Genomic DNA, 57671 nt, shown 5'->3' on the forward strand with positions numbered 1-57671 from the left:
GACGATCATTAACGGAGCGTCGCGGAAGTAGCGTTCGACGTCGTACTCGGTGGAATAGCCGTAGCCGCCGTGGATTCGGATTGCATTCAGCGTTATCTCCATCGCCACTTCGGATGCGAACAGCTTGGCCATTCCGGCTTCCATGTCACAGCGCTCCCCGCTGTCGAATTTCTCCGCGGCATACCTTGTGAGCTGCCGCGCAGCCGTGAGTTTGGTAGCCATGTCGGCCAGATAGTTGCCGACCGACTGATGTTTCCAGATCGGCTGGCCGAAGCTCTCCCGCTGCCGGGCATAGCTGAGGGCGTCCTCCAGCGCGGCCGTCGCGACACCCAGCGCTCGTGCCGCGACCTGAATGCGTCCGGTCTCAAGGCCTTTCATCATCTGCCTAAAGCCGCAGCCGGCTACGCCGCCGAGGATCGCCGAGGTGGGAACCCGGCAGTCGTCGAAACGAAGTTCGCAAGATTCCACGCCCTTGTAGCCGAGCTTGGGCAGGTCTCGCGAGACCGTCAGCCCAGGGCCGTGCTCGACGAGGACCACGGACATGCCTTTGTGGCGGGGCGTGGCGTTTGGATCGGTCTTGCACAGCAGCGCGATCAGACCTGAACGGCGAGCGTTGCTGATCCAAGTCTTCGCGCCGTTGATGACGAGTTCCTTTCCGTCGGCACGTGCGACGGTGCTCATCGCTTGTAAGTCCGAGCCACCACCGGGCTCCGTCAGAGCCATCGTGGCCCGCAACTCGCCGGTGGCCATGGCAGGCAGGTACTTTCGCTTCTGCTCTTCAGTACCGAATAGCGACAGCAGCTTGGCCACCACGGTGTGGCCGCCCATCGCGCCGGCCAAACTCATCCAGCCGCGGGCCAACTCCTGGGTAACCCAGACATAACAGGGCATCGACACGGGACAACCGCCATATTGATCAGGTATCGCCAAGCCAAATATCCCGATGCGTTTCATCTGCTCGATCCAGGCTTCGGGATAGGCGTCGGCATGCTCGACCTCGCGCACCGTCGGCTTGACGTCGCGGTCGATGAATGCCCGGACCGTTTCGACTAGTAGGCTTTCTTCATCATTCAATCCGGTGTTCATCGCATTTCACTGAGAAGGTGGCGGGCTACGACCTCGCGCTGGACCTCGGTGGCCCCCTCGCCGAGTCGCTTGACACGCAAATCGCGGAACCAGCGTTCCAGTGGTAGCTCCTTCGACAGCCCCAGCGCACCGTGCATTTGTATGCAACGGTCCAGTACCCGATAGGCGATTTCGGTGCCATAGAGCTTGGCAATAGATGCGTCGACTCGGACATTGTGGCCGAGGTCGGCATTCCAGGCGGCCTGATATACGAGCAGTCGCGCGGCCCGCAGCTCCACTTCGCTCTCGACGAGCATCCATTGGATGCCCTGCTTGTCGGCGAGCTTGCCATCGAAAATATCTCGCTCCCTTGCCCATCGACAGGCGAGGTCCAAGGCCGCCTGCGCGATGCCGATGGGGCCCGCAGCATAGATGATGCGGCTGTGCACCAGAAAATCGCTGGCCAGTGCGAGGCCTTGACCCTCTCCGCCGATGAGCCGGTCCGCCGGAATCCGGACGTCGTCGAAGTGCAGTTCGTAGGGAGCAAATGACGCCATCACCTCGATACGGTTGAAAGTCAATCCTGGAGTGTCTTTTTCGACAATGAAGCACGAAATGCCGTCACGCCCCTCACCGGTGCGTGCGTACACCACACCCCAATCCGCCTCGGCAGCATGCGAAATCCACATCTTCGACCCGTTAAGGACATAAGCGTTGCCGTCGCGAACGGCTTTAAGTTTGATCGCCCGCGCCGGATCGGACCCTCCGGACGCCTCGGTGATCGCGGTGTAGGCCTTGGTCATCGTGCCGTCGATGATCGGCTTGGCGTAAGTGGCGAACTGCTCGGGGGAGGCCTTGAACATGACATTGGGCGGGTTTCCACCGAATGCGCCAAGCGCGGGAAAGAATGCGCCCATACGGCACTTTGCAGCCTCTTCTGCAACCACGACCTGACCGAGCACGCTCAACCCGGCGCCGCCGAAATCCTCCGGGGTTTGCAGGGCCCACAAACCCAGTTGGCGTGCCTTCGCCTGCAACTCGACGAGCTGGTCGCGCGGCAACCCGATGCTGTCATGCGGCAAGGTGTCCTCGATCGGGTGCACGTAGGCGGCCATGAATCGCCGCACCGTGTCGCGCAATAGAACCAGCTCTTCCGGCAGTTTCCACGCGCCGGTGCCGTCGACGCTCACGCCGATCGCGCGGCTGCCGCCCGCAGTTCACGCGCGTTCTGTAACTGCGGCTCGTGGTTGGCTTCGTACTGCTCGATCCATTCATCCGGCAGCTTGGCCCAGGCCTCACCGATCCGCAGCCGGTGGGCACTGCTGAACACTTCTGCGGCGATCACGTCCCCGACGAAGATGGTGTTCTCGTCGTTGTCCAGCGACCCGGTGATCCGGCACTCCACGTAACTGTGGGCGTCAAGCAGGATCGGGGCGCCGGTCACCCCCGGCTTGGTACGCAACTTCGAGATCTTGTCACCGTCGCGACCCGAGCTTCCGCCGAGGGTCATCAGAATCTCCAGCGACTTGTCGATCTCACCCTCGCCGGCAGAGAGCATGTGCATGGCGAAGGCACCGGAGTTGACCAGCATGTCGTGGGTCCGGTTGTACTTGGTCAGGCTTACGGTGGCACGCGGCAACTCCGGCACGATGCTCGCCGAACCGGCCGACAGGCAGATCAGGCCGTTTGCGAATCCGTCGTCGACGCTGGTAACCGCCACCGGATACGGCCGCAACCCGGCCAGCACAGCGTTAGCCGCCTGAGTATCGACGTCCATCGGGATCTCCTTTTTGCGGCACTCGGAAGCGATCCGTCGATGGTGAGTGTACATAGATGTCAGAAGCAAGTGAATAGAGCGTCGCAGTCGAGCGCCATTCAGGCAGAGTTATCTGTGTCGTCAGCATAATCGGCGTACGCTCATATCTGACGCAATTGTCAGAACACACGGCTAGCTGGATTAGCGGCGTTTGAACTCATCCGAGCGTGATCACCCCGTCTGCGGCGAGCGCGTGAATGGCGTCATCGCTGCAGCCCAGCTCTTGCAAGATCGCGTGACTGTGCGCGCCCAGGGCGGGGACGTTGCCAAGCACGGGCTCGATTCCGCCGAGCAACGTTGGCGGCAGCATCGCTCCGATGGTGCCGCCCGGTGTGAGGATCTGCCCCCAGCGGTCCCGTCCGAGCAGCACCGGATGCGACCAGAGGCTTTCGACACCGGTCAGGTGTCCGTATGCGATGCCCGCTGTCTCGAGGCGCCCGGCAAGTTCGTCGGCGGTCATCGTTGCGGTCGCGGCCTGGATCTCTTCCTCGACCAAGTCGCGATTCGCTACGCGGTCGGAGTTTGTCGCAAAGCGCGAATCCGTGAGTAGACCGGGCAGGCCAAGTACTTGCCCGCACAGCCGCTGCCATTCCCGCTCATTTTGAACAGCGAGTAATACTGTGCCCCCATCGCCGGTGGTGAAAGGGCCGTACGGCGCGATTGTCGCATGGCGGGCCCCGGTGCGCAGTGGCGGCGTGCCGCCGTAATGGGCGTAGTAGGCGGGCTGGCCCATCCATTCCGCGAGTGCTTCGAACAGTGAGACCGAGACTGGAGCGACGCGACCGGTGGTGGTACGCACGAGCAAGGCCATCAAAATGCCCGAGTAGGCGAACATGCCAGCGGCGATATCCGCGATCGAGATCCCGGTGCGGGCGACCTGGTCACCGTTTCCCGTCACCGACAAGAGGCCGGCCTCGGCCTGCACCAGCAGGTCGTAAGCCTTGCGGCCGCACCAAGGTCCGGTTGTTCCGTAGCCGGTGATGTCGCAGACGATCAGCCGCGGATAGCGGCGCGCGACCGTCGCGGCATCCAGGCCCATCCGCGCGGCGGCTCCCGGTCCCAGGTTTTGCACCAGCACATCTGCCGACGTGAGTAATCGGTGCAGGATCCGTTGGCCCTCCGTATGTTTCAAATCGAGCGTCAGTGATTCTTTACCGCGGTTCAGCCAGACGAAGTAACTGGACTCACCGTTTACGCTGCGGTCGTATCCGCGGGCGAAGTCACCCCCGTCGGGACGTTCCACCTTGATCACGCGGGCACCGAGATCGGCCAGCTGCCTTGTCGCATAGGGCGCGGCGACGGCCTGTTCCAGGCTGACGACGGTGAGACCGGACAGTGGAGCTTGGGCGGGGTTGGGTGTGCGCGTCAACGAAGCCCCTTTCCATGACGATATCGTCAGAAGACGGTAGTCGATTGGGTTGTTCGATTTGCGCGAAACCATCTGTCAGCAGGCAAAGCAATGATATACACATAGCGTCAGAATTGGATTAAATTGGTCCGGTGACCAAGGTGGCCGCGGTTGCGCTGGCCTGCGCGCGGACGCTCCGGTTCGAAAGTTCTCGAGCGGCGGCCGCCGACCCGGACCGAATCGTCGCCAGTGCTGAATCGATCGGAACTTTCCGACAGGACTCGAAGGAGTATCGATGGCCGATCGCAACGAAGTCGAGCAGGAATTTCGGCACTACTACATGACCGGACCGGTCATGGAGAACTGGGTCGGTTGGGCCAATCTCTTTACTGACGACGCTGAGTATTTCGACCACTATTACGGCACTTTCACTGGTCCTGAGGAGATAGCCCGCTACCTTGAAGGTACGATGGGGGCCTCTCCGATGGTGTACACCGTGTTGAAGTGGTACGTCATCGACGGCAACCGGGTAGTGTACGAGTGCCTCAACCGTGCCGACAATCCCGAACCGGCTGCACCCCCAATTGATTTCCCGTCGTTTCAGATCGTCGACTACGCCGGTGGTGGAAAGTGGAGCCGAGAGGAAGACATTTGGGTGATGGGGGAGATGAAGGCATTCGCGAAACGCTACCGCGCTGCCGAGCGCTTGTTTCCACAGACGCTAGAGGACAAGCTCAGCCGCAATGACTGGGGAAACTGGGTCGAATGGGCTCGGCCTCAACCAGGGCACCAGGCCCGACCGTCGTGGTATGCGAAAGCGGATTTCTCGCCGTTTCACGGCCTCGGGGACATCGATTTTGGTGTGCGTTCACACTGACGCCGCTCAGTGGGCATGGACGTTCGGGGAGCCAGCAGCCGGGCTGAAAAGTTGCGGCCGCCGCAAAGCTCGGCGCCAGTAACGGATCGAATTTGTGGTGGTTGCACGTTGCCAGCGACGTCTTGGCTGGATAGGAAAGCTCATCCCAGCGTGAAGGGGTCTCGGGTTGCCCCGGACAGCTCCACCCACACCGCCTTGGTCTCGGTGAAATCCTTGACAGCCTCGATGCCGTTCTCCCGGCCCATTCCACTGAAACCCATGCCACCGAACGGAACGTGCGGTGCCACAGCACGATAGGCGTTTATCCAGACGGTGCCGGCACGCAGTTTTGCGGCCACGCGATGAGCGCGGTGCACGTCTTTGGTCCACACCGAGCCGGCCAGCCCGAACTCGGTGGCGTTGGCTTTGGCGATGGCTTCGTCTTCATCGGCGAAAGTCATGACTGCCAGCACCGGGCCAAAGATCTCCTCGGTAACTGCGCGCATCGACGGGTTGACCCCGGTCAGGACGGTAGGCTTGACGAAGAATCCACCGAGCCTGTCTTCGGGTTCGCCGCCACACACAATGTTAGCTCCCTGCTCGCGGGCGGATGCGAAGTGCGACAACACTTTTTCGTACTGTAAAGCGTTTGAGACCGGACCCATCTCGGTCGTCGGATCCTTGGGATCGCCCAGCTTGATCGTGGTGGCGCGGGCAACGACCTTGTCCACCAGCGCCGTAGCGACCCTCTCATGCACCAGCAGACGCGAACCCGCCAAGCAAGTCTGTCCAGTGGCGGCGAACACCCCGGCGACCACACCGTTGGCGGCGGCGTCCAAGTCGGCGTCGTCGAAGACGACTTGTGCCGATTTGCCGCCGAGTTCGAGGGTGAGCCGGGTCATGTTCGCAATGGCGGCCTTGCCGACCTCGATGCCGGTGGCGGTCGACCCCGTGAACGCGATTTTGTCGACGCCCGGATGCGAGGCCAGCGCTGCCCCGGTTTCCGGGCCCCACCCGGTCACCACGTTGATCACGCCGGGCGGAAAGCCCGCTTCGGCGAACAGCTTCGCGAACGCCAGGGTCGAGGTGGGGGTGTGCTCGCTGGGCTTGACAACGAACGTGCAACCCGCGGCGAGGCCCGCTGCCACCTTCCACGTCAACAGCAGCAGCGGCGAATTCCACGGCGTGATCGCGCCCACCACACCGACCGGCTCGTGGCGGGTGTAGACGAAATAGTTCGGCTTGTCGGTCGGCACGACCGTGCCCTGCAGTTTGTCGGCCAGCCCGGCGTAATAGAAGTAGTAGTCCGGCAAAGAACGCATCTGGCCGACCATTTCACGCACCAGCTTCCCGCCGTCGCGAACCTCAAGTCCGGCTAGGTTCTCGGCCTCGCGCGAGAGAATCTCGCCAAGCCGCCACAGCAGCTTGCCGCGGGCGGTCGCGGTGAGTCGGCCCCATTGTCCGTCGAGGGCCTCCCGCGCTGCCGTCACCGCACGGTCGATGTCGGTCGCGTCGCCGTCGGGTACCCGGGCCCACGGTTTTCCGGTGTACGGGTCGATGCTGTCGTACGTGGCGCCGCGTGCCGCGCCTACCTGCTGGCCACCGACCAGCAACTGGAATTCGACTAGTTGCTCGGTTGCCGCTTCCCTCATCGCGTTTTCCTCATCGGGTTCGCGGTGGCCTTTTGTTGGCCCGCGAGTCGCTGCGCCCGTCGCCGGGGTTGCCAATGTGGGTGTAGGACAGGCCGTGCCGTGCCGCGATGCTCGGCGGCAGGTCGCGCGCTTCCCACATTGCGCGCACGGTTCCCTGGATGCCTTGGGGACGGCGAGCGGCGATCTCGGCAGCCAACTGGGCTGCACGCGAGCGTAGTTCGTTGTCCGGGACAATCTCGGTAACCAGGCCGATGCGCAGCGCAGTCTGAGCGGACATGCGTTCCTCGCTGCCCATCAAAGCCCATCGCATCACCTCTCCGTACGGCACTCCAAGGGCGAGCATGCCCATCGGCTCCAGCGCCGAGACGGCACCGGAGTTGACATGTGGGTCGAAGAACGTCGCGGACTCCGAGCAGATCGCGAAGTCGCATTCATTGACAAAATACATCGCTCCACCGGCCACCATGCCGTGTAGCGCGGCGATGACCGGCTTCCACACCCGGTGTGCCTTCGGCCCGAGCACGACACCGGGGTCTTCCTGGTTGAAGATCGGTTGGTCGGTCCACCAGGTGCCCTCGGACACGTCGAGGCCGGTGCAGAACGCGCGCTCACCGTTTCCGCGCAGCACAGCAACACGAATATCTTCGTCGTCGCGAACCCGCTGCCACGCCGCCGTAAGTTCACGACTCATCAACTCGTTGAAGCTGTTCAACCGGTCGGGCCGATTAAGCGTCACGGTCGCCACGTGATCGGAGAGCTCGAACTCGATGGTCTGCAGACCGGTCAGGTTGGTCATCTGGCCTCCTCGCTACGTCGGGATGTCACCGACATCCTCTCAACCGAGTTAGCCACCTGTATCACCTGGTTAACGATCTCACGTTTGAGTATCTTGCCCGCTGGGCCGAGGGGAAGTTCATCGCAGTATTCGAAGCGCCGGGGCTGTTTGTAACCGGCCAATTCGGCTCGACACAGCGACGACAATTCGGAAGTCAGCCGATCCCGATCGGTCACATGGCGTTTAGGCACGACCATGGCTACCGGGGTCTCGCCCCACTCGGGGTCGGGAACGCCGACCACGGCCACCATGTCGACCCCGTCATGGCGGCCGATGACTCGTTCGATTTCGGCGGGATAGACGTTGAAACCGCCCGAGATGATCATGTCGGTCTTACGGCCGGTGATGTGTAGGTAGTTCTCGTCGTCGAGGTAGCCGAGGTCGCCGGTGCGCAGCCCGTCCGGCCGGAACGTTTCGGCGGTCTGTTCGGGGCGGTTCCAGTAGCCGATCGCATTGGCGGGACTGACTATGACGATCTCGCCAACCTGGCCCGCCGGCAGGGTATTGCCCTCGGCGTCGACGATGCGGATCGCACACATCGGCGTCTCCTGGCCACACGACGTCGCGATCGAGGTTTTGCCGTTAACGATGTCACGGTGGTCCTGGGGGGTCAGGATGGTGGCCTGTCCGCCACACTCGGTGAGTCCGTAGCGTTGCTGCAGGTCGCAGCCGAGCAAGTCCATCGCCCGGCGCGCCAGACCCGGTGGCACTGGGGCAGAACCGTAGGAGATGCGGCGCAGGCTCGACATGTCGCGCCGCGGACCCTCTTCGAGGATAGCCAGCGTGCGCTGCAACATCGTGGGGATGAATGTGGTGAAAGTGATTCTGCTGTGCTCGATTTCGTCGATCACCGCCTGCGGATCGAACTTCTGGTGGATGACCATCGTTTGGCCGAGATACAGCCATGACACTGTGCGGACCATGCCGCCGGCTGTGAAAAATGGTGTGGTTGCCAACATCACGTCAGAGCGGTTGGCCTCGGTGACCAGGTTGGTGTCGGCCGCCTGGTACAGCAACCCGCGGTGCGTGTGCATTACCCCCTTGGGCCGCCCGGTAGTACCGCTGGTGTAGAGGATGACCGCGAGATCGTCAGGCGAGATGTCGAAGTGTCGCGGGGCAGGCCACGTGTGCGCCAGCGCCGTCTCGTAGTCGGTGACCAAGTCGGTGTCGCCGAGCGTCCGGCGTCCGTCGATGCCGAGCACTACGGCCATCTCGCAAAGCTCGCCGATGAACTTCTTCAACTGGTCGGAATGGACGATCGCCGCTCGAGCGCCGGAGTCGTCGCGGACATGGGCGACCTCGTCGACTGCTAGGCGGACGTTGACCGGAACCGCGATGAGTCCCGCCTTTGCCAGGCCGAACGAGATCTCTGGCCACTCAATGCAATTGCGGGCGATAACCAGCACCCGGTCCCCCGGCATTAATCCGCGGCCGGTCAAGAAGTTCGCCAATCGCCGAGCGCGATCATCGACTTGCGACCAGGTGTGCACCCGGTCGCCCTCGACGAGCGCGCGTTTGTGCGGATAGCGGCGGGCGTTGTTGGTGGCGATGTCTCCGACGAGCATGGTCAGATCAGAAATGCGAGAGTGTCGATGGGTCCACTTGCGTCGATGAGGTGCACGATTTTGCGGATCAGCTTCAGCCCGTTCTCTGATCGCCGGACGGTGTGAACGACACGACCGGCCCAATATCGTTGCCGTACACGGTATTCGAAGAGGGCAAAGTTGGATTCGACGGTCACGGTGTTCTCGCTCTGTTCCACGACCTCGCTGTTGGAGAGCACCCGGCGCATCACTGACGGTGGGTTCTGGGAATGCCGGTTGCCGGTGTTTAGTTGCGCCACGCGGCTTTTGATGCGCCTTCCGTTGTCGTTGATGTAGGCCAGGGTGGTACGTGGGTCGTCGTTGGGGTGCATCGGCACCCGGTACTCGACTGTGTCGTCGTCGGCCCACAGCGACTCCCACTCCGAGTACCGACCCTCGTCGGCCAGCCGCGCCTCCAGATACAAAAACGACAGGACCTCGGGATCCGGCAGCGGCCGCATGACCGGGCTTTCGGGTTGGGTGTCAACAGTCATCGGTCACACCTTTCCGCCGACGACCGCTGCCCATTGGGCATAGAAACCGCGTTGCGGCGTTTCGGCGCTCTTGTCTGAGTTGACGATCCCGGTCTCGTCCTCGATGTCGGTGTCCATGCCGCGCGAGAGCACCAGCCACTCCGGTAGTTCGGCGGCCAGCCCGGCTTGGTTGCGCATGCCGATCTCGCCGTCGTCGGCGATGAGAAACCCCGCAGGCCCCATCGCGCCTTCGGAACGCCGCAGCGTGCGCTCGTTGAGCTTGTCCTGCCCGGGCATCAGCACCGCGGTGGTATAAGCGATGGTGCGGTTCACTGCCTGCGGCTCGACGAACATCACGTTCATCTCTGCCAGGAACAGATTGGGCCAGATCAGCGTGTGCGGTGGGCCGACAACCAGCGCATCGTGTGCCTGCGAGGGACCGTAGGTGCGCTCCAGCGCCTCAACGTATTCGGCCAGCTTCTCGCGCGGAATCCGCCCGTACCAAACGAATTCCTCGTTGAGCTTGCGGTATTCGTTGCTGTAGTCGATCTCGGAATGCCCGTTGCCCATGTCGCGGACTACCACGTCGACCTTGCTCGGCACATGCGATACCTTCGCCGGCCGGATCGCATCGTAGACCGACGCGTGGGTGAATAGCGCGTGATAGCCGTCTACGTTGTTCTCTACCACCATCTTCCAGTTGGCGTGGTGGAGGTGCTTCATCCAGTTTCCCCGCAGGTCGATCGAGTGGGTGGGGGACAGGTTCAGCAGACGGTCGATGGCAGTCGTTGCCCTACCAAGATGTTCAGAAAGTGAAATGTTCCCTGGTGCAAGGGATGCGAAAATAAAGCCGCCGTAGCTGTCGACACGCGGAGCCTGGACCAACCCTAGCTCGGAGCGCATCTGCTGGAATGTGCCACCATAGGCTTCACGCATCGGAACACCCTGCAGTACACCAGTATTGCTGAACGTCCAGCCATGATACGGGCAGCGGAACGAGTTGGCAGTGCCCTTCTCCGCGTTGCACAGCTTGTTCGCGCGATGTGTGCAGCGGTTAAGCAGCACGCGTACGACGCCGTCCTTGCCGCGGACCACCACGACGGGGTCACGGCCAATCATGCGGGTCAGATAGTCGCCGGGCTCGCTGATCTCGCTCTCGTGGGCCACATAGACCCAGCCTGTCTTGAAGATAGTGTCCATCTCGCGAGCAAAAATCTCCGGCGAGGTGTACACCGATCCGTGCACACGATCGGTCTGCACCACCGTGGTGACGTCGAAATCGTCGACCGCGGCGGCAGTGTCCAAAGTCGTCACGCGTGGTCCTCCCAAGTGTCGATGGCGGGAATCACGACACCGCCGAGATGGCGGTAGCCGACGCGCACCGCAGCGCCGATGGGCGGCGCACTGTCGCAGGGCGCGGTGGTGGTCATCACGATGCGATGTCCGCTGGCGAGCTCGACGTCGACGATCGGATAGGGGTGCTCGGCGCGAACGAGGCCTGGTTCCCGGCGGTGCATGAGGGTCGATGAATGCACGACCCCGACCGGTTCCACCGGTGCCCAGCACCGCTGTTGGCAGCCGCAGCGGTCACAGACCTGCTGCTCAAGCTCGAGCGGTAGGTCACATCCGAGGCAGCGCGGCAGCCTGAGTTCACGACGCGCCGCGGCCTCATACAGCGGGCGGATCAGCTCGTCGTCGGCATCGGGGGCTAGTGCCGCCTGGAGCAGCCAGTCCATTGTCGCGTTCGCCATCGTGGTCACTAGGGCATCATCCTTTCTGCGAGTGCCCGATGGGCGTTCGTAGGAGGGACTCGGCGGGGGCCGAGGTGACGGCCAGGTGTGGTCGCTCGTAGAGGGCCTGCATGACACCGCCGCCCTCGGTCCTCCCGGGGTCGCAGACCAGCTTCAGGAAGACGCGCCGCAGAGCGCCAGTTAGCGACCGTCCGGCCGTCGATCCCCTCGCCGGGTCGTCGCTGCCAACCCGAGGAGCCCTGGTGTCGGATCAGATCCCTGAAACCATCTATGTAGGTTTGGACCGGGCCGCCGCCATCCACGCGGTGTGCGTGGTGTCTGCGGTTGGTAAAGTACTGGCGCAGTTCACTATTGAACACAGCGCCCACGGCATTGCATCGCTGATCAGTCGGCTCGCCAAGTACGGCGATCCCGCCGATAATCATGTCGGGATCGAACGCCCGAACGGCCGCTTGGTCGACCTGCTGCTCGACGCCGGCCATCCAGTAATCCCAGTGTCGCCCAACGCGATCAAGACCTGGCGGGAAGGCGAGGTTGTTTCGGGTGCCAAGTCCGACGCCGGTGATGCACTCGTGATCGCCGAGTACCTGCGACTGCGCCACCACCGACTCCACCCGGTCACGCCCCACTCGGCCCAGACCAAAGCGCTGCGCACCGTGGTCCGTACCCGCGACGACATCGTCGAGATGCGGGTAGCTGCCACCAACCAACTCAGCTCCTTGCTCGAGGCCCACTGGCCCAGAGCAACGAAAATCTTCGCCGATGTGGAATCGCCTATCAGTCTGACGTTCTTGCGCCGGTACCCGACCGCAGCCGCGGCCGCTCACCTCGGTGAAAGACGCTTGGCCGCATTCTTGACCAAGCACGGCTACTCCGGTCGCCGCCCCGCCACCGAGCTTGTTACCCGGCTGCGCCGTGCCCCTGCTGGCGCCACTGACCCGACACTGACCGCAGCCATCCACGATGCTGTGCTCGCCCTGGTCACCGTGCTCGACGCGCTCAACACAGCCACCAAACAACTCGACCGGTCCGTCGCCCACCTCGAGGAGCACCCGGACGCCGAGGTCTTCACGTCGCTGCCAAGGTCGGGTCAGATCAACGCCGCCCAGGTACTCGCCGAGTGGGGCGACTCTCGGGCAGCCTACGACTCGCCCGACGCGGTCGCCGCCCTGGCCGGCGTCACCCCGGTCACCAAAGAGTCCGGAAAACAACACGCCGTGCACTTCCGCTGGGCGTGCAACCAACGCTTCCGCAGAGCCACCACCACATTCGCTGACAACAGTCGACATTTCAGCCCCTGGGCCGCACACATCTACAACCAAGCCCGCGCCCGCGGCCACGACCATCCCCATGCCGTCCGCATCCTCGCCCGCGCCTGGATCCGCGTGATCTACCGCTGCTGGCACAACCACCAGCCCTATGACCCCAACCTCCACGGCGGAACCCAAAGACTGACCAACGCAGCCTGAGCTTGACTCAGGAAGTGTCATGCCGCCCGCTCCAAGACCAGCGCCGCATGGTGGTCCATTCGTCCCCCGATGCCGCCCACCAGCGCGATGGCCGCGCCAGGCACCTGGCGGGCGCCGCCTGCACCGCGCAGCTGGATGACGGCCTCGGCCAGCGGCGTCATGCCCTGTAGGTAGTACCCCGAAAGCTGGCCCCCGCCGGTGTTAGTGGGCAGCAGTCCATCGGGGCCGATCTGGCCGTCGCGGACGAACGCGCCGGCGGGCGCATCGCCGGTAAGCCGGTATTCGTCGAGCAGAATCAGCGTCACGATGGAGAACGGGTCGTAGAGCTCGGCGACGTCGAGGTCGGTGCGCGCAAGGCCGGCTTGCGCGAGTGCGTCGTCGACAGCGCGGACTCCGCCGCCGAACCACGACTCGGCCCCTGACCGTCGGCGCCTCACCGGGTGGTGGCGGCCGCTGCCGCGGATCCGCACCCGCATGGTGCCGATCGACCGCCGGCCACTCATAACCACCGCGACGGCACCGTTGACCGGGCGCGCGCAGTCCACACGCCGCAGCGGATCGGCGACCATAGGGCTTGCGGCGTAACCGTCGGCGTCGAGGGGTTCGCGGATGACGGCGTCTGGATTGCCCATCGCCCAGGCCCGCGCTTGGGTGGCCACCGCGCACAGGTCGTCGGTGCTGGACCCGGTGACGTGCAACCAGCGCTGCGCCAGCAGCGCGTAGGTGGGTACCGAGCCGAGCAGACCACAAGCGCGTTCCAGCCCACGTACTCCGGTGTTGCCGCCGCTGTGTGCGTATGTCGAGCCCGAGCCCTTGCCCGACACCAGCGGGGCATCGGCGAACACGCACACCGCGGTCGACGCCTCGCCGGCGGTAATTGCGTGCACTGCACGCTGGATCATCGCAATCGCAGTGGCGCCTTTGATCTCCACGTGCTCAAGCAGCCGCAGGTCGGCGAAGCCGCCGTGGGCCGCGAAACCGACGCCGAGCCGGTCCGGGCGCACCCCTTGGGATGATCCGACCAGCAACCCGTCGACGTCGCCCGGGCCGATGCCGGCGTCGGCTAGTGCTGCGGCGGTGGCCTGGCAAGCCAGTTGGACCGGAGTCGCGCCCGCCTGCAGCGACATCGCTGTCATCCCAAAGCCGACGAGCTCGGCAGTGGCAGTCACCGGCTCAGCCCGCCGCGTTCGCGATCCCCTCTGTAGTTGCCCACGCGCAACCAGTCTTCGCGGTCTTCGTAGGTCGCCAAGGTAAAGCTGGCCAATTCCAGCGGGCACAAGAAGATGTGCGCGCCACTTTCCAGATCTTCGACGAGCAGCCGCGGGCCGTTGCCGTTGAGGTCCAGTGACAGCCGGACGGCGGCGAACTCGTTGACCAAGTCCGCCAGCACGCGCCGCCCCGGGACCGCGGTGTTCACGAAAACATTATTACCGCATGCTACTGTCAGAATCAATTGAATAGACAGAAGTGCCTAGCCGAAAACATCAGCTCTCTAGATCCGCTATTGCGTTGTCTACGTGCGAACATGCACACTAATCGAACACGCCGAAGGACGTCGATGACCCCAAACTGTAGTTGACACTGATGTCAGAAGTAGCGGAAGAGAGACGAGATGGAGCAACGGTCAGCGCCACCGGCGTCAGTGGGTGGCGCGCTGGTCGACACAGAGAACTACCGGAGCATATGGATGCTTCTCAAGGAGGTGGCGTTCACCCAGGGGTTCATCGATATCGAGGTCAACGGCGCGCTGGTGCGGACCCGCTATGCCGAGGCCGGTTTGCCCGATAAGCCGCACGCGGTGTTGCTGCACGGTACGGGCGGACACTGGGAGACGTTCGCGCCGAATCTGGCCGCGCTGTCTGAGCACTTCCACTGTGTGGCGATCGACATGGTGGGCAACGGGTTTTCAGGCAAGCCCGACTACGACTACGAGATCGCCGTCTACCGCGAGCACGTGCTGAAGGTGATGGACCACTTCGGCATGGCCAACGCTCACTTCGTGGGGATGTCGCTGGGCGCCTGGGTTTCCGCGGCAATTGCAGTGTCGCATCCCGACCGGGTGAACAAGATGATCCTGATGTCACCCGCGGGCAAGGAGGCGGCCGCAGCGAACATGGCGCGGATTCGCGCTGAACGCACCAAGGCCGTTAACGAGCCCACTTGGGAGTCGCTGTACACAGTCTTCGAGCACCTGATCGCCGACGAAGCCAACCGGCTGCCCGACCTTATCGGGCTGCGTCGGGCGATATATCAGCGCGCCGACACTCGTGCGACCATCGAGCACCTGTTGATCTTGCAGGACGCCACCGCACGCGAACGCAACCTGATTCCGGAGGAGAAGTGGAGGTCGATCACGGCGCCGGTGATGGTCGTGGCCTCGGGCCGCGACCTCGGCGTCTACCAGGACACCGCGACCGCGATCGCCGAGTTGATCCCCAGCGCCGAGATCTTCGACATGCCCGACGTACGCCATTGGCCGCATTTCGAGAATCCCGAATCGTTCAATCCGGCCGCAGTCGCCTTCCTCACCAAGTGACACTGTGCCAATGAAACGGCCAGGTCCCGATGAGATCGCCGAGATCGCTCGGCGGCTTTACGCCGCCGAGCAGAAGCGTGAACCGATCCGGCAGTTGTCGCTTGAGTATCCCGACATGACCATTGAGGACGCGTACGCCGTGCAGCGGGCGCTGGTCGACCTGAAGGTCTCCGACGGCCGCGCGGTCAAGGGTCGCAAAATTGGCCTTACCTCGAAGGTGATGCAGCGCGCGGCATCGATCGATGAACCGGACTATGGCGCGCTGTTCGACGACATGTTCATCGACAACGGCGGCCGAGTGGCACCGGGCCACTTCATCCGGCCGCGGATTGAAGTCGAATTGGCGTTTGTGCTCGGGGATACGCTGCGGGGACCGGGGGTGACGTTATTCGATGTGCTGCGGGCCACCGAGTTCGTTACCCCAGCGCTGGAGATCCTCGATGCGCGGGTGCAGATGTCGGACCCTGACACCGGTCACCTACGCACGATCGTCGACACGATCGCCGACAACGCTGCCGACGCGGGTCTGGTGCTGGGTGGGCGGGTGTTCCGGCCGCTCGACGTCGACTTGCGGTGGGTGGCAGCTCTGCTGTTGCGCAACGGCACGGTTGAGGAGTCTGGGGTGGCGGCGGCGGTGCTTAACCATCCAGGCAACGGCGTAGCCTGGCTTGCCAATCGCGTAGCGCCGTATGGGGTTTCGCTTCAGCGTGGCGAGGTGATCCTGTCCGGGTCGTTCACTAAGCCGGTGTTCGCGGAGCCTGGAGACACGTTCGTCGCCGATTATGGCGCACTCGGGACGGTGTCGGTGGTGTTTGACCGCGAGGAGACGGTTCGGTGAGCAATCGCTGGGTCGAACACATCAGCTCCGGTACACCACGATTCGGCATGTGGATCGCGTCTGGCAGCGGGTACGTCACCGAGATTTGCGCCGGGTCGGGCATCGACTGGGTGCTGCTGGACCAGGAGCATGCGCCCAACGACCTGCGCACCACGCTCGAGCAGCTGCAGGTGCTCGCCGGCTACCCCGATGCCGATGTAGTGGTGCGCCCGCCCGCTGCGGACCCGGTGTTGATCAAGCAGCTACTCGACATCGGCGCGACCAATCTCCTGGTGCCGATGATCGGCAGCCCGGCGCAGGCAGCCGACGCAGTTGCCGCGACCCGGTATCCGCCAGCAGGCACTCGCGGCGTTGGCAGCGCGCTGGCGCGAGCGTCGCGGTGGAACCGCATTTCTGACTATGTTGTCACTGCAAACGATAGAGTCTCACTGACCGTACAGGTGGAATCGGCAGAGGGGCTCCATTGCGTCGGCGACATCGCTGACATCGACGGGGTCGACGCGGTGTTCATCGGTCCGGCCGACCTCGCGGCCTCGATGGGCAAACTCGGCCAACCTGAACACCCTGAGGTCGTTAGCGCAATCGAAAAGGCTTTAGCGACGGTGGTCGAACGCAGGAAGGCAGCCGGGGTGAATGCATTCACCGAATCAATCGCGCGCCGCTATCTGGCTGCGGGTGCGACATTCATTCTGGTCGGTGCAGACGTCGCGCTGCTGGCCCGCGGTACCGAGCAGCTGGTGGCCAGGTACCGGAAGCCCTCGATCTGAGCTTTATTTCTGACTGTAGTGTCACCTATACTCCGCGAGTATGGACCTGGATTTCACGGTTGATCAGCTGGAATTCCGCGACCAGGTCCGCACCTGGCTTGACGAGAACAAGCCGGTCGAACCGCGACCGCGCGACCACGCTGGCATCCGCGAGTACGACCTGGCCTGGCAGCGCACCCAATGGGAAGGCGGCTGGGCCGGCATCACGTGGCCCACCGAGTACGGCGGCAAGGGGCTGACCTTGCTGCAGCAGTTGATCTGGTACGAGGAATATGCCGCCAGGGGCTTCCCGGGGATCGACGCTTGCTTCGTCGGGTTATCCCACGCAGGGCCAACACTAATCACCAGGGGTAGCGAAAAGCAGAAGTCGTTTCATCTACCGAAAATCCTGCGCGGAGAAGTGGTGTGGTGCCAAGGCTTCTCCGAACCCGACGCCGGGTCCGATCTCGCTGCACTGCGCACCAAGGCCGTCATTGACGGCGACGAACTCGTCGTCAACGGCCAGAAGGTGTGGACCAGCTTCGCCACCGTCGCTGACTACCAGGAGCTTTTGGTGCGTACCGATAACACCCAAGGCAAGCACCGCGGCATCACCTGGGTGATCTGCGACATGTCCAGCCCGGGTATCGATGTGCGTCCGATTGAGACGATCGAGGGCGGTGCCGAATTCTGTGAGGTGTTTTACGACAATGTGCGGATCCCGCTGTCCAACGTCGTCGGCGAGGTGGACAACGGGTGGTCGGTTGCGATGGCCACGCTGTCGTTCGAACGGGGAACAGCTTTTACCGCAAACCAGGTGCGACTGGCAAAGACCGTCGAGGATCTGATCGATTATGCCCGCGACCATGTCGGACCTGATGGGCGTCGGCCCGCCATCGCCGACGACGAGATCGCCCGGCGGCTGGCGCAGGCACGGGCCTCGGTGGCTTCGCTGCGTGCGCTGACCTACTCCAACATCTGCCTGGCAATGCAATCCGAGACACCCGGCCCCAAAGGTTCGATGGTCAAGCTGCTCTATGCCGATTTGACCAAGGAAATCGCGAAACTCGCGCTCGACATCCTCGGACCGGGTGCTCTACGGGCCTCGTCGCGGTGGGACGACGACGGCTGGGTGGGCTACTACTACTGGTCGTTTTCGCAGTCGATCGGCGGCGGGACATCGGAGATCCAGCGCAACATCCTCGGCGAACGCGTCCTCGGACTGCCGCGGTAGACAGGCGAACGACAATGAATCTTTTGCCCAGCGCTGAACAACTCGAAATCGTTTCGGCTACAGCGCAATTCCTTGAGCAGCGAATGCCTGTCCAACACATCCGAGCCGACCGCCACGCGAAATCAGTGGTGCGTGCCGACGTGTGGCGCGACGGCGCCCAGATGGGCCTGCTGACCCTGGGACTGCCAGAGGATCTCGGCGGCTTAGGTCGAGCGTTCGACGACGAGGTGCTGCTGCACATCGAGCTCGGCAAGCATCTCGCTCCCGGACCCTTCCTGGCCGGGACATTGGCTGCGCGGCTGGCCGCAGTGTGTGGCGACGCCGAGCGTGCCGACGAGATCGGTTCGGGGCGCGCACTAGTCGCGCTCGCGGTAATGCGGGGGCCCGGTGAGCCGCATCGGGTCAAAGGCACGTTCGACCTGTTTGACGCGGTAGGCGCACGCTACGCCTTGCTGGTGGCACGCAGCGGTGCCGCGCTGGTCGACATCGCAGCATTCGGCGAACCAATCGTCGTCGAGCCGGCCGACCCCGCCACACGGATGGCCTCGGCGGCCGTCCAGTCCGCCACGCCGCTGCATTGGCTGCCCGCAGACACCGACTGGATCTGGGGGCGTGCGATGGTGCTCTCGGCTGCCTACCTGACCGGGCTGGCCGCCGCCGCTGCCCAGGCAGCGACGGAGCACGCCAAGATCCGGGTCCAGTTCGGCAAACCGATCGGGGTGAATCAGGCGATCAAGCACCGCTGCGTGGACATGGCAGTCGCCGCCGAGGCCGCCCAAGCACAAAGCTTCTTCGCCGCCATCGCCTTGGACAGCGGACGAGCTGATGCGCTGCTGCAGGTGCTGTCTGCTGTCATCGTGGCCGGCAAGGCGGCTGTGGATAACGCTGCCGCAGGTATCCAGGTGTTCGGCGGAATCGGTTACACGTTTGAGAACGATATGCATTTGTACCTGAAGCGCGCACACGTACTTCGCCATTTGTTCGTTGAGCCAGCTGAGGCGCTGGCCCAGCTGCTCGCCCAGGAGCGCGCACAGTGAGTGGCGCCGTCGCGATCGCCGGGGTGGCGCTCTCCGATGTGGGGAGGGTCGACGATAAGAGCCCCTACGAGCTGATCGCACAGGCAAGCCGACGAGCGCTGGCCGACGCGGGCCTGTCGCCGGCCGACGTGGACGGGCTTGCCTCGACCGGGCAGGGGGCGCTGCCCCCGGTAGACGTGGGCGAATACCTCGGGCTTCGGCCGCGGTGGGTTGACTCCACCGCCGTCGGGGGCGCGGCTTGGGAAGCGATGGCCTCCCACGCAGCCGACGCGATCACCGCCGGACACGCTGACGTGGTGCTGTTGGCCTACGGTTCGACGGCGCGCGCAGATCTGCGAAAGGGCTTGCGCGGAGCAAGCATCAACTGGGGTGCTCGCGGACCGCTGCAGTGGGAAGCGCCGTACGGGCACACCTTGATTGCGAAGTACGCGATGGCCGCACGCCGCCACATGTTCCAGTATGGCACCACCATCGAGCAGCTGGCCGAGGTGGCGGTGTCTGCCCGGTTCAACGCCACGGACAATCCCGAGGCCTACTACCGTGACCCGATCACCGTCGACGACGTGATGTCCGGCCCGATGGTCGCAGACCCGTTCACCAAGCTGCACTGCTGTATCCGCAGCGATGGCGGCGCCGCGGTCGTCATGGTGAACGGCGAACGGGCCAAAGATCTGCGCTCTCAACCTGTGTGGGTACTTGGCGCCGCCGAAACCACCTCGCACATGCTGACCTCGCAGTGGGATGACATGACGATCGGACCTGCGGCGGTGAGCGGATCGTTGGCGTTCGCGCGCGCCGGCGTGCGTCCCGGCGACGTCGACGTGGCCGAACTTTACGACGCATTCACCTACATGCTGCTGTGCACCATCGAGGATCTTGGCTTTTGCCCGAAGGGTGAGGGTGGCGGGTTCGTCGAGGCGGGATCGCTGCGCCTTGGCGGTGCGCTGCCCACCAACACCGACGGGGGCGGCCTGTCAGCGTGTCATCCGGGTCAGCGCGGGCTATTCCTCCTTGTGGAGGCGGTTCGCCAGCTGCGCGGTGAATGCGGGCCCCGGCAGGTGCCGGACGCGAAGATCGCCTGTGTCAGCGCCACCGGTGGCTGGTTTTGCTCAAGCGGCACGATGATTCTCGGTGCCGAGGAGCCGTAGTGCCGCGACCGCCGCTTGACGCAACCTGCGGTGACACCCGGGCATTGCTCGAGGCCGCCGCCGTCGTTCACGGTGACCGGGAAGCCTATGTGGAGCCCGGCGGTCGCATCACCTTCGCCGATTGGGTCGGCCGGGCCCGTGCAGTCGCACTCCAGTTCGCCGCCGCGGGGGTCGGTAAGGGTGACGTGGTCGCGCTGTGGTTGCCGTCGGGCATCGACTACGCAACGTGTTACGCGGCCGCGGCGATGATCGGCGCCATCACCACTGGTTTGAATCCCCGGTTGGGCCCACGCGAGGTCGAGGCGGTTATGTGTCAAGCGGGTCCAGCGTTGATCGTAGCGGACCATCGATTGGACCCCATTGGCACCTGTGGCCGGCCGGTGCTGTCTCGCGACAGCTTAGCCCAACACTGCGAACGCAGCGATTCGCTGCCCGCGGTGGCGCTGTACCCCGCCGACCCGGTGACTGTCATCTTCACCAGCGGAACCACGGGTGCCCCCAAGGGGGCGGTGTTCGACGCCGCAAATTTGGCGGCTGGCGCAGAATCGGCGGGTGTGATGAGCGCCCCGTACGACCGGCGGCTGACGTCGACGCCGTTTGCTCACGCTGGCTATATGTTCAAGTTGTGGGACCAGCTCGTGTGGGGTACCACCCTGGTAGTCCCGCCGGTTCCATGGTCGGCACCGGCCATGTTCTCGATCCTGCGCGACGAGCACATCACCGTCGCAGGCGCGGTGCCGACCCAGTGGGCCAAGCTGCTGGAGATCCCAGGCGTCTGCGCGGATGTACTGCCGCACTTAAGAATCGGAGTTGCGGCCACCGCCCCTGCGCCGCCCGATCTGCTGCGCACTGTGGCGGACCGGTTGGGAGTGGCGCTTGTCGTGCGTTACGCGATGACGGAATGTCCGACTATCTGCGGCACCGAGCCTGATGATCCGCCCGATATCCAGTTCCACACCGTTGGCCGCCCGGCGCCGGGAATGACAGTCCGGGTCGCTGATGACGGTGTCATCGAGGTGAGCGGGCCGTGCGTGATGCGCGGCTACTGGCGCAATCCTGAACTAACCGCATCGGTGCTTCGGGAAGGTTGGTTGAGGACCGGCGACGTGGGAGTTATCCGAGACGACGGCAATCTGTCAATCACCGGCCGCAGCGGTGACATGTACATCCGCGGCGGTTACAACATCCATCCGGTAGAGGTGGAAAAGGTGCTCGTGCAGCATCCGGGCGTGAAGACGGTGGCGGTTATCGGACGGCCAGCACCGGTGATCGGTGAGATCGGTGTGGCCTTCGTGGTGCCGGCGGGCGATCCACCGTCCTTGGAGGAACTGCGTGCGCACGTGAAAAAGCAACTGGCTGACTACAAAGCGCCGGACGAGCTCGTAGTCCTCGATGAACTCCCGTTAACGCCGATGCTGAAGGTGGATAGGGCCGCTTTGCGGCGTCGGCTTCCCAGCAAGTGACAGCGCGTGAGGGTCTTGACCCGCGCGCACCCGTCGGAGATGGGTAGGCCCGGCAGCCGAACGGTCAGATCACCCCTGGCTGGCTGTTGCGGTGATGATGCGGGCCGCAGCAGGCACGCTGGGGACTACAGCTGTCGCAGGTAGTGCTCGACCAAACCGACCGCGCGCTGCGGGTAGCTTTTGGCGGTCGCGGTCTCGAGCCCGCCCCGCGCGAGCAGCACAGCGAGCCGGTTGGTGATCAGCGACAGCACAAACGCAGCCAGCAGCTGGTAGTAGACGTTGTCGCCGCCAAGCGCGCCGCCGAAATCCCGGTACCGGCGCTCGAACTCTGCGTCATCGGGAACACCGGGCGGCCGGGTGAGACCGAGCGACTCACAGAGAAAACGTTCAAACATAACCCACCAGCCCAGATCGATGTCGGGCGGCCCGGTGGTTGCCGTCTCCCAGTCGAACAATGCGAGCACCGAAAGGTCATCTGCGAAGCACATGTTTCCGACACGTGCGTCTCCCCAGACGATGGTCTCCGTCTCGTCGTCCGGGGCGGAGTCGAGAATGACCGCCAGCGCTCGTCTCAACATATCGGCGCCGACACGCAGATCGTCGTGGCACCACTCGTACCAGCTGACCAAGTTGTGCAGGTACCGCTGCAGCGCTGTGGCATCCGTACCGGGCCCTGCCCGCAGGAACTGCAGGTCTTCGGGGTCGTCGATCTGGTGGATGTCGACCAGCGCGCGAAGCGCGTTGTCGCAGAGCAGTTCTCGCTGACTAGCGGACAGCTCGGCGGTCCAACCACGTTTATGCCAGCTGGGAACGTCTGACGGTACTCGTCCATTCACGCGCCTCATCACATAGCAGGGGGCTCCGAACACCGTCTGGTCGTATTCCACGCCGACGATGTGCGGCACCGGAATTCCGTGTCGGCCCAATCGCCGCATTACCTCGGCCTGTCGTGGTGCGTTGGGTGTGGTGAACAACTGGTGATCATTGGCCTGGATCCGTATGACCAGATTGTCGCTGTGCCGCCGTCCCGCCGAATCGGCCCAGGAGGCGGTGAAAAAGAGCGTCTTTCCTGAGTACCCGGAGTCCGGGGCGGTGAACTCGGAGATATCGAACGACGCCACACCGCCCGGGGCGATCCGCGGCGGGAGCCACCAGCGCAGTGCTTCCCGGATGCGCGCGTCAACAATGTCGCAATGCGCCACGTATGCCATGAGACACCTGCCGAAAACTGAACACTACTGTCAGAATACCTGCATGACAGATTGCTTGACTGACCGGATACCCCTTGGTGTCTACGCGCTGCCGGGACGCATCAGCGATCCGAGGCTGGCGATAGGCCAGGCGCAAGCGGCCCAACGACTGGGTATGTCGACGTTGTGGCTCAGCGAACGGTGGGGAACCAAAGACTTCGGGGTGCTTGCCGGTGCGATCAGTCAGGTGACGCCAACGATCCAGATCGCTTCGGGTATAACGCATTTCCAGTCTAGGCATCCGGCTCTGCTCGCCTCCCTGGCTATGACTGCTCAGGCGCTTTCGGGCGGTCGCATGATCATTGGAGTCGGTCGATCGGTCGACGCCATGTGGGCCGCGGTGGGCTTGCCGCCAGCGACCAATGCGTCGATCGTCGACTATGCCGACATCTTTCGGCGCCTATGTCGGGGCGAGAGGGTGCGTTACGACGGTCCGGCTGGCAGGTATCCGGGTTTGCGGCTCAACGACGTTCCCGACCAGCCGGTGCCGCCATTGGTCTGGGCGGCGATCGGCCCGAAGAGCCTGGCGTTGGCTGGCAGCCACTTCGACGGTGTGCTGTTGCACCCCTTTCTCACCCCAGACGCGGTAGGCCGCTCGGTGGCGCTGGTTCGAGCCGCTGAACGCGCAGCCGGCCGTCGGGCGGGTAGTGTCCGCGTCTACGCCACCGTGGTGGTCGCCTGCGGACTGCCTCCCGAGAAGGAAGTCGCGGTGGTGGGAGCGCGAGCGGTGACCTACTACCAGGTGCCCGGGTTTGGAGAGCAATTGGCCGCAGTCAACGGATGGGACCGAGAACAATTGGCGCGGCTGCGATCTCACCCCCGCTTGGCGGGCTTGCAGGGCGCGGCAGATTCCGTGCTTACCCTGGAAGAACTCATAGACGTCGCGTCGGTGTTGCCGGCCGAATGGACCGCTAGCGCCGCCGCGATTGGCTCGGCATCGGCGTGCGTCGAAGTTCTCGAGCGTTATCGTGACGCTGGCGCCGATGAGCTGGTGTTACACGGCAGCACTCCCGACCAGCTCGAACCATTGTTCCGTGCGCCTGGGTGCCCTCGTTAGATTGACTGGTTATCGGTGCCGGGCCAGTTGAGCGCGATAGTGTTCCACATCGCATTTTCGGTTGAGCCCAGACGCATCACATGCGTTGAGGGCACCGGTAAAACAAACGGATCAGGTCCGCGCTAGCGGCGTCCAGCGGAGTCCACCGTCCTGCTGCTATTTGGCGTCGGTAACCGCGATCCGCATAGTTCGAAACACCGACCGAGCGGACCTGGCCCGCAGATGCCCGAGAAACGGCCTAACGCCCACGGTCATCGATTAACATCGGCCGTCTCGCCATGGGAGAGCCGACGGTAGTCGTTCATCATCAGGGAGGGGGTCTCCGGTTTTCACCGCGATGTGTTTGACCAACAGCCACCGTCCATTCTCTCGGCGAAGGTGATCGTGATAACGCCCCACAAACGACATCTCGGCCCGGCCGTCCTCTGGTATCAATGCCACGATCGCGTCGCTCCAGGCCCGAGCCTCCTTTCCATGCATCTCGATTACCGGCGCAAAGAGAATGTGCTCCGGCCTCCGCGAAATTCGCGACGCCGGTCGCCGCGGCAACCGGCGCAAAGTCGTCTCGTGGCGAAGCTGCGTTCAGCCACCCAATCGCAGGCCCGGGTTGCGGGTGCCGAACAGATCGGTACCCATAATGACGCCAAGTTTTCCTGCCTCCCAGCGCTTTCCGCCGTTCGACACGCTGGAAACCGGATGCCAACCCTTGAGTAGCTGGAGGTCCTCGCCGACTGCGCGGATGACTTGCCCGCTGATATGACCGGCCTCGGGGCTGGCCAGCCAGGCCACCACTGGCGAACTCAATGCTGGATCCTTGGGGTCGAACTCGTCGTCGCTGAGTTCGTCGGGTTCGATCGGTGCCGCTGCCCCGGGCATCGACGCCGACATGCGGGTACGGCCGCCAGGGCTGATCACGTTCGCGGTCGCGCCGATAGACGCCAGTTCCAGGCTCAGCGTCTGCGTCATACCGACGATCGCCGCTTTGGCTGCACTGTAATTCGTCTGCCCGAAATTTCCATGCAATCCAGCACCGGATGTGGTGTTGATGATTCGCCCATACACCTTGCCGCCGTTGGCTTTCGCCTCAGACCGCCACTTGCGTGCGACCGCGCGGCTGGTCAGCCAAGTTGCTCGGACATGCACCCGCATTACAAGGTCGAAATCGTCGGCCGTCATATTCCATATCGCCTTGTCGCGGACGATGCCAGCGTTGTTGACGACAATGTCCAGGCGACCCAGCTGTGAATAGGCGCGCTCGACCATCAGCTCGACCTGTCCTTCATCGCCGACATCGCTGAAGTCGGAAATGGCATTGCCAGCGCGACTTTCGATGATCTGTACGACCTCATCGGCGACCTTTCCGCTGCCTTCGCCGGAAAGTGAAGTGCCGAGGTCATTGACGATCACGACGGCACCGTGTCTTGCCAGCTCGAGCGCGTGCCCGCGGCCGATGCCGTGCCCGGCACCGGTGACCAGGGCGACCTTGCCGTCGAGCAGTCCTGTCATGGCCTCTCCTCGGTCGGGGTGAACACGGTCAGATATGGCGAGTCAGGGTCGTCGTCGACCGGCCTAAAACGAGCTGTTACCGTCATCCCGATCCGGAGTTGGTCGGGCGACGCACCCTCGATCATCGTCATTAGCTTGGGGCCTTCGGCCAGTTCGACGATGGCGGCTACATATGGCAACCGGTCGCGAAATGGTGGCAGGTCGTTGACATAGACCGTCGAGTACGTGTAAAGGGTGCCGTGGCCGCTGGCCCGGACCGGGTGGATGTTATCGCTCCAGCAGTATGGGCAGAACGGCCGCGGGTAATGGTGCACCTTGGCGCACGACCCGCACTTGGCGATTACCAGCCGACCCTCTCGTGCCGCGTCCCAGTAGGGTGTGCTCGCCGCATCGATGATCGGGATGTCTGCTCGCCCCACTGTCTTCACCACCCAGTGAACTCGGTCGGCCGCTTCTCGGTGAACGCCTGGACACCTTCTTTCGAGTCGTGCGAATACGACTGGATCTCCTGAGCCATCGCCTCGGCGACGAACGCAGCGGCCCGGTCGGTGTCGGGAGAGTCATTGAGCAGGCGCTTGGTGAGTGCGATCGCGCTGGTGGGCGCCACAGCTAGCCGGGCCGCGAAATCCGCCACCACGTCATCGAGTTCGTCGGCCGACACCACACGGTTGACCAGGCCCAGCGTTAGCGCCTCGGCAGCAGCGAGCTTTTCACCCAAAAATGCCATTTCCTTGGCCTTCTGCATACCGATCCGCCTCGGCAACAGATAACAGCCACCCCCGTCTACCACCAGCCCGCGCTTTACGAAAGACTCAGCGAAGTAGGCGTTTTCGGTGGCGATGACGAGATCGGAGGCATAGGCGAGGTGAGCGCCCACACCGGTCGCGGCACCTTGCACTGCGGTGATCACTGGCTTGTTGCAGTCGAGGACGGCGGCCACAAGTTTCTGGGCGCCGTTCATGATGCGCCGCATCGGATCCAGCACCTTCTTCTCCGCAGTGGCGCGGCGCTCGGCAAGTGAGGCCACGTCGGCACCGGCGCAGAAGTGTTTACCATTGGCCCGCAGCACCACTACGCGCACCTCGGCCTCGCTGTCGGCGATGCCCATCAGCGCAATGACCGCGTCACGGTCAACCGGTCGCAGCGCGTTGGCGGCTTCGGGCCGGTTCAGCGTGATGGTCATAACGCTGCTGCCGATCTCGGATAACACGCTCGCCTCGTGCATCATGGTGTATACGCGGCCCGCAGATGTTTGATGCCGTTCACGAAGTTCGAGCGCAACATCACCGGTTCTCCGACCGAGGTGATGTCTGGATAGCGGTCGTAGAGCATCTTAAACGCGACGTTGAGTTCGAGTCTGGCCAGGTGAGCGCCGAGACAGAAATGCGGACCCGGTCCGCCGAAAGCAACGTGGTTGTTGGGTGAGCGGGCAATGTCGAACACCTCGGGATCGCGGAACACTGCCGGGTCCCGATTGGCCGCCGGATACCACATGACGACCTTGTCGCCCTTCTGGAAGGTGTGGCTACCCGACGCCAGCGCTACTCCGTCGGTGGTCACCGTGCGGCGCATGTGAATTACCGGACTGGCGTATCGCAGGATCTCTTCGATCGCGCTCGGTGCGAGGTTGTCGTAGTCGGCGAGCAGTCGATCACGCTGCTCGGGGTGGCGGCTGAGAAGGTGCAGGCCATGTGTCAGCGCGTTGCGCGTCGTCTCGTTGCCGGCGCCGAGCAGCAGGATGAAGAACTTCGCCAATTCCTGTGGGGTCAGGTTCTCCTCATCGGATGTGACCAGCTTGCTGATCACATCACCGGTCGGATTGGCGATCCGGTCCTCGGCGATGTCCCTAAGGAGCCTGATCAGGCCCTCGCTGTGCTCGGTCACCGCGGCCTCGATACCGGCGACACTCTGATCCGGCACGTACTCCGGATCAGAGGCGCCGAGAACGACATCGCTGACCCGCAGGATGAACTGTTCGTGCTCGCGCGGGACCCCGAGCATGCTGTCGATGATCCGCAGGGGCAACAAGGTCGCGAATGCGCTGACGAAATCGCACTCGCCCGATGGCGGCATCTCATCAAGGATCTCGGCGGTGGTCTGCTCGACCAGGCCGCGTAACTCCGAGAGCATGCGAGGAGTAAAGCCGCGCGACACGATCTTGCGGAGTCGCATGTGCTCTGGGTCGTCCATGTCGATGATCGAGCCGCGGTATTCCCGCATCTGTTTGGTCTGGTCGAAGATCTGGGTGCCAGCGGCGGAACTGAACTCGCTGGGCCGGCGACTGATGTCGAGGATGTCGGCGTGGTTTCCCACCGCCCAGAATCCGCGCGCCGGCGACAAGTCAAAGCGGTTGGTGCGGACGAAAATGGGCCGGCCCTTTTCCCGGAGCCGTGCGTAGAGCGCGGGGCGCTCGTCCGGTCGGTCCTGCCACCATTGCAAGTCGATGAGCGAGCGGAACTCCAGTTCGCCGGTTTCAGTAACAGGCACGATCCGATTCTGGCATTAGTGTCACTCAATGGCAACATTAGCCTTGGGATCGAATCCGCTGGCAGTCTAGGTAATGGTATATGTGTGCCTCTCGCAGAGATGCTGGGTGGGTTAACCTTCTGACAATTATGTTCATATAAGGAAGGCGCTACCCTGATGGACCTGAATCTGCAGGACAAAACGTTCGTCGTGATCGGCGGCACCGCTGGCATTGGCTTGGCGGCCGCAAAGTGCTTGCGGCCGACGGCGCAGCGGTCGCGGTAGTCGGCCGGGACGAGGCGAAGGCCAAAAAAGCGGCAGCCACCCTGTCGGAGGTGGGTGCCCCCGCAGCGCATGGGCTGACATACGACGTGAGCAGGCCCGGTGCCGCGGCCGAGGCGGTCGGCGATGCAGTCGAGAAGTTGGGTCGAAGCCTGCACGGTATTGCTGTCACGATGGGCACAGCCGGAATGATGCCCATCGACGCCGACGATGCCGCATGGGATGAGGCCTTCCACGATGTGTTGCTTGCGACCACTCGCAGCGTCCAGGCCGCGTTACCGCACCTGGCCAGGACCAAAGGCGCGGTCGTGACGACTGCGGCCTATTCGGCGCGCGCTCCGCACGAACCGCGGTTGCCCTACGCCAGCCTCAAGGCCGCCGTCGCTACGTTCACCCGCGGTATCGCCCGTACACACGGCCATGATGGGATCCGGGCCAACTGTGTTGCACCAGGGGCGGTGGAAACCGAAGCCCTGCACATGATCCGGGGATACATCGCGGAGAGTAAGGGCTACCCGTACCACGAGGCACTGGAGCGTGCGCTCGTCGACGATTTCGGCTTCGACGCGGCCCTGGGTCGCCCTGGGCAGCCCGATGAGATCGGGTCTTTGATCGCATTCTTGCTGTCCGACCGATGCGGATTCCTCACCGGGCAGACAATTTTCGCCGACGGTGGAGCGCCATAGCAGCCCGGACAGCGAGCTATTGGGCCCCCGGATAGACAAGTACGCCGCGGATGTTAGTCCCGGCGCGCATGTCGGCATAGCCGTCGTTGACCTTTTCCAACGGATAGGTTCTGGTGACCATCGACTCCAGGTCCACTTGGCCAGCGCTGTACAACTCGAGGATTTTCGGGATGTCGGCACGCGGATTGCCTGAGCCGTAAAGCGTTCCGACGATTTGCTTCTCGCTCAGGGTGAGATCCATCAAATTGGCTCGGATATCCCGCTCCAGCATTGGATGGATGTTGGTGATCACCAGCCGTCCGCGTTTGGCGGTCATCGCCAATGCTTGTGCGACCAACTGGCCGTCGCCAACCCCCATGGCGCAAATGAATTTGTCGGCCCCGCGATTCCAAGTCGCCTCGGCGACAACATCTTTGGCTTCGATCCAGTCGGCGGCGGTATGTGTGGCGCCCATCTTGCGCGCCTCGTCGCGCTTGTGTTCCGACGGGTCGATGACGGTGATCGTGCGGGCACCGGCCAGTCGGGCGCCCTGCACTGCGGCCGCGCCGATGCCACCGACGCCTGCGACGACAACGGTGTCGCCGGGGCGCACCGCGGCCGCGTACACCGCGGAGCCCCAGCCGGTGACAAATCCGCAGCCCAAAAGGCACGCCAGATCCAACCGGTAGTGCTTCGCGATCATCACACAGCTCGCCTCGTGCACGACGGTGTGATACGCGAAGGATCCGATGCCGCACGCCAGCGCCAGGTCTATACCTTTGACGTGGTGGCGGGCGGTCTCGTCGTAGATCTGCATGCCCGAGTAGATCTTGGCTCCGAGGTCGCACAAGCTCTGGTGGCCCGTCGAGCACGACGGGCATCGGCCACACGATGGCATGAAACTGAACACCACGTGGTCGCCGGGCTGCAGCCACGACACATGCTCGCCGACGGCCCTCACGACGCCAGCACCCTCGTGGCCGCCAATGCAGGGCAGCCGGAACGGCATGTCGCCGGTGACGATGTGCTCGTCGGAATGACACATCCCCGAGGCGTGCAACTCGACGAGCACTTCCGGCGGTTTCGGCGGATCGAGGTCGATGGTCTCGATCGACCAGGTGGTGTTTCGCTCCCATAGCACCGCGGCCTGCGTCTGCATCGAGCTCCTTCCTTACTTGATGATCGCCTGATACTCGACAAAGCCGGTGATGCCTTCTGGGCCGCCCTCACGGCCGATTCCCGACTGCTTGAAGCCGCCGAAGGGGCTGCCGAAGTCCAGCACCGCCGTCGAATTGACCGCCACAGATCCGACACGCAGTTGCGATGCCACAGCCGTCGCACGCTCGGTGTCGGCTGACCACACGGCGCCGACTAGGCCATATCGTGAGTCGTTGGCGATGCTCACCGCAGCCGCATCCCCGGCCGCATCGTCGTATTCGATCACCACCGCCACGGGGCCAAATACCTCCTCGCGGGCGATCTCCATATCGTTGGAAGCGGCGACCACTGCGGGAGTGAGGAACCACCCGGGACCGGCCGGGCGGTCACCACCGATCAGCACCGTCGCGCCCTGGCGCCGGGCCCGCTCCAGGAAACCCTCCACCTTCTCGCGGGCGGCCTTGTTGATCAGCGGCCCGATGTCGGTGGACCGATCCGCCGGATCGCCGACCGTCAGCTTCGCCACCGCACTCGTCAATGCCGTGACGAAATCGTCATAACGGCTGCGGGGCAACAAGATCCGAGTCAGCGCAGCGCAGAGTTGGCCGTTGTTGCCCATCGCGCCGCCAACCAGTCCGGTCACCGTGGATTCCAGCGGGGCGTCCGGGAGCACGATGGCCGCCGACTTGCCGCCCAGTTCGGTGCTGCAGCGGCGAATTTGCGCGCCGCACGCGGCCGCGACCTGTGCACCGACGGTGGTGGAACCGGTGAAGGTGATCTTGTCGATACCGGGATGCGACGCCAGGTACTGACCGGTGGCCGCTCCGCCGTTGGCAACGTTGACGACGCCGGGTGGCAGGCCGGCCTCCTCGATCGCTTCGGTGAGCACCCCGATGCTTAGCGGCGCGTCCGGCGAGGGTTTTAGCACGACGGTGCAACCGGCGGCTAGCGCCGGCCCCAGCTTCAGGGCGGCGATGAACAGCGGCGTGTTCCAGGGGATGATCGCTCCCACCACCCCGAGCGGCACCTGGCGGACATCGACGGTGCCGCCGGTCATTGACGGCCGAGTCGATTCGAAGGGGTAATCGGGTGTGATTCTGGCATATGCCCGCAGCACTCCCACGGCAGTCAGCACTTGGCCGAATGTGCTCCAGGAGCGTGGCGAGCCGATCTCAGAAGTCGTCAGGTCGGCCAGCGTGCTCTTACGGGCGGTAAGTGCATCGGCCACTCGCGTCAGCGCAGCAGCCCGGTCCGTCGGGGAGGCTTCGCACCATGGCGGCGACTTCAGCGCCCCCACGGCCGCCGTCACAGCGGCGTCGACCTCGGCCGCTCCCGCGACACCCACCGTGCCAAGCTGTTCACCCGACGTGGGTGACCTGACTGCGACCTGCCCCTCGCCGCCCGTGACCCACCTACCCCCAGCGTAGGCAGCCGGCAACATGATCATAGACGTTGATTCTGGCAGTGATGTCATTTTCGTACAAGGCGTTTTACAACTAAAAAACCGATGTCTGCTACCACTGACACTACCTTTCTGACAGTATTGGCCACCATGAGCCAAGCACCGGAACGCAGTGCCGAGCCCTCCACTGGCCAGGTGTGGGAAGTCATCATCGAGCGGGGAAAGATCGCCGAGTTCGCGGCGGCCACCGAGTCGGGCAATGCCGCTTATCGTGGGCCCGATGCGATCATTCCGCCGACGTTTTTGACCACGGCAGCCCGCTGGGCACCACCGGGTGCGCGGGTCAGCGTCGGCTTCGACCGAAAGCGTTTGTTGCATGGCGAACAGGAGTACACCTTCTACGGCCCGTTACCGAAGGCCGGCGACGTGCTGACCGCCCGCGAGCGGATCATCGACCGGTTCTCCAAACCGGGTAAGCGCAGCGGAACCATGCAGTTCGCCACCGTGGTGACCGAGTACCGCAACCCCGACGGCATGCTGGTGGCCGAGGCGAAAGGCACCTTCATCGAAACGGCACCACGATGACCACGGGTCTGCAGGTAGGCACCGTAGCGGCCCCGCGGAGCTTCGGTCCGATGACCCGGCAGATGTTCGTGCGGTATGCCGGTGCCTCGGGGGATCTCAACCCGATGCACTACGACGACGATCTAGCCCGATCCGTCGGCTATCCCTCGGCTTTCGCTCAAGGCATGTTGATTGCCGGACTACTGGCCACCTTCGCCACCGACTGGCTGGGCGCCGATGCGATCCGACGATTCGGTGTCCGCTTCCGTGAGCAGGTCTGGCCCGGCGACGTGGTCACCTGCTCAGGTCACGTTGTCGCGGTGACCGGCGAGGACGACGGCAACCGGGTGACGGTGGAGTTGAGCGCCCGTCGGCAAACCGGCGGGGTCGCGATCACCGGGACCGCGGAGTTCCTGATACCACGAAACGCTTCGTCGGGTGGCGCGCTTGCGGCGGATCGACCATAGGCTGGACTGACCATGTCCGAAGCATCGATCGTCCGCCGTACCAGCTACGGTCCCTCTAGCCCTGCGGTCGGGGTGCGGGGTGCCACCACGCGTACCCGGATCACCGAGGTATCACTGGACCTCTTCGGCCGCCTGGGATTCTTCGACACCTCGGTCGATGCCATCGCCAAGGCCGCTGGGGTCTCCAGGGCCACGCTTTACCAGTACTTTCAGGGCAAAGACGAGATTTTTCTGGAGCTGCTCAACGAGTGCGGCAGCGCGTTGTTCCGGGTCGCGCGGCGCATAGGCCCGCTTGGGCCCGACGACGTGGGATTCGACAACCTGAACTGGTGGCTGGGCGAGTGGAGCTGGGTCTTCGACAAGTACTCGACCATGTTCATCCAGTGGACTGCGGTCGCCTCATCAGATACCCAGGTACGCCCGCAGATCACCCGATTCGTCCGCAGCTATAACCACCGCATTGCCGAGCGGCTCGCCGCATCCGGTGTGTGCGGCATCGATCCCGAGGTCGCGGCGATGACGATGACAGCCCTGGTGCACCGGTTGAATCTGTTCGTCCACACTGGGCGCGCATACGGCCGCAGTCTTCAGGCAGTCGTTGACACGCTCTCGGTGTTCCTCCAACTCATGTTGTTTCCGGGCACCCCCCCGGCGGTCTTCAGCAGTCTGCACCTTCACGCCAGTACCGACCCGGCGGCAGACCTGGCCGCCATCGAGGTGCCACCCGAGCCTGGTATAGATGGCCTTTCGATCAGCGATCGCACCGCAACCTTGAGCAAGCGCGCTGTGAACACCGTCAATGCGCTGGCCGCCGCCGGTGCCGAACAGTTCCGCGCACGCGGTTATCGCAGCACCAGTGTGGACGACATCGTCGAGGCGGCCAACGTCGCCCGCGGCACCTTCTACAAGTACTTCAGCGACAAGCAAGATCTGCTGACGGCAGTTGCGGCGGAAATCTATTCTCCGGCAAAGACCTTCGCTGAACGGATTGCCCACGCCGACCCAATCGACGACGAATCGACTCTGCGGCGATGGCTGGCCACCTATGTCGATTTCTACGATCGGTATTCGGGCTGTATCGACGCGTGGGCAGAGGGCACCACGGACCAACCGACGGTGATTGCCATCGGAGAAAACGGGCAGGTGCTGATGGATCTAGGGGTGGCCAGGATGCTGACAAGGCGCCCGGGGACCTTCGCATTCGACCCGATCATCTCGGCGCTCATCGTGCGGGCGCTGGTGACCCGCGTCCCGCAAGCGGCAGCCGATCTGCCTGACCCAATCAGCCGCGGTGCGGTCGTCGAGCTGCTGTTGACCTGCATCAGGCGCGGATTTTTTGGTCTAGCAGGTTGATTGAGCCGAGTGTTGACGCCGAGATCGCGACCCCCATCCCGGTGATCCATTCCGCCACGGGCTCGTACACGAGCGGAGTGAGCGGCTTTCCGCCGCCGGCAGCGCCCGCCGCAACCCAGGTGCGAATCTCGTTGGCACCGGAACCGGCTCGCGCCTGAGCCGAGTCCACCAGACCGATCAGCGCATCGACGTCCCACCTCGACATCGCCTGCAGGACTTCGCCATCCCACTCGGGCCGGATCTTGGTGCGAGCGTCAGCCATCCCCTGGGCGATGAGCCGCGCGCGTTCTTCGTCACTGAGATTGTAGGTGTCGACTTCGAGGCTCGGCGGTGAATGCGAGAGCCCACCGGTACCGATCAGCAGAACCCGGTGGTCCACGTCGTCGAGAAAACGCCCGACCGCCGTGCCGAACTCCACGACCCGTCGGCCGTTGGGTAGGGGAGCCGTGGCGCAGTTCACCGGGACCGGAATCACCGGCTTGGCGTCCAGTCTTCCCAGAAGATCCCGAATCGGTTGGGCGAACGCATGGTCCAGTCCTACGTCGCGGCAGACCGCGATGTCGAAACCTTCCCCCAACAAGTGATCGGCCAGGTGTTGCGCGAACGCCGACGGTACGGTGAGCTGCCCGGCGGGATGGGGACCCTCGGCGATGATCGATGCTGAAAACGTCACGGCGAAGGCCGGGACGACATGCCGGAATGCGCGGCGATGGTCTCCGCCGAACAAGACAACCAGCTCGGGATCAAAACGTTCGACCTCTTTGGCCGCTGCGGCCAGGGCTGCGCGAAACTTTCGCCCGAACCGCTGCTCGACGTCACGTTCCTTGCCGGGGCTATGGCTTGCGCACACGACCAGTCGACGCGACGACACCGCGGGCATCCCCTCCATTTCCCCAAGTGACACCAATGTTAGATGAGCGTTTTCGGTAGGGCACCTGCGCTAACCGCACCGCTGTCACCTCCAGGCAACTGGCAGTGGACGGTGCCGCCGCGCCGCACGCTGTCGGATCTGCCCGCATCGCTGCGAGCAGTGGAATCGTGACCGCACAGCAGTGTCATGCGGGCCCGAACACTTATGAAAACAGGCATACAGTTGTATGTATGTGGTCCATGCGCCAAACTTAGCAGTGAACAGGGTCACTAAGCCAACGGAGGACCCATGACCGCCGAGGCCATTCCTAAGATCCACACCGACGACTTACCGATGCCGGAAGCTCGTGATGAGGCCTGGCTGATAGTGGGAAGGAGCCCGATTGTTGAGCTGGAGGATGGCTACGCGGTAACCACACGTGACCTCGTCGAGACCGTGCTCAAGGATCCCGCGACCTTCTCCTCCAAGAAGGCGTTTGACGTGCTGGCGAGTCCGGTGCCGCTGGTGCCGATCGCATTCGACCCGCCGCAGCAGACCCGCTACCGTCAAATACTGCAGCCGTTTTTCAGTCCCCGGGCAATTAAGCCGCTTGAACCCGAACTAAGAAGACAAATCATTAAAATTATCGAACCGATTACTGCGCGCGGCAGGTGCGAATTCATCGCGGAGGTCGCCGGTGTGTTCCCGATCCAGGTGTTTCTCACCCTTTTCGGGCTCCCACTCGATATGCGGGACCAATTCATCGAGTGGAAGAATGCGGTGCTCAGCCTCGCCTCCGCCTCAGGGTCGGTGACAACTGACGAGGAGGCCGCAAGCAAAGGCCTGCAGAAGGCCGCCGAGTTGTTTATGTACTTGTCTGAATTGATTCAAACTCGCCGCGGGCAGCAGGGCGACGATGTGCTCACCCGCGTCCTGAACCTGCAGCCACCTCATGCACTGACCGACGAGGAAGCCATCGGGCTGTGCTTCCTTTTTGTACTCGCCGGCCTAGACACCGTTATGGACGCGCTCGGGTTCGGTATGCAACGACTGGCCGAGAATCCTGGCAAGCGACAGGAAATCATCGACGATCCAACTTTGATCCCCGCCGCCACCGAGGAGTTGCTGCGTCTGGACCCGCCCGCGCCTTTCGTACCCCGCGTCACTACCAAGGAGACCACAATCGGCGACTTGACATGTTCGGCTGGCACCAGGGTCACCAACTATCTTGCCGTCGCTAATCGAGACGAGTCGGAGTTCCCCAACCCGTATGCCATCGATTTTCACCGCGCCGACAACCGACACATCAGCTTCGGTATGGGTGCGCATCGCTGCCTCGGCTCCCATTTGGCGCGACTTGAGATGAACATCGTGTACGAGGAGTGGCATAAACAAATCCCGCACTACCACATCACTCCGGGAACTACGCCTCGGGTACATTGGCCGCGTGGGACCGTGGGTCTAGAGTCCTTACACCTCACACTGGAAGGGCCAGTCGCGCAATGAAAGTAGCGGTTGATGCCAATATTTGCGCCGGCCATGGCCTGTGCTATATGTACGCGCCAAAGGTATTCACCGACGACGATCACGGATATGGCCAAGTAATTGGCGACGGCACAGTCGCACCCGAAGAAGCCGAATCTGCGCGCACAGCAGTGGCGAATTGTCCGGAGCGGGCAATTTCACTGCGCGAGTGAGCCTGGAAGACTTGCGCAAACCGGACTCGACGCGCTGTTGCGGATTGTCCGTCGCGCACCACGGTGCTCGCCGAGGCCGGGCCTGGTCAGTCTGGCGGCGACCGACGGCACCCACCGGTCAAGCCACGGCTGCGGCTGGCTCGCGGTCCATGGTCAAGGTGAAAGGGCTCTATACGGAAGGACGAAGCCGTTGACCACAGTCGGATTTCTTGGCGCAGGGCAGCTCGGAGAACCGATGGTGCGGCGCTTGCTCCGCGCAGGGCACGCCGTGTTGGTATTCGCCCGTCGCGACGACGTCTGCTCGCGGCTTAAGGACGAGGGCGCGATGCTTGCCGAATCGGTGCCAGACCTTGCAACCCGCAGCGATATCCTTATTGCCTGTTTGTTCTCCGATGCGCAGCTTCGTGAAACCGGCTTGGGGCCTGACGGTTTCATCGCACATTTAAGGCACGATGCGGTTTTTGTCTCGCATACCACCGGAACCGTCGCCACTTTGCAGGAGTTGTCGACCAGCTCTTCGGTGCCGCCTGCGATTATCGATGCACCGGTGAGCGGCACCGTCGACGACATCGCCGAGGGCAAACTGACCGTGCTGGCAGGCGGCGATGCAGACGCGGTGGAGCGGGTAAGGCCGATCCTCGCGGCCTACGCCAACCCGATCATCGCCACTGGTGCAATGGGCACCGCGCTGGACATCAAACTCGTTAACAACATGCTTTTCGCCGCGAACGCACAATTAGTGGCCGCCGCCGTGGCCACAGGTCAGGAACTTAAGGTCGCGCCGGATGCCTTGCTGCAGGCCCTGTCGGTGTGCAGTGGCTGGAGTAACGCCGCGGCATACGCACAGCGCATTGGGATGGAAGCGTTTGGTGCCAGGGCGGCTCCCTTCCTACGCAAGGACGTCGCCGCTGCGGTCGCCTCTGCCGAGCAGGTCGGCGCCGATCTGGGGTTTCTCCGACTAGTCGTCGAGAGTGGACCGCTGCCCCTAACCACTGAGAACTGAAGCGGTGATGGGCGACCCCTTTTCCAGCATGACTGTGGGCGACATCGTAGCCGACAATGCCAACCGGTTTCCCGATGTGGCCGCCTACCGGCAGGGCGAGCAGATGCTTACCCACCGAGACCTGCGCGAACGTGCCTTGCGCATGGTGTCGGCGATGATGGCGACCGGGGTACGACCCCAGGATCGCGTTGCGATCCTGGCGCGCAACAGTATCGAGTTCGGTGAAGTGCTTGCTGCGACACAGCTCAGTGGAGTTATCCTGGCGGCCATCAATTTTCGACTCTCGCCATCAGAGGTGTTGGATGCTTTCCGTAGGGTAACCCCGTCAATCGTGTTCTGCGATGCGGAATTCGCGCCACTGATAGGCGACCTTGCTCCGCAAGTGCCAGGGCTAAAGCAGCTGGTATCCCTCGGCGACGCGGGTCAGCCTGGGATGCCATGCTTGGAAGAGTTTGTTGCCGAGGGGGTTCCGGGCGAACCGCCACTAGTTGCGCGCCCGGAAGACATCGCATGCCTGTTGTTCACCAGCGGCACAACCGGAGCGTCCAAATGCTGCATCATCGGTCAGCGAGAGCTGCGAGAAGTGGCGCTGACGATGAACACCGAACTGCGGTCAGGCAGCGACGACCGCGCCTTGATCAACATGCCGATGTTTCACATCGGCGCGATCGCGATTATCGGCGGCGTGCATGCGCGGGGAGGCACGGTAGTGCTGCAGAAGCAATTCGAGCCCGCCGAGACGGTCCGGCTGGCCGCTGCAGAACGGGTAACGGTCCTGCACCTGGCGCCGGTGATGTTGAAGGCGCTGCTAGACGAAATCGATGAGGATCACCGGCTTAACAGCGTGCACACCGTCGTCTATGCGGCCGCACCGATGTCGATGATCATTCTGCGCCAGGCGCTTTCCAAACTGCCCGGAGCCGGCTTCTTGAATCTGTACGGGCAAACCGAAGCAATCGTTTCTGGTCTGCCGCGCGAACTTCACCGGGTCGACCGACCCGACGCGGCCGACCAACTGCGGTCGGTCGGTTTCCCCTTCCCGGGAGTTGCGGTCAGGATCGTCGACGACGATGGTCACGACATGCCGGCGGGTGAGGCCGGCGAAATCGTCGTTCGATCAAATTCGCTGTTCCGCGGCTACTGGGACGACCATGCCGCGACCTTGGCGACGCTGCGCAACGGGTGGTGCCACACCGGCGACATCGGCCGCCTTGACGACCGCGGTCTGCTGTATCTGGTCGACCGGAAAAAGGACGTGATCATCACCGGCGGCGAGAACGTCTATTCGCCCGAGGTCGAAGATGTCGTCAGCGGCGTTCCCGGCGTCTTAGCCTGCGCGGTAGTGGGGGCACCCGACGAACGGTGGGGTGAAGCCGTCTGCGCGGTTGTAGTGCCGCGCCCCGACCAAACGCCCACACTGGCCGCGGTCCAAGAATATGGCCGTGAAAAACTTGCGGGTTACAAGGTGCCGCGACGACTGGTGATCGTCGATGAGCTGCCGATGCTAGCCAGCGGCAAGGTGGACAAGAAGCGGCTGCGTGCCGACATTGCGAAAGGCGCCGATTAGGCCGGTTGGCCGTATATTGCCACCACGACGCTGCAATCCAGGCTGGTCTCCGACTACACGCCGATGGCGGTGTTGGCGCAGTCCTGCATGAGCGCGCGGGAGGGTGAGGTCATACCAGCATTGGGTTGAGTAGCTCGATACCGCCGATGGCCAGGGCGGGGTTGATCGCGACCGTCTCGCCTACCTTGCCCTCTGAATCCGGCCGCGTTCGCGCGGTTCTGGGGCGTCGACCCATCCGAACCGACGTCGCCGTTGATGTCGTGGTCGTTGAGGACGTCGAGGGTGTGCCGACGGGCCGCGTCTACAAACCGGCCATCGAGTCGGGGTTCCGTGGTGCCGCCGTTCTGGCGTTGTGCCGGTGACTGTCAGCCCGGGTCACGACTGCCGCGACGCGGGTTCGGCACTCGCGTACAGGCGCGCCAAGGGCGACCGTGCCTCGTCGCTGACATCAGGGCGGGCTTCAGCCCTCCAATGACTATCAGACGCCTTACCTCATCACCCAGGCCGCTGACGAATTGTGTCCAGCCCTGATCTGGCATCTCAGTAACTCGGCGGCACGTTACGCACCACCGGCACGCTGAGATTCTTCGCCATTTCCCGTCGGCCGGGCGGGCGCTGCCATAAGGAGAGTGACGAAACCGGTGCTGAGGGTCAGGTGCCTACATCGGGCGGTATCGCGTGGCCGAAGGCGAGATTAGAGGGCGGCGGTCGAGGCGCCTTACGTAAAAAGTGAGCGCGAAGCGGTAGCTGGTGCCTCAGTCATGGTGACGGCGTGGAGGCTTGCACTACTTCGCCTTGGCCAATCGGTTGATTGAAGGTTGTAATGCTTGCAGGTACCATGTGGCGGGCGGCGGCAAGGGCCTCGGTATCGGCCTTGGCTAGGTCGAGCAGCTGCATCTGGATGGTGTTGATCTGCCGGGTCCGATTGGCCGGGTTGATGCCCTGGATTCGGGCGGCCGCGTCTCTGTTGCGCATCAATGACGTTCGCTACCTGCACGCGCTGACAAGGGGTGGCCGGGTGTCGTAGACGCGCTTGCGGGACCGTCGGCGGCGGTGGTGTAGCTGACGGGCTTCTTCGTCGAGGTGAAGAGTTCAGCCGCAACGACACCAGCCGCCACAGCGGATCGAGCAACTCCAGCTGGGCCGGGGTGTCATAGGGCCAGTAGAACGCATGCTTACGCACTACGTGGTTGTTCTTGGACTCCACATGCGCCTGGTCGGTCTTCTGGAAGGGGCCGCGAGCGGGTCCGTTCGATGTCGCGGGCCTGCAACCAGGCGGCGACCTCGTGGGCCAAGCCCAGTGACGTGGTGTAAGAGTTCGTTCGATCGCGTGACCCTTCGGGTGGCAGTCTAGGCGGTCAGGGCTGGGGTGGTGTTGGTTTGCTGTCCGGCGGGCTCGTCGGTGCTGGTCAGTGCTGTGCGGGCGCGGGTGAGCACGTCAAGGCCCAGGTAGCGTCGTCCTTCGATCCATTCGTCGTGTTGTTCGGCCAGCACGGCACCGACGAGGCGGATGATCGAGGCCCGGTCGGGGAAGATGCCCACGACGTCGGTCCTGCGCCTGATTTCTTTGTTGAGCCGTTCCTGGGGATTGTTGCTCCAGATTTGGCGCCAGATCTGTTTGGGAAAAGCGGTGAACGCCAACAGATCCGGGCGGGCTGCGTCGAGGTGTTCGGCCACTTTGGGGAGCTTGTCCGACAATGCGTCGAGGACTCGATCGTATTGGGCAACAACCGATTCGGCGTCGGGCTGGTCGAAGATGCAGTGCAGCAGAGTGCGCACCCACGGCCAGGAGGACTTCGGGGTGGCCGCCATCAGGTTGTTCGCGTAATGGGTGCGGCAGCGCTGCCAGGCCGCTCCGGGCAAGGTGGCCCCGATCGCGGCGACCAGGCCGGGGTGGGCGTCGCTGGTGACCAGCGCCACCCCGGACAGGCCGCGGGCGACCAGGTCGCGGAAGAACGCCAGCCAGCCTGCCCCGTCCTCGGCGGAGCTGACCTGCACACCCAGGATCTCGCGGTAGCCCTCGGCGTTGACGCCGGTGGCAATCAGGGTGTGCACGCCCACGACGCGGCCCGCCTCGCGGACTTTGAGCACCAGGGCATCAGCGGCGACGAACGTGTACGGGCCGGCGTCAAGCGGGCGGGTGCGAAACGCCTCAACCTGCTCATCGAGTTCTTTGGCCATGATCGACACCTGCGACTTGGAAAGCCTCGTCACACCCAGTGTTTCAACGAGGCGTTCCATCCGCCGGGTGGACACTCCCAGCAGATAGCAGGTGGCCACCACGCTGGTCAGGGCACGCTCGGCGCGTTTGCGTCGCTCCAATAGCCAGTCCGGGAAATAGCTGCCCTGACGCAGCTTGGGAATGGCCACATCGATGGTGCCGGCGCGGGTGTCGAAATCACGATGCCGGTAGCCGTTGCGGCTGTTGGACCGCTCATCGCTGCGCTGGCGGTAGCCGCCCCGCAGATGGCGTCGGCTTCCGCGCCCATCAAGGCGTGGATGAACACCGACAGCAGCCCTCGCAGCAAGTCCGGGCTGGCCTCGGCGAGTTGGTCGGCCAACAGCTGCTCGGCGTCGATAAGGTGTGGTGAGGTCATCGCGTTGCTCTCCTTCGGTTGACTTTGCTGATCGTTCGAAGGATCACGCGATGACCGCCCTCTACCGCGCTACGACACGCCCACCGGCCCTACCGGCTCATACACCACGCCCCTGGACGCAACTACCTCGTGGTTGATGAACTGCGCCCCCGCAGTCTGCATCGAAGATCACCATGGCGAACGGGAAACGCTGCTGTAATCGTCGCTGAAGCCTCGCGGCCGCAGCGTGCGCCCGTCGGGCCTGCTCGCCCGGGTCGGGCCGCTTCGGGCCGGTCAGCATCCGCCGAGCCGTCGTCAACCGGTGCACGCCTGCGCGCCGGACGATGTCGCTCATGCGGCTACGTATCGGTCCCTTGTCGCGTAGCAGGCATCGGCCGCGGCCAGCAGCGTTTACCGGACTCCTCTTCCTCCTTCATCCGCGGTAAGGCGACGCGCCACGCAGACACGCGGATGTTCCCCGGGCCGAGCAGTCACGACATCAGCGTAAGCAATCCCGACGCTGTCGGCTCGGAACCCTGTTGCGGTCGCACGACCAACTCGACGGGTGTCCGGTGGCAACGCTAGGCCAAGGGAGGCGGTTCTGTTGGTTTGTTGGCCGACCGCACAAAGTGAACATTGAGGCACCGGGCCTACCTATATAACCTAGTTCACTACGAGTGCTGACCTACACCGACTGGACGAAGAAGCTGATGAAGTCCACCACCGAGGTACCAGGCGCCGCGCCGCTTGTGGACGGGTTGCTGTTTCCGGAAGCGCCGCGTTGGAGAGCCGGACAGCTCTGGTTTTCCGACATGATCGCCAAGCGCGTGTGCACCGCAGACTTGAGTGGAACCGTTGCGACGGTTGCCCAACTCGACGAAATGCCCGGTGGCATTGGTTTTTTGCCGGATGGCACACCGTTGGTGGTAGCTATGACCACGGCGCGCCTGTTGACCATAGGGGATGGTTGTATCGAGGTGTATGCGGAGCTGGGTGATACGGCAGCAGGACAGCTCGACGACATGGCGGTTGCTACGGACGGCACTGCATATGTAGGCGCCGTAGGACGCATCTCCGCCGATACCGAGGGCGCGCCGCCGGGCGGCGCGATCGTCCGCGTTGCACCGGACCGCGCGGTCAGCTGCGAAGCGGAAAATCTGGCGTTCCCCAACGGTGCGGTCCTGACCGCGGGAAACACCACCCTGCTGGTCAACGAGACATTCGGAGAACGAATCACCGCTTTCAACATCGGCGACGATGGCCGCCTGATGAATCGCCGAACATGGGCCGCGCTGCCCGGACTGCATCCTGACGGGCTTGCTCTTGACGAACGCGGAGCGACCTGGGTCGGGTGCTACCTCGAACAAAAGTTCGTCCGAGTGCTGGAGGGCGGGCGGATCACCGATGTGATCAGAACCTCGGGGCGATGGGCAACGGGAGTCGAACTTGGTGGCCCGGATGGCCGTACGCTTTTCCTGCTTACGGCAGACACCGACCAGCGCCGGTTCTTCAACGGCGACTCACGGGGCCGCATCGATACCGTCCGCGTCGAGATCCCGGCGGCGCGGCCGTGACCGACCAGCACGGAACGACGGCTGCCCTGCCGGAGGCGATCAGGTCGTGGCTACAAGAGATCACCAGGGCCGCGCGCATTCATGCCCGACGTCGTCCCGGCGGCGGCCGGCGCGAAGCCTGGCTGATCGACGCGCAACAGCCCAACGGAACAGTGCAATCACTGTTTCTGCGTTTCGACCATTCCAACCCCGCCGCCACCGGAGATCCATTCACGCTCAACCGCGAAGCACGCTTCTACGCCGCGTTGCAGAACACGGGCGTGCCCGTCCCGCGATTGCTCGCGTGCCATCCGACCCTGCAGGCCATGCTGTGCGAGCGGGTGGAAGGTCAGGCGTGGTTCTCCCGACTCCAGGACGAGAACACCAGGCTGGCAATCGCCCGTGAATTCATGAGGAAACTCGCCGCCCTGCACCGCGTCGACCCCGCACGCGTACAGATCGACGAGCCTCGCAGCCCGTTACGGCGTTGCGTCGAGGCGGACATCGCCCGATGGGAGTCGCTCTACCGGTTCGCCGACCCGCCGAAAGACCCGACGATCGAATTCGGCCTCGCCTGGCTGAAGGCCAACATCCCTGACGTTGACGTCGACCCCGTGATCGTGCAGGGCGATACCGGCCCGGGTAACTTTCTGTATTCCAACGGGCGCATCACTGCGGTACTGGACTGGGAACTGGCACATTTCGGCGATCCGATGGCCGATCTGGGCTGGCTCGCGCTGCGCGCGGTCCAGGAGCCATTTACCTGTTTTGCCGACCGGCTCGCCGACTATGAAAAGTTCTCCGGCACAACGGTCGACCTCGACCGCGTCCGCTACTACCGGCTGCTGGCCGAATTCAAAGTAGTGGTACTCGGATTCCGTCGCACCATTGAGGCCGACATTCACGGCGAAGTTGGCAACACGCTGATCTACGAAACTTTGCACAACACTCTGCTCGCCGATGCGCTGGCCGAACAATACGGGCTCAGCGGCGAAATCCCGGTGCAGCTCGATGGTGAGCACACCGATCGGCAATGGCTTTACGACACCATCCTCGCACAACTGAAAGACATCATCGTGCCGGCCACCAACGAGCCGTTCGCAGCCGTCCGCGGGAAAGGCTTGGCCCGAATCGTCAAGTACCTGCGCGAGATTGACCGCCGCGGGCTGGCCGCAGAGCAGCAAGAACTCGATGCGTTGGAAAAGGTGCTCGGCCGACGCCCCGACACCATCGACGAAGGCCGCCGGCAGCTTGCGGACCAGATCGACCAGGACTCGCTGACCAATATCGACATCGTCGGCTACCTGCTGATCCGGGCTCGCCTGCAGCACGAGTTGATGCGCCCGGCGATGGGTGTGCTGGCCAGCAGACGCTTCGATCCGCTGCCCGATGAACTGTCCACCCGGAGCGACACACGATGAGCATCCGGAATATGTTTGGGCCCAACGACGATCGCCTTCATCCCCCGGGCGACAGTCATTATGAGACCGAGACCTTCTGGTACTCATTGGTCGTGCCCGAGCGCCGCATTGGCGGCTGGATCTACGCCTCGGTGCGCCAGAACGCCGGGGTGACCGCAGGCGGCATGTGGCTGTGGGACGACTCCAGCCCCCACCCTCCCGACGCGCCGTTCTACGAGTACTTCGCTCATCTGAAGTTGCCGACGCAATACGAACCGGCATGTCTTGCCTTTCCGACCGGGATGCGCATCGAGGTCCACGAGCCGCTGATGGCCTATGGCATCGCTTACGACGACCGCAGCCGGATCAGCGCACAACTCCAATTCGAGGCCCTCGAGCCCCCGGTGCCCTTGCCCACCGGCGAACCGCCGTACCCGAATGCGCAGCACTTCGACCAAACCGGTCATGTCACCGGGACGATCACACTCGACGGGGAACTGATACCCGTGGACTGCTTCGCCATGCGGGACCGCTCCTGGGGCCCGCGACCCGAACGGGGATACCGGCGCGTGGGCTACACCTGGGCCGCTGGGCCAGCAATGAGTCTGCTCAGCTACTCCGCGCCCGCCGGTGACGGGGAGGAGCGCATCTACTGCGGCTATCTGCGCCGGGAAACCAAGCTGTCGCGAATTGTCAAGGGTGTCCGGGGGGTCGAGCGCCACCCGGTTGAAGGATGGATCACCGCCGTCACGGTTGATGCCGAGACCGAAGACGGTGACCGGGTCCGTGGGCACGCCTGCGGACTGAGCCGGTTGCTGCTGTCGATCGGCAACCACGTGTGCGCATGCACCTTGCTCGACTGGCAACTAGACGGCCACCGGCTCGCCGGTGAGGACCAGGACGTCTGGCCGATACCGCAGTGGCGGGCACTGCGTGCAGCCGGCAGGCAAAGATCGGGCAAGGGCCACCACCTATCCGTTACAAAGGAGCAGTGATGATCGATCAGAGTGACGACCAGGTATTGGAGTACCGCTTCTTACGTGGCGGGGACCCGCCCTGTTCCAACTTTGCGAGACTGGATCGGTTCCAGGAAAGGCACCGCCCGTTTCGGCGCGTTCACGAGGATGCCAACGACTACTGGGTCATGACCGACCACGACGCGATCCTTGAGGGTCTTCAACAACCCGAGCTGTTCTCGAACGCGGTCATGGTGCCAATCGAGCCCAACCCGCCGTACAAGTGGATCCCCATGATGCTCGATCCGCCCGAGCATGGGAAATGGCGGCACGTGTTAGGGCTGTACTTCTCGCCTGGACGCGTCAGCAAGCTGGAGGACGCACAGCGCGCATTTGCCGCTGAACTGATCGAGAAGTTCCGCGGGAACGGCTCATGCGACTTCTATACTGATTTCGCCGCCGTGTTTCCCACGACTATCTTCTTGCAGATTATGGGCCTTCCGACCGACAAGCTCGAAGACTTCATGCGCTGGGAAGACAAGATTTTGCATGCCACACCCGAAAGCGACCCGGACCGCTCTATGGCCTTGAACGCCATGTTGGAGGTGATGGGCTACTTCTCCGGACTGATTACCCAGAAGCGCGAAGACCCCGGGGCCCGCGGCGACGACATCGTCAGCCACGCCATCGAATGGAAGATCGACGGCGAGGCGCCGTCCGATAACGATCTGCTGTCCTGCATGCTGTTGTTGTTCATGGCGGGGCTGGACACTGTCGCCGCACAGTTGTCATATGCGTTCTACCACTTGGCGACTCATCCCGCGGACCGCGAGAAACTCGTGGCCGATCCTTCCAAAGCGCCCGAAGCCGTGGAGGAGCTGGTGCGTGCCTATGCGATCGTGCAGACCGCTCGAATCGCCACCAAGGACATGGATTTTCACGGTTGCCCCATCAAGAAGGGCGACATCGTCGCCTTCCCGCTCGGTATGGCGAACCGCGATCCGAACGAATTCCCGCGCGGCGGCACAGTTGATTTCGATGCGCCGCGGCCGCGCCACATCGCCTTTGGTGCCGGACCGCACCGCTGCCTCGGTTCACACCTGGCCCGACAGGAAATGACCGTTGCACTCCAGGAGTGGCATCGCCGGATCCCGGACTATGAAATAGCCGACGAGTCAGTGGTGTCAGAGCACACTGGCGGCGTCTATAGCCTCGATCGACTGCCGTTGCGCTGGAACATCTGACAAGCCGACCCGAAGTCAGCGGTGTGTGGCCCGCTCCAGTCGCTGCCGTGCGCAACAGCAGACTGCTGTCGCGCCAGTAACCGTCGGGCAGCTCGCCTTGCCCGCGACCACGCCGTCAAAATTGTTGAGGCATCACCACCGGCCCGCGCTCAACACGGGCTCAATGTAGGTGACTCACGTCGGCAGTTTGCCAAACAGCAGCTTGGCGAGCCACACTTGCTAACATAGATAACCAAGTTAGCCTTCTAGGGGAACGCCATGGTGCCTGACGACTGGCGAGCTAGACTCCGGAACCTGCTCGCTGAGTATGCGTTGCGACAGGCCTGTGCCCAAGCGAGGACGAGAGCCGATGGGGTCAAACCCGATCGGATCGAGATCGCCCGCGCGTGGCACGCTGAGCTGGTCGACAATGGCCTAGCCGCTCCCAGCTGGCCGAAATCGGTTGGTGGCCTCGAGCTCTCAGTACAGGACCAGCTGGAGTACTACCGGATGATCACCGAGGCAGGTGTGCCGCCGCACCCATGTCCGCTTTCGTTCATCGTTGCACCGACGCTCATCCGTTACGGCACCCAGCAACAGAAGGACCGTTTTTTGAGGCCGCTGCTGCGCGCAGACGAGTTCTGGTGTCAGGGTTTTTCGGAACCGGGCGCCGGCAGCGATCTGGCGTCATTGTCGACTCGGGCCGTCCGCAAGGGCGAGACCTACCGTGTCACTGGCCAGAAGGTCTGGACGTCGATGGCCGACCGCGCCGACTGGATGTTCGCCCTGGTGCGCACCGGCCCACCCGGACGCAGCACGAACGGCATCACCTACCTGCTCATTCCAATGAAAAGTCGCGGGATCACTGTTCGACCGCTGCGTGATATCAGTGGTGGGGCTCATTTCGCTGAGGTCTTTCTCGACGACGTCGAGGTTCCGCTCGAAAACCGGGTCGGTAACGAGGGGGAAGGCTGGTCGATCATGCACACCTCGCTCGGCCACGAGCGCGCTACCGCGTTTATAGCCGACGAGTTCAAGTACCGTCGCACCGCGAACAAGCTCATCGAGTTGATCGCCTCGCGAGGTCTGGACCATGACCCATTGGTTCTCCAAGACATCGCCCGGCTCCAGTCCGGCGTGAGCACCATTGCGGCGAATAGCGCGCGTGGTCTCGCCACACTATTACGCGGCGACGACCCCGGCGGCGTAGCCTCGGTGAACCGCTTGGTGAAATCTGAAGTTGAACAGCAGATGCACGCGTTTGCGTTGCGCGCAGCGGGTCCGTATGCGGCGTTAGGCAGCCGGGCAAGCTGCGCCGTCGACAAAGGCCGCTGGACGTTCGGCTATCTGATGAGTCGAGCGACGACGATCGGAGCGGGCACCGCGGAGATTCAGCGCAACACCATCGCAGAGACGGTACTGGGGCTGCCTTCGCACCGCGGCGAGGGCAGGCGAAAGGCGGTGGTGGCACCTGGTGACCCGCTGGTTGTCGCCGACGAGGACGAACGCCGGCTGCGCAAGGTGTTGGCCAAGGCGCTAAAAGTCCGGCTCGACACCTCGTCACTGCTCGACGTCAACCGGCCAATCGACGCCGCTGACCCGGAAGTCTGGGCGGCGCTCGTTGAGTTCGGGTTGCCGGGTCTGGCCGTCGACGAATCGATGGGCGGCGCAGGCGCGCGGTCGCGGCTCTTGTATGCCGCCATCGAGGAAACCGCCAAGGCGCTCGCCCCGGTGCCGTTAGTGCCCACTGTCACCGCCCTCGATGTCGCCGTCCGCATCGGTGCCACGGCGGTGGCCACGCGGATCACCGCTGGGGCGCCAGCCGCGCTCGCCGTTCCACTCGATGATTCCGGCTGGGTGACTTCGGGCGCCAAATTGCCGGAGTGGCGGGGGTCGCGGCTGACCGGCACGCTGCCACTGGTTGCCGGCGCGCCGGCTGCTGAGCTGTTGCTGGTGTTGGCGGAGGAAACCGACTCCAACAATCCCGTCGTGGTCGCGGTCGATCCTAGCGATGACGCGGTTGACGTGGTCGCGCATCAACCGTTCGATCTCACCTCCACGATCGGCTCGGTGACATTGCACCGGGCGTCAGGGGAATTGCTTGCAGTCGGCAGCGCTGTTTGTGGAGCGCTCGAGGCCTCCCGCCCTCGGGCGTTACTTGCGGTCGCAGCCGACTCGGTTGGTGTAGGTTCCCGAGCGCTGGCGATGGCCGTGGCGTGGGCCGGGGAGCGAGAGCAATTTGGGCGCCCTATCGGCAGCTTCCAGGCCATCTCACACCGGTGTGCCGACATGCTGGTGGCGCTTGAAGGTGCGCGCAGCCAGGTGTTGGCTGCCGCCGACGAGCTCGATGCGACGGGCTCTGATCGCGCGGTCGATCTGGCCGCAGCGGCCGCGTTCGACGCCGCGGTGGCGGCTGGTGAGGGTGTGATCCAGATTCACGGGGGTGTCGGCTTCACCTGGGAGCATCCGGCGCATCTGTTGCTGCGCCGGGCGCGCGCCAATGCTGTCCTCGTCGGCCGAGCTGAGGCGCTGCGTGATCGTGCGGCTCGTGATGTGGTGGCCGCAGCGCGCAAAGAGGCCACAGCGCTATGACATACGACATGGGCCCGCAGCTGGCGGCATTTCGGGAGGAAGTCCGGGCGTTTATCGCCGAGTATGCGCCCGCGATCCCCCTCCGTGCGGGAGTGCGCAGTGCGGAGAACGAAGCCGAGCTAAAGGTGCTGCAGGAGTGGACGGCTCGCCTGTACGAGGCCGGTTACGCTGGAACCGATTGGCCCAAGGAGTTTGGTGGCCGAGACGACCGCTCGGCCGAGCACGCGATAGTCGTCAGCGAGGAGCTGGCGCGCGCACAAGTTCCCGGCGTGCAAAGTGCCGGTGTGCTGGCCGCGCACGCACTGATCCACTACGGCACCGACCAACAACGGCGTCGCCACCTACCTGCCATCCGCGCTGGGCGCGAGCTGTGGTGCCAATTATTCAGCGAGCCCGGCGCCGGCAGTGACCTCGCGTCGCTGCGTACCCGGGCGGTACCCGACGGCGACACCTACCGGGTCACCGGCCAGAAGGTATGGACCACCGACGGCCACTGGGCGCATTACGGCTACCTGTTGGCCCGCACCGATCCGGATGCGCCTAAGCACAAGGGAATTAGCGCGTTCATCCTCGACATGGCCATCCCGGGGGTGAGCGTGCGCCCCCTCCGCGAGCTGACCGGAACCGCGGACTTCAATGAGGTGTTTATCGACGACGTCGTGGTGCCGGCCGAAGCGATGATCGGTGCACCCGGAGAGGGCTGGGCGATCGCCAACGCAACCTTGGCGCACGAGCGCACCGGTGTTGGTGCCCATGTGGTCAAGCTGAAACTGGCAATCGACGCGCTGATTGCGCTCGCCCGCCGTGTCACCGTCGACGGTCGTCCGGCCATCGACAGCGACCGGGTGCGCGACCGGATAGGACAGCTCGCCGCGGAGGTCGAGGCGTTGTCGGCGCTGACATACGCCAACCTCACCCGCTGGTTGCGCCGTAAAGAGCGGGGGCACGACGCTGCGATGGCCAAGCTGATGTTCAGCGAGCTGAACCTCGAGATGGCCCGGTTTGCAGTCGAGTTGGGCGGCGAGTCGGGAGTGCTGGTCCCAGGAGATCCGGATGTGCTCGACAACGGGCGCTGGCAGGACGAATGGCTGTATGCGCGCGCATACACCATCGCCGGTGGCAGCTCAGAGATCATGCGAACGTTGATCGCCGAGCGCGGTTTGCGCCTACCCCGCGAGAAACGGTGAAACAACGTGGCCAGGCGAGCGGACTGGGTCGCGGTAAATATGAAGGCCATCGGTCAGCTTGTATCTGCAGTGTCGCCACCGACCCCCGGGTCCGCACGCCGTCTAAGGCTGGCGACGCAACCGAAGAATGGCTGACGGCGTACCTCGCCAAAAATGTGCCGGGCGCGGTCGCATTGTCCGTGACGCCGCGAGGTGGCACTACCGGAACGACGGACCGGCGCAGGCCCGCCGTCGAATGGAACGAGGCTGCCAAAGCGGCCGGTAAGCCGTCGCAGCTGTTCGTGAAGAGCACGCCTCTGACGGCGAAGAACCGTGCGATGGTTGCCGCACTCGACATGGCGGTCAACGAGGTTTGCTTACCAGCAGGTCGCGGGCGAGTTGGATGGTTGTTGCACCGAGGGCCTGGTTCTCCCGCGCGGCCGTCGGTGCCCGCTGCCTCCTCATCCTCGAAGACGTTGTTGCCCAAGGTACGCAGCCGTATGCACTGGCCGACCGCTGTGAGATCGAGCATGCCCGCGGTCTGGTCGACACTTTCGCCAGCCTGCATTCCCGATTTTGGTCGAGCCCACGGTTCACAACCGACTTACGATCGGCACGAACCTGGAAGCCCGCGGCCGGGAACGCGATACTGAGGATGTTCTACCGCCGCGGAACGCGGAGCCCAATCGCCCTGGATCGGCCCGAAACCACCGCTGCTGTCCGCGCTGTCGCGGCGAAACTAGACGCACATGCCGACACTTACTACCAGGAGTTCGAGTCCAGCCCGCTGACCCTGCTGCACTGCGATTCGCACCTGGGAAACACCGCCTCGATGCCTGATGGGCGCTCGGGTTTGCTTGACTGGCAAGTGGTTTGGCGAGGCCCAGGGTTGCGCGAGGTGACATACTAGATGACGACCAGACTGGAGCCGGACGTGCGCTGATCTTACGAGGGCGAAGTCTTGGACCGTTACCTTGATGCGTTGCGCGCCGCCGCCGCGCCGCAGTTCTCAACCGCTTGGGCCGTTGATGGACACGAGTGCGGCCCGGTGTTCGGCCACGGTGCCGTCGAATGCCTCGTCGACCTTGATCCGGCGCAACAACAGGTGCAGGTCGTGTTCCCAGGTGAAGCCGATGCCACCGTGCACCTGTAAAGCGGTGCTGGCCACCTCGCTAGCCGCCGACTTGGCGTAGGCTGCGGCTGCTGATGCGGCGCGTGTACGTGCCCCGTCCGGAGCGCCGTCGAGTGCCACCGCAGCCGCCCATAGGGTGGATCGCCCGGCCTCCACGGCCAGCACCATGTTGGCGCAATGGTGCTTGACTGCCTGGTAGGAACCGATGGGCGCCCCGAACTGCTGGCGTTGCCCGGCGTAGGTGGCCGTCATCGCCAGTAGCCGGGCCGCGGCCCCGAGTGCGTCAAGCCCGCGGTGTACGGCCAGTGCGTCGCGGACATAACTGAGCGTTCCGGCCGGTAATTTCGTCCACTCTTCGACGACCGCGTCGAGGTTCAGCCGCGCCCATGAGCGCGTCAAGTCGAGGGTCTTCATGCCGACCAGTTCGGCATTGCGAAGCACTGCTAGATACTCGCCTTTCATGGTTTTACCCACGACCACGAAGCTGGCCATTTCGGCCGCCATCGGTACCGGGCTCGTCGCGCCACGTAAGGTGAGAGCGTCTCGCTCGATGAGGCCAACCGGTCCACGTGCCAGTCCGGTCAGCAACTCGCCCTCGCCCGCGTGAACGCTCTCTGCATGCCCGGCCTGACTGAGCAGCCAGGTCGCGAGCGCGAGGTCGGCCAACGGTAGCGAACTCGCCGCATATCCGTGCGCTTCGCTCAGCACGGCGAGATCCATGTGTGTCCCACCGACCTCAGGCGTTAACAGCGCCAGCAGTCCGGACTCGGCCGCGTGCGCCACTGCGGCGGGATCGATGGTGATCGGGACGTCGTCCCCGGCCGCGCGGATGCGCGCGATGGGATCGTGACGGGTCAGCCACGAGCGCTCCGACTCGGCAAGCTGTTCTTGTTCGTGTGTCAGCCCGAAATCCACCCTCATCTCCAAGCTAGGAAGTTGACCTAGTAAACCATGTAATCTACGTTAGTAGCCAATGACAAGCCTCGATGATGCGCTTGCCCGGCTGTGGACGGCCGACGATCTCGCCGACATGCTCCAGCAGGATGGCAGGTGGGTGCGCTGGGGTCAGGTGCGTGAGCTCGCCGAGCGGATCGACCGCGAACTGGGCGCCGCGGGTTGCGCCGGAGGCGGCCGGGTCGCCGTCGTGCTGGGCAACCGCATGGAGTCTGTCGCTGCCCTGATCGCGCTGTTTCGCGCCGAACGAATCCTCGTCACCGTCAGCCCGCTGCAACCGCCGCACCGCCTGAGCGCCGACCTGGCCACCACCGGAGCCTCGTACGTGCTGGCTCCGGACAAGCTGTGGTCGGAGACCGCATTCCGCGGAGCCGTTGCCGAACTGGGCGCGGCTGGCTGGAGTGTGGACGGCGACGCGGTTGAGTTGCGGACCACGGCGAGCCGCGAGCCCCGCGACGGTGACCCAGCGGTCGCGATCGAGATGCTGACCTCCGGCACAACCGGGCCGCCGAAACGAATCCCGTTGACCCGCCGACAGCTTGAGGCGTCTCTGGCCGCGGCGCTGCGGCACCACAACCGACCAGAAGTGCGCGACAAGCCTCCATTCACCGGCGCGGTCGCAATGGTGACCATCCCGATTGTGCACATCGGCGGGTTGTGGGCACTGCTGCAGTCGCTGGTGTCCGCGCGGCGGTTCGTGCTGCTCGAGCGGTTCACGGTGGCGGGCTGGCACACGGCGGTGAAGGAGCACAAGCCGATACTGGCCGGATTACCGCCTGCGGCAATCCGCTCGGTTCTCGACTCTGATATTCCGCAGGAGGATCTTTCCAGCCTCCGTGCGGTCAATGCAGGCACCGCACCGGTGGACCCGGCCCTGGTCGACGCCTTCTACGAGCGATACGGGATCCCGATCCTGATCGTCTACGGCGCCACCGAGTTCTCCGGTGCTGTCGCCGGGTGGACGGTGCGGGACTTCCGGGCGCGGTGGGCTCAGAAGAAGGGCAGCGTCGGGCGAGCGTTCCCAGGCGTGCGGCTGCGGGTGGTCGATGACGACGGAGCGGTCCTGCCCACTGGCCGGTCGGGGCGGCTGCAGGTCGCTTCCCCGCAAGTGGGTGGAGGCGCCAACCGCTGGGTGACTACCAGCGATCTGGCTCATCTCGATGAGGATGGTTTCCTGTATATCGACGGGCGTGCCGATGATGTGATTATGCGCGGCGGGTTCAAGATCGCGCCGGAAACCGTGGTGACGGTGTTACGGGGCCACGACGCCGTCGCCGACGCGGCGGTCGCCGGCATGCCGGACCAACGGCTTGGTCAGATCCCGGTCGCCGGTGTGGAGCTGCGCGCTGGTGCCGCGACGACGCCCGACAAACTGCGGGAGTACTGCAGGTCGGCGTTGGCTCCGTACGAGGTGCCCGCGGAGATCTACATCGTCGACGAGTTGCCCCGCGGCGCGGCATTGAAAATCGACCGGCGCCAGCTGATTGCGATGCTCGAATCGCTCCGGGAAGAACCCCGGGTGCGCGCGTCGGAACAGACCCAGTAAGAATTAGTAATATATTAAACTGTTTAAGGAGAATTTCGTGGCTCAGGCTGTAATTGTGGAGGCGGTTCGGCAGCAGTCAGTGCACTTCGCTGCCGCCGGCGTGGTGGCCGGGCACTATGACGTTGTGGTGGCCGGCGGCGTCGAATCAATGTCGCGAGTGCCGATGGGATCCTCGACCGCTGTAGGGGTGACCTGTTTCCGCAGCGGTTTATGGACCGTTGCGGGGATTTCCCGAACCAGGGGATAGCCGCTGAGATGATCGCCGTGCGTTGGGGATTCGACCGCACCACCCTAGATGAGTTTTCGTTGACGTCGCATGAAAAAGCTGCAGCGGTACAGGATTCTGGCGCGTTCGACGACCAGATCGCGCCAATCGCCGATCAGGATGGCAACCCGGTGGTCAAAGACCAGGGCATTCGCCGCGGCACGCCGATCGAGAAGCTGGCACAGCTAAAACCTGCGTTCAAGGAGGACGGGGTGATCCACGCCGGGAACTCCAGTCAGAGTTCCGATGGATCGGCGGCGCTTTTGCTGATGACCGCGGAGAAAGCCGGGGAGCTGGGCTGCACGCCGATTGTACAAGTACACACCGCGGCGTTAGCGGGCGCCGACCCGGTGATCATACTGACTGCGCCGATTTTGGCCACCCAGAAGGCTCTGCTGAAGTCCGGGTTGAAGGTCGGCGACATCGGCGTGTTCGAGGTCAACGAGACATTTGCGCGCGTTCCGGTGGCCTGGCTTAAGGATATCGGCGCCGATGAAAAGAACCCCAACCCCAACAGCGGGGCACTCGCGTTGGGCCATCTGCTAGGCGAATCGGGCTCCCCCATCATGACCACGATGCTGTACCACATGCGCGACAATGGAATTCGCTACGGACTGCAGACCATGTGCGAGGGCGGCCAGGCCAACGCGACCATCCTCGAGCTGCTGTGATCAGTCGGTTTTTCCTGCCTTAGAAGTGAGAACAGAAACGGAAAACACGGGAGAAACATGGCCGAACGGGTACAGGACAAAGTCGTTCTGGTGACGGGTGGAGCTCGCGGCCAGGGTCGTAGCCATGCAGTCAAACTCGCCGAAGAGGGAGCTGACGTCATCGTCTTCGACATCTGCCAGGACATCGAGACGAACCGTTATCCGCTGGCCACCCGGCGCGACTTGGAAGAGGCCGGGCTGGAGGTGGAAAAGACAGGGCGACGGGCGATCACCGCCGAGGTGGATGTCCGAGATCGAGCCGCGGTGAGCAGAGCACTGGCCGAAGCGGTGGCGCAGCTCGGCAGGCTCGACGTCGTGGTGGCGAACGCTGGCATCTGTCCGCTGGGCAGCGACGTTCCGATAGGCGCCTTCGCGGACGCCTTCGACGTCGACTTCATCGGCGTGGTGAACACGGTGCATGCTGCGCTGCCGTATCTGCAGGCCGGCGCTTCGGTGATCACGATCGGCTCCGTTGCGGGGCTGATCGCCGAAACAGCGGCCGGCAGCGTCGGTCCGGTCGGCCCAGGCGGTGAGGGGTACAACCTGGCCAAGCAGCTGATCGACCGCTACACGAGGGCACTGGCGAAACAACTTGCGCCGCTGTCAATTCGGGCCAACGTAGTGCATCCGACCAATGTGAACTCACCAATGTTGCACAACGATCTGATGTACAAGACGTTTCGCCCTGATCTGGAGCACCCGACGAAAGAAGATGCCCTGCTGGCGTTTCCAGTGATGCAGGCAATGCCGATTCCCTACGTGGAGCCCGAAGACACGTCCAACGCGGTGTGCTTTCTGGCCTCCGACGAGTCTCGATACGTCACTGGGCTGTCACTGCGGGTCGACGCCGGGGCGACACTGAAGTTCTAGGGAGGACATTATGAGCACTACAGAAACCTCCGCGAAATCGGACGCCGACACCGCGGCGATCGAGGGCCGGATCACCGACGAAGACATTGCGCGGGCGAAGGCGCAGATCGGCATCCCGGTCAACCAGCGTGATGAGGCGTGGAACAAACTGCCGAGCGCTGATGCGATAAGCCATTTCGCTTTTGGCTGCGGTGACGACAATCCGCTGTTTCATGATCCTGAATACGGTGCGAAAACCCGCTGGCACGGCCAGATCGCGCCGCCGACGTTTCTGATCAGCACCGGTCTAGACCAGACGCCGAAATTCACTGACCCGCAACGCAAGAAGCTGTTCCGTGGCCTCTTCCGTGGCACAGGCAAGTACTACGCCGGGGTGAAATGGACTTGGTATCAGCCGGTGTATGCAGGACGGCCTGTGCTGTGCGAGACCTACACACTCGATGTGCAGGTCAAGGAGAGTCAATTCGCTGGCGGGCGTTCGGTCAAGGAGACATACCGCTACCTGTATGTCGACGCCAACGGCACTCCGATCGCGACGCGCGACGAGTCCTACATCAGCGCCGAACGCCACGGCTCGAAGCGGTCGGGCAAGTACTCGCACATCGAACGAAAACATTGGACGCCGGAAGAACTTGCCGAGGTCGACGCGGTCTATGATGCCGAGGTTCGTCGCGGCGCCGAACCGAACTGGTGGGAGGACGTAAAGATCGGCGACGAACTGACCCCGGTGATGAAGGGTCCGCTTACGGTCGTCGATATCATCAGTATGCATATGGGTTGGGGCTGGGGCGGTTACGGTGTCGGCCCGCTCAAGTACGCTCACAAACTGCGTCAGCGCATGCCGGCGTTTTATACGCCCGACGAGTACGGTGTACCCGACGTGGTGCAACGGCTGCACTGGGATGCCGCGCGGGCGAAGGAGCTAGGCATTCCAGCCCCCTACGACTATGGACAGATGCGGGCTGCCTGGGTCAGTCATCTACTGACCAATTGGATCGGCGACGACGGATGGCTGGCCGAGATGGAGTTGCAGCTTCGAGGTTTCAACTACCACGGCGACGTCCACAAGTGCACCGGTGTGGTGACCGACAAAGGGTCTGGCCCAAGCGAACCGGTGACAATTGAGGTAGCCGCGACTAATCAACGCGATGAGACGACCACCAAGGGCACGGCCAAGGTATTGCTGCCGTCAAAGCAGACGGGGGCCGTGGCACTGCCGGTGCCCGACGAGGAGTTGAGACGCCGAGGGGCGCAGCTTGTCTCACGGATCGCGGGACGTGTCGGAGAGGAACTACGCCGGTTGCACGGAGAATGAGGATACCATCAAGCGGTTGGTTTTCGAGCCCGAGCACGAGCAACTGCGGCAGACTGCACGGCAGTATATTGAGCGCGAGGTGGCGCCGAACGCCGAGAAATGGGAACGCGAGCGGATCGTCGATCGTTCGGCGTACGTGGCAGCCGGTAAGTACGGCCTGATCGGATTCAACATGCCCGAGCGTTACGGCGGTGGCGGATCGGACGACTTTCGATTCAATGCCGTCATCAATGAGGAACTCGCGAAATGGGGATCGGTCGCCCCGGCGCTGAGCCT

General features: G+C 63.8%; 50 protein-coding genes and 3 pseudogenes (2 of these 53 cut by a window edge). 29 read left to right on the plus strand and 24 right to left on the minus strand.

Annotation, left to right across the window (positions count from 1 at the left end; translation table 11 throughout):
- From MYXE_RS04175 to MYXE_RS04190, 4 genes are all read right to left on the minus strand, one after another.
- A protein-coding gene (locus MYXE_RS04175) for an acyl-CoA dehydrogenase family protein (RefSeq protein WP_085194154.1) crosses the window boundary here: on the minus strand, positions 1-1086 show its 5' portion. Its footprint begins 69 nt before the window's first position; 1086 of the gene's 1155 nt are visible here — the first part of the coding sequence; it begins with the start codon at positions 1084-1086; its stop codon lies beyond the left edge, outside the window.
- On the minus strand, positions 1083-2180 hold the full coding sequence (locus MYXE_RS04180) for an acyl-CoA dehydrogenase family protein (protein ID WP_232061803.1): 1098 nt from the start codon (positions 2178-2180) through the stop codon (positions 1083-1085). The genes MYXE_RS04175 and MYXE_RS04180 overlap by 4 nt, the downstream gene beginning before the upstream one ends.
- A gap of 71 nt (positions 2181-2251) precedes the next feature.
- Complete coding sequence (locus tag MYXE_RS04185) at positions 2252-2842, minus strand: flavin reductase family protein (protein ID WP_085194224.1); 591 nt, start codon at positions 2840-2842, stop codon at positions 2252-2254.
- A 196-nt stretch (positions 2843-3038) separates the two neighbouring features.
- Entirely contained in the window at positions 3039-4250 is a 1212-nt protein-coding gene (locus MYXE_RS04190) for a CaiB/BaiF CoA transferase family protein (RefSeq protein WP_232061726.1), read from the minus strand.
- Positions 4251-4524: 274 nt separating this feature from the next.
- Here MYXE_RS04190 and MYXE_RS04195 point away from each other — a divergent pair, with 274 nt between their 5' ends.
- On the plus strand, positions 4525-5106 hold the full coding sequence (locus MYXE_RS04195; RefSeq protein ID WP_085194160.1) for a nuclear transport factor 2 family protein: 582 nt from the start codon (positions 4525-4527) through the stop codon (positions 5104-5106).
- A 140-nt stretch (positions 5107-5246) separates the two neighbouring features.
- On the opposite strand, the gene MYXE_RS04200 is transcribed toward MYXE_RS04195, so the two are convergent.
- From MYXE_RS04200 to MYXE_RS04225, 6 genes are read right to left on the minus strand one after another with little or no spacing between them, the layout of a single operon-like run.
- Positions 5247-6737, minus strand: a complete 1491-nt coding sequence (locus tag MYXE_RS04200) for an aldehyde dehydrogenase (RefSeq protein ID WP_085194162.1) — start codon at positions 6735-6737, stop codon at positions 5247-5249.
- 10 nt (positions 6738-6747) lie between these two features.
- On the minus strand, positions 6748-7533 hold the full coding sequence (locus tag MYXE_RS04205) for an enoyl-CoA hydratase/isomerase family protein (RefSeq protein ID WP_085194164.1): 786 nt from the start codon (positions 7531-7533) through the stop codon (positions 6748-6750).
- A complete protein-coding gene (locus MYXE_RS04210; RefSeq protein WP_085194167.1) occupies positions 7530-9137 on the minus strand; it encodes a class I adenylate-forming enzyme family protein in 1608 nt (535 codons plus the stop codon). Before MYXE_RS04210 ends, MYXE_RS04205 begins: the two co-directional genes overlap by 4 nt.
- A 2-nt stretch (positions 9138-9139) precedes the next feature.
- Entirely contained in the window at positions 9140-9649 is a 510-nt protein-coding gene (locus MYXE_RS04215) for an aromatic-ring-hydroxylating dioxygenase subunit beta (RefSeq protein WP_085194169.1), read from the minus strand.
- 3 nt (positions 9650-9652) lie between these two features.
- Positions 9653-10942 (minus strand): aromatic ring-hydroxylating oxygenase subunit alpha, encoded by a 1290-nt coding sequence (locus MYXE_RS04220; RefSeq protein WP_172468548.1) that lies wholly within the window; start codon positions 10940-10942, stop codon positions 9653-9655.
- A complete protein-coding gene (locus MYXE_RS04225; RefSeq protein WP_085194228.1) occupies positions 10939-11379 on the minus strand; it encodes a Zn-ribbon domain-containing OB-fold protein in 441 nt (146 codons plus the stop codon). Before MYXE_RS04225 ends, MYXE_RS04220 begins: the two co-directional genes overlap by 4 nt.
- Positions 11380-11621: 242 nt before the next feature.
- On the opposite strand from MYXE_RS04225, the gene MYXE_RS04230 reads away from it, so the two are divergent.
- Positions 11622-12848 (plus strand): IS110 family RNA-guided transposase, encoded by a 1227-nt coding sequence (locus MYXE_RS04230; protein WP_085194171.1) that lies wholly within the window; start codon positions 11622-11624, stop codon positions 12846-12848.
- Positions 12849-12865: 17 nt separating this feature from the next.
- Here the strand turns inward: MYXE_RS04230 and MYXE_RS04235 are convergent, their stop codons facing one another.
- A complete protein-coding gene (locus tag MYXE_RS04235; RefSeq protein ID WP_085194230.1) occupies positions 12866-13984 on the minus strand; it encodes a thiolase family protein in 1119 nt (372 codons plus the stop codon).
- Between the two features lie 29 nt (positions 13985-14013).
- On the minus strand, positions 14014-14265 hold the full coding sequence (locus MYXE_RS04240; protein ID WP_085194175.1) for a hypothetical protein: 252 nt from the start codon (positions 14263-14265) through the stop codon (positions 14014-14016).
- 195 nt (positions 14266-14460) lie between these two features.
- Here MYXE_RS04240 and MYXE_RS04245 point away from each other — a divergent pair, with 195 nt between their 5' ends.
- Genes MYXE_RS04245 through MYXE_RS04275 form a run of 7 tightly spaced genes read left to right on the plus strand, consistent with a single transcriptional unit; the run spans position 14461 to position 21850 of the window.
- A complete protein-coding gene (locus tag MYXE_RS04245; protein WP_085194177.1) occupies positions 14461-15384 on the plus strand; it encodes an alpha/beta fold hydrolase in 924 nt (307 codons plus the stop codon).
- A gap of 10 nt (positions 15385-15394) precedes the next feature.
- Entirely contained in the window at positions 15395-16222 is an 828-nt protein-coding gene (hpaH, locus tag MYXE_RS04250; RefSeq protein ID WP_085194179.1) for a 2-oxo-hept-4-ene-1,7-dioate hydratase, read from the plus strand.
- Entirely contained in the window at positions 16219-16989 is a 771-nt protein-coding gene (locus MYXE_RS04255; RefSeq protein WP_172468547.1) for an aldolase/citrate lyase family protein, read from the plus strand. The genes hpaH and MYXE_RS04255 overlap by 4 nt, the downstream gene beginning before the upstream one ends.
- 40 nt (positions 16990-17029) lie before the next feature.
- On the plus strand, positions 17030-18202 hold the full coding sequence (locus tag MYXE_RS04260; RefSeq protein ID WP_085194181.1) for an acyl-CoA dehydrogenase family protein: 1173 nt from the start codon (positions 17030-17032) through the stop codon (positions 18200-18202).
- Between the two features lie 14 nt (positions 18203-18216).
- Positions 18217-19239, plus strand: coding sequence for an acyl-CoA dehydrogenase family protein (locus tag MYXE_RS04265; RefSeq protein WP_085194183.1), 1023 nt, complete (start codon positions 18217-18219; stop codon positions 19237-19239).
- Positions 19236-20387 (plus strand): acetyl-CoA acetyltransferase, encoded by a 1152-nt coding sequence (locus MYXE_RS04270; protein ID WP_085194185.1) that lies wholly within the window; start codon positions 19236-19238, stop codon positions 20385-20387. The genes MYXE_RS04265 and MYXE_RS04270 overlap by 4 nt, the downstream gene beginning before the upstream one ends.
- Positions 20387-21850: a class I adenylate-forming enzyme family protein gene (locus MYXE_RS04275; protein ID WP_085194187.1), complete on the plus strand. Its 1464-nt coding sequence runs from the start codon at positions 20387-20389 to the stop codon at positions 21848-21850. Before MYXE_RS04270 ends, MYXE_RS04275 begins: the two co-directional genes overlap by 1 nt.
- 125 nt (positions 21851-21975) lie before the next feature.
- On the opposite strand, the gene MYXE_RS04280 is transcribed toward MYXE_RS04275, so the two are convergent.
- The gene (locus MYXE_RS04280; RefSeq protein WP_085194189.1) at positions 21976-23061 is read right to left on the minus strand and encodes a phosphotransferase family protein; all 1086 of its coding nucleotides are present in this window, start codon (positions 23059-23061) and stop codon (positions 21976-21978) included.
- A gap of 43 nt (positions 23062-23104) precedes the next feature.
- On the opposite strand from MYXE_RS04280, the gene MYXE_RS04285 reads away from it, so the two are divergent.
- Complete coding sequence (locus MYXE_RS04285) at positions 23105-24157, plus strand: TIGR03857 family LLM class F420-dependent oxidoreductase (protein ID WP_085194191.1); 1053 nt, start codon at positions 23105-23107, stop codon at positions 24155-24157.
- Positions 24158-24415: 258 nt separating this feature from the next.
- Here MYXE_RS04285 and MYXE_RS04290 read toward each other — a convergent pair whose 3' ends face one another.
- From MYXE_RS04290 to MYXE_RS04310, 5 genes are all read right to left on the minus strand, one after another.
- Positions 24416-24637, minus strand: coding sequence for a nuclear transport factor 2 family protein (locus MYXE_RS04290; RefSeq protein WP_085194193.1), 222 nt, complete (start codon positions 24635-24637; stop codon positions 24416-24418).
- 102 nt (positions 24638-24739) lie between these two features.
- Complete coding sequence (locus MYXE_RS04295) at positions 24740-25663, minus strand: SDR family NAD(P)-dependent oxidoreductase (RefSeq protein ID WP_085194195.1); 924 nt, start codon at positions 25661-25663, stop codon at positions 24740-24742.
- Positions 25660-26091, minus strand: a complete 432-nt coding sequence (locus MYXE_RS04300) for a Zn-ribbon domain-containing OB-fold protein (RefSeq protein WP_415624474.1) — start codon at positions 26089-26091, stop codon at positions 25660-25662. The genes MYXE_RS04295 and MYXE_RS04300 overlap by 4 nt, the downstream gene beginning before the upstream one ends.
- The gene (locus MYXE_RS04305; RefSeq protein ID WP_085194199.1) at positions 26088-26891 is read right to left on the minus strand and encodes an enoyl-CoA hydratase/isomerase family protein; all 804 of its coding nucleotides are present in this window, start codon (positions 26889-26891) and stop codon (positions 26088-26090) included. The genes MYXE_RS04300 and MYXE_RS04305 overlap by 4 nt, the downstream gene beginning before the upstream one ends.
- Entirely contained in the window at positions 26888-28150 is a 1263-nt protein-coding gene (locus MYXE_RS04310; protein WP_085194201.1) for a cytochrome P450, read from the minus strand. Before MYXE_RS04310 ends, MYXE_RS04305 begins: the two co-directional genes overlap by 4 nt.
- A 156-nt stretch (positions 28151-28306) precedes the next feature.
- Between MYXE_RS04310 and MYXE_RS04315 the strand changes: the two are divergent.
- Positions 28307-29097 (plus strand): annotated as a pseudogene (locus MYXE_RS04315) (SDR family NAD(P)-dependent oxidoreductase).
- 16 nt (positions 29098-29113) lie between these two features.
- Here the strand turns inward: MYXE_RS04315 and MYXE_RS04320 are convergent.
- Both MYXE_RS04320 and MYXE_RS04325 read right to left on the minus strand, forming a co-directional pair.
- Positions 29114-30235 carry an NDMA-dependent alcohol dehydrogenase gene (locus tag MYXE_RS04320; protein WP_085194205.1) on the minus strand — a complete coding sequence of 374 codons (1122 nt, stop codon included), beginning with the start codon at positions 30233-30235 and terminating at the stop codon, positions 29114-29116.
- Between the two features lie 12 nt (positions 30236-30247).
- Positions 30248-31708, minus strand: coding sequence for an aldehyde dehydrogenase (locus MYXE_RS04325; RefSeq protein WP_085194207.1), 1461 nt, complete (start codon positions 31706-31708; stop codon positions 30248-30250).
- A gap of 78 nt (positions 31709-31786) precedes the next feature.
- Between MYXE_RS04325 and MYXE_RS04330 the strand changes: the two genes are divergently transcribed.
- The 3 genes from MYXE_RS04330 to MYXE_RS04340 are packed head-to-tail and all read left to right on the plus strand — an operon-like array spanning position 31787 to position 34020.
- Complete coding sequence (locus MYXE_RS04330; RefSeq protein ID WP_085194209.1) at positions 31787-32221, plus strand: FAS1-like dehydratase domain-containing protein; 435 nt, start codon at positions 31787-31789, stop codon at positions 32219-32221.
- 50 nt (positions 32222-32271) lie between these two features.
- A complete protein-coding gene (locus MYXE_RS04335; RefSeq protein WP_232061729.1) occupies positions 32272-32667 on the plus strand; it encodes a MaoC/PaaZ C-terminal domain-containing protein in 396 nt (131 codons plus the stop codon).
- Positions 32668-32679: 12 nt separating this feature from the next.
- Entirely contained in the window at positions 32680-34020 is a 1341-nt protein-coding gene (locus MYXE_RS04340; protein WP_085194213.1) for a TetR/AcrR family transcriptional regulator, read from the plus strand.
- Here the strand turns inward: MYXE_RS04340 and MYXE_RS04345 are convergent.
- Positions 33989-34900 (minus strand): 3-carboxyethylcatechol 2,3-dioxygenase, encoded by a 912-nt coding sequence (locus MYXE_RS04345; protein ID WP_172468570.1) that lies wholly within the window; start codon positions 34898-34900, stop codon positions 33989-33991. The two genes, MYXE_RS04340 and MYXE_RS04345, sit on opposite strands and share 32 nt — an antisense overlap.
- A 279-nt stretch (positions 34901-35179) precedes the next feature.
- Between MYXE_RS04345 and MYXE_RS04350 the strand changes: the two genes are divergently transcribed.
- The 4 genes from MYXE_RS04350 to MYXE_RS04365 all read left to right on the plus strand — a co-directional run bounded on the left by MYXE_RS04350 (position 35180) and on the right by MYXE_RS04365 (position 39137).
- Complete coding sequence (locus MYXE_RS04350) at positions 35180-36376, plus strand: cytochrome P450 (protein ID WP_085194215.1); 1197 nt, start codon at positions 35180-35182, stop codon at positions 36374-36376.
- Positions 36377-36423: 47 nt separating this feature from the next.
- On the plus strand, positions 36424-36567 hold the full coding sequence (locus MYXE_RS04355) for a ferredoxin (protein WP_232061804.1): 144 nt from the start codon (positions 36424-36426) through the stop codon (positions 36565-36567).
- A 235-nt stretch (positions 36568-36802) separates the two neighbouring features.
- Positions 36803-37570 (plus strand): NAD(P)-dependent oxidoreductase, encoded by a 768-nt coding sequence (locus tag MYXE_RS04360; protein ID WP_085194220.1) that lies wholly within the window; start codon positions 36803-36805, stop codon positions 37568-37570.
- 28 nt (positions 37571-37598) lie between these two features.
- The gene (locus MYXE_RS04365; RefSeq protein ID WP_085194237.1) at positions 37599-39137 is read left to right on the plus strand and encodes a class I adenylate-forming enzyme family protein; all 1539 of its coding nucleotides are present in this window, start codon (positions 37599-37601) and stop codon (positions 39135-39137) included.
- Between the two features lie 759 nt (positions 39138-39896).
- Here the strand turns inward: MYXE_RS04365 and MYXE_RS24215 are convergent.
- Positions 39897-40112, minus strand: coding sequence for a hypothetical protein (locus MYXE_RS24215; protein WP_232061730.1), 216 nt, complete (start codon positions 40110-40112; stop codon positions 39897-39899).
- A gap of 375 nt (positions 40113-40487) precedes the next feature.
- A pseudogene (locus tag MYXE_RS04375) lies at positions 40488-41734 on the minus strand (IS256 family transposase).
- 656 nt (positions 41735-42390) lie between these two features.
- Here MYXE_RS04375 and MYXE_RS04380 point away from each other — a divergent pair.
- From MYXE_RS04380 to MYXE_RS04405, 6 genes are all read left to right on the plus strand, one after another.
- Positions 42391-43287: an SMP-30/gluconolactonase/LRE family protein gene (locus MYXE_RS04380; protein WP_232061731.1), complete on the plus strand. Its 897-nt coding sequence runs from the start codon at positions 42391-42393 to the stop codon at positions 43285-43287.
- Complete coding sequence (locus tag MYXE_RS04385; RefSeq protein WP_085193946.1) at positions 43284-44687, plus strand: phosphotransferase family protein; 1404 nt, start codon at positions 43284-43286, stop codon at positions 44685-44687. The genes MYXE_RS04380 and MYXE_RS04385 overlap by 4 nt, the downstream gene beginning before the upstream one ends.
- Positions 44684-45661 carry a DUF7065 domain-containing protein gene (locus MYXE_RS04390; RefSeq protein ID WP_085193944.1) on the plus strand — a complete coding sequence of 326 codons (978 nt, stop codon included), beginning with the start codon at positions 44684-44686 and terminating at the stop codon, positions 45659-45661. The genes MYXE_RS04385 and MYXE_RS04390 overlap by 4 nt, the downstream gene beginning before the upstream one ends.
- Positions 45661-46866, plus strand: coding sequence for a cytochrome P450 (locus tag MYXE_RS04395; RefSeq protein WP_085193954.1), 1206 nt, complete (start codon positions 45661-45663; stop codon positions 46864-46866). Before MYXE_RS04390 ends, MYXE_RS04395 begins: the two co-directional genes overlap by 1 nt.
- Before the next feature lie 258 nt (positions 46867-47124).
- The gene (locus tag MYXE_RS04400) at positions 47125-49437 is read left to right on the plus strand and encodes an acyl-CoA dehydrogenase family protein (protein WP_085193941.1); all 2313 of its coding nucleotides are present in this window, start codon (positions 47125-47127) and stop codon (positions 49435-49437) included.
- Positions 49434-50624 carry an acyl-CoA dehydrogenase family protein gene (locus MYXE_RS04405; RefSeq protein ID WP_085193939.1) on the plus strand — a complete coding sequence of 397 codons (1191 nt, stop codon included), beginning with the start codon at positions 49434-49436 and terminating at the stop codon, positions 50622-50624. The genes MYXE_RS04400 and MYXE_RS04405 overlap by 4 nt, the downstream gene beginning before the upstream one ends.
- 988 nt (positions 50625-51612) lie before the next feature.
- Here the strand turns inward: MYXE_RS04405 and MYXE_RS04415 are convergent.
- A complete protein-coding gene (locus MYXE_RS04415; RefSeq protein WP_085193951.1) occupies positions 51613-52650 on the minus strand; it encodes an acyl-CoA dehydrogenase family protein in 1038 nt (345 codons plus the stop codon).
- Between the two features lie 58 nt (positions 52651-52708).
- Here MYXE_RS04415 and MYXE_RS04420 point away from each other — a divergent pair, with 58 nt between their 5' ends.
- The 5 genes and pseudogenes from MYXE_RS04420 to MYXE_RS04440 all read left to right on the plus strand — a co-directional run.
- Complete coding sequence (locus MYXE_RS04420) at positions 52709-54235, plus strand: class I adenylate-forming enzyme family protein (protein ID WP_085193935.1); 1527 nt, start codon at positions 52709-52711, stop codon at positions 54233-54235.
- Positions 54236-54305: 70 nt separating this feature from the next.
- A pseudogene (locus MYXE_RS04425) lies at positions 54306-55171 on the plus strand (thiolase family protein); the annotation flags it as partial.
- Between the two features lie 57 nt (positions 55172-55228).
- Entirely contained in the window at positions 55229-56080 is an 852-nt protein-coding gene (locus MYXE_RS04430) for a mycofactocin-coupled SDR family oxidoreductase (RefSeq protein WP_085193933.1), read from the plus strand.
- 10 nt (positions 56081-56090) lie between these two features.
- Positions 56091-57395 carry an FAS1-like dehydratase domain-containing protein gene (locus tag MYXE_RS04435; protein WP_085193931.1) on the plus strand — a complete coding sequence of 435 codons (1305 nt, stop codon included), beginning with the start codon at positions 56091-56093 and terminating at the stop codon, positions 57393-57395.
- A gap of 7 nt (positions 57396-57402) precedes the next feature.
- Positions 57403-57671, plus strand: partial view of an acyl-CoA dehydrogenase family protein gene (locus tag MYXE_RS04440; protein ID WP_085193949.1) — the 5' portion only. 874 nt of this gene lie beyond the right edge of the window; 269 of the gene's 1143 nt are visible here — the first part of the coding sequence; its start codon is at positions 57403-57405; its stop codon lies beyond the right edge, outside the window.

Source organism: Mycobacterium xenopi (genome assembly GCF_009936235.1).
Classification (GTDB): domain Bacteria; phylum Actinomycetota; class Actinomycetes; order Mycobacteriales; family Mycobacteriaceae; genus Mycobacterium; species Mycobacterium xenopi.

What these genes read in the sequence shown, in the direction of transcription:
- MYXE_RS04180 (WP_232061803.1), bottom strand. Translation starts at nt 2,180, where the DNA reads ATGGCCGCCTACGTGCACCCGATCGAGGACACCTTGCCGCATGACAGC.
- MYXE_RS04185 (WP_085194224.1), bottom strand. Translation starts at nt 2,842, where the DNA reads ATGGACGTCGATACTCAGGCGGCTAACGCTGTGCTGGCCGGGTTGCGG.
- MYXE_RS04195 (WP_085194160.1), top strand. Translation starts at nt 4,525, where the DNA reads ATGGCCGATCGCAACGAAGTCGAGCAGGAATTTCGGCACTACTACATG.
- MYXE_RS04200 (WP_085194162.1), bottom strand. Translation starts at nt 6,737, where the DNA reads ATGAGGGAAGCGGCAACCGAGCAACTAGTCGAATTCCAGTTGCTGGTC.
- MYXE_RS04205 (WP_085194164.1), bottom strand. Translation starts at nt 7,533, where the DNA reads ATGACCAACCTGACCGGTCTGCAGACCATCGAGTTCGAGCTCTCCGAT.
- MYXE_RS04210 (WP_085194167.1), bottom strand. Translation starts at nt 9,137, where the DNA reads ATGCTCGTCGGAGACATCGCCACCAACAACGCCCGCCGCTATCCGCAC.
- MYXE_RS04215 (WP_085194169.1), bottom strand. Translation starts at nt 9,649, where the DNA reads ATGACTGTTGACACCCAACCCGAAAGCCCGGTCATGCGGCCGCTGCCG.
- MYXE_RS04225 (WP_085194228.1), bottom strand. Translation starts at nt 11,379, where the DNA reads ATGGCGAACGCGACAATGGACTGGCTGCTCCAGGCGGCACTAGCCCCC.
- MYXE_RS04235 (WP_085194230.1), bottom strand. Translation starts at nt 13,984, where the DNA reads ATGACAGCGATGTCGCTGCAGGCGGGCGCGACTCCGGTCCAACTGGCT.
- MYXE_RS04245 (WP_085194177.1), top strand. Translation starts at nt 14,461, where the DNA reads ATGGAGCAACGGTCAGCGCCACCGGCGTCAGTGGGTGGCGCGCTGGTC.
- hpaH (WP_085194179.1), top strand. Translation starts at nt 15,395, where the DNA reads ATGAAACGGCCAGGTCCCGATGAGATCGCCGAGATCGCTCGGCGGCTT.
- MYXE_RS04260 (WP_085194181.1), top strand. Translation starts at nt 17,030, where the DNA reads ATGGACCTGGATTTCACGGTTGATCAGCTGGAATTCCGCGACCAGGTC.
- MYXE_RS04265 (WP_085194183.1), top strand. Translation starts at nt 18,217, where the DNA reads ATGAATCTTTTGCCCAGCGCTGAACAACTCGAAATCGTTTCGGCTACA.
- MYXE_RS04280 (WP_085194189.1), bottom strand. Translation starts at nt 23,061, where the DNA reads ATGGCATACGTGGCGCATTGCGACATTGTTGACGCGCGCATCCGGGAA.
- MYXE_RS04285 (WP_085194191.1), top strand. Translation starts at nt 23,105, where the DNA reads ATGACAGATTGCTTGACTGACCGGATACCCCTTGGTGTCTACGCGCTG.
- MYXE_RS04290 (WP_085194193.1), bottom strand. Translation starts at nt 24,637, where the DNA reads ATGCATGGAAAGGAGGCTCGGGCCTGGAGCGACGCGATCGTGGCATTG.
- MYXE_RS04295 (WP_085194195.1), bottom strand. Translation starts at nt 25,663, where the DNA reads ATGACAGGACTGCTCGACGGCAAGGTCGCCCTGGTCACCGGTGCCGGG.
- MYXE_RS04305 (WP_085194199.1), bottom strand. Translation starts at nt 26,891, where the DNA reads ATGATGCACGAGGCGAGCGTGTTATCCGAGATCGGCAGCAGCGTTATG.
- MYXE_RS04320 (WP_085194205.1), bottom strand. Translation starts at nt 30,235, where the DNA reads ATGCAGACGCAGGCCGCGGTGCTATGGGAGCGAAACACCACCTGGTCG.
- MYXE_RS04325 (WP_085194207.1), bottom strand. Translation starts at nt 31,708, where the DNA reads ATGACATCACTGCCAGAATCAACGTCTATGATCATGTTGCCGGCTGCC.
- MYXE_RS04330 (WP_085194209.1), top strand. Translation starts at nt 31,787, where the DNA reads ATGAGCCAAGCACCGGAACGCAGTGCCGAGCCCTCCACTGGCCAGGTG.
- MYXE_RS04335 (WP_232061729.1), top strand. Translation starts at nt 32,272, where the DNA reads ATGACCCGGCAGATGTTCGTGCGGTATGCCGGTGCCTCGGGGGATCTC.
- MYXE_RS04340 (WP_085194213.1), top strand. Translation starts at nt 32,680, where the DNA reads ATGTCCGAAGCATCGATCGTCCGCCGTACCAGCTACGGTCCCTCTAGC.
- MYXE_RS04345 (WP_172468570.1), bottom strand. Translation starts at nt 34,900, where the DNA reads ATGCCCGCGGTGTCGTCGCGTCGACTGGTCGTGTGCGCAAGCCATAGC.
- MYXE_RS04350 (WP_085194215.1), top strand. Translation starts at nt 35,180, where the DNA reads ATGACCGCCGAGGCCATTCCTAAGATCCACACCGACGACTTACCGATG.
- MYXE_RS04355 (WP_232061804.1), top strand. Translation starts at nt 36,424, where the DNA reads ATGTACGCGCCAAAGGTATTCACCGACGACGATCACGGATATGGCCAA.
- MYXE_RS04360 (WP_085194220.1), top strand. Translation starts at nt 36,803, where the DNA reads ATGGTGCGGCGCTTGCTCCGCGCAGGGCACGCCGTGTTGGTATTCGCC.
- MYXE_RS04365 (WP_085194237.1), top strand. Translation starts at nt 37,599, where the DNA reads ATGACTGTGGGCGACATCGTAGCCGACAATGCCAACCGGTTTCCCGAT.
- MYXE_RS24215 (WP_232061730.1), bottom strand. Translation starts at nt 40,112, where the DNA reads ATGCGCAACAGAGACGCGGCCGCCCGAATCCAGGGCATCAACCCGGCC.
- MYXE_RS04390 (WP_085193944.1), top strand. Translation starts at nt 44,684, where the DNA reads ATGAGCATCCGGAATATGTTTGGGCCCAACGACGATCGCCTTCATCCC.
- MYXE_RS04395 (WP_085193954.1), top strand. Translation starts at nt 45,661, where the DNA reads ATGATCGATCAGAGTGACGACCAGGTATTGGAGTACCGCTTCTTACGT.
- MYXE_RS04400 (WP_085193941.1), top strand. Translation starts at nt 47,125, where the DNA reads ATGGTGCCTGACGACTGGCGAGCTAGACTCCGGAACCTGCTCGCTGAG.
- MYXE_RS04405 (WP_085193939.1), top strand. Translation starts at nt 49,434, where the DNA reads ATGACATACGACATGGGCCCGCAGCTGGCGGCATTTCGGGAGGAAGTC.
- MYXE_RS04420 (WP_085193935.1), top strand. Translation starts at nt 52,709, where the DNA reads ATGACAAGCCTCGATGATGCGCTTGCCCGGCTGTGGACGGCCGACGAT.
- MYXE_RS04430 (WP_085193933.1), top strand. Translation starts at nt 55,229, where the DNA reads ATGGCCGAACGGGTACAGGACAAAGTCGTTCTGGTGACGGGTGGAGCT.
- MYXE_RS04435 (WP_085193931.1), top strand. Translation starts at nt 56,091, where the DNA reads ATGAGCACTACAGAAACCTCCGCGAAATCGGACGCCGACACCGCGGCG.